Genomic DNA, 57,671 nt, shown 5'->3' on the forward strand with positions numbered 1-57,671 from the left:
TAACGGGGCGGTTGACGTCTCGATGGTCAGGAAACGGACAGGACGAAGATGGCGGAGCTAGCGGAACTTGGCGTGCTGGGCCTGGCGGTGATGGGCGCGAACCTCGCGCGCAATGCCGCCCGAAAAGGCTTCGGGGTCGCCCTCTACAACCGCAATCATGAGCGGACTGACAAGCTCATGGCCGAGCACGGCAAGGAAGGCCGCTTCGTGCCGACCAAGAGCGTGGCCGAGTTCGTGGCGGCGCTGAGCAAGCCGCGCGCCCTCATCATCATGGTGAAGGCCGGCAAGCCGGTGGACGACATGATCGAGGAACTGCTGGGTCATCTCGATCCGGATGACATCATCATCGACGGCGGCAATTCGCTGTTCACCGATACCAATCGGCGCTTCAAATACTGCCAGGAGAAGCGCATCCGGTTCATCGGCATGGGCGTTTCGGGCGGCGAAGAAGGGGCGCTGGAAGGCCCCAGCATGATGCCGGGCGGCGAGCGCGCTGCCTATGACCACATCGCGCCGATGGTCACCAAGATGGCGGTCTCGGTCGACGGCACGCCCTGCTGCACCTATATCGGCCCGGAAGGCGCCGGCCATTACGTGAAGATGGTCCATAACGGCATCGAATACGCCGATATGCAGCTGATTACAGAAGCCTACGACCTGCTGAAGACTCTGTATGGCTTCGACGCGCCCGCCATGGCGGAGATCTTCGCCGATTGGAAACAGGGCGACCTCGACAGCTATCTCATCGAGATCACCGCCGCCGTGCTGCGCAAGACGGACGGCACCGGCAAGCCTCTGGTGGATGCCATCGTCGACGAGGCCGAGCAGAAGGGCACCGGCCGCTGGACAGCGCAGAATGCGCTGGACCTCGGCGTGCCGGTCACTGCTATCACCGAAGCCGTCTATGCCCGCGCGCTATCGGGCCGCCGCGCCATGCGGGGCGAGGCGGAGAAGAAATACCCCCATCCCAAAGTGCCGACCAAGAAAGCCGGCAAGGCCGAGATCGAGGCGATCCGAGACGCGCTCTATGCCTCCAAGATCGTCGCCTATGCCCAGGGCTTCGAGCAGATGACCGTCGCCGCCAAGCAATTCGGCTGGGAGCTGCATCTGGGTGAGATCTCCACCATCTGGCGCGGCGGCTGCATCATCCGGGCGCGGTTCCTCAACCGCATCAAGGAGGCCTATGACCGCAACGCTTCGTTGGAAAACCTGCTGCTGGACGACTATTTCCGCGATGCCCTGGTGAAGGCGGAGGACGCCTGGCGCCGGGTCATCGTGCTGGCGGTGGAGAATGGTGTTGCGGTGCCGGCCTTCTCCTCGGCACTGGCTTATTATGACGGTCTGCGCCGGGCGCGCGGGCCCGCCAATCTGTTGCAGGGTTTGCGGGATTATTTCGGCGCCCATACCTATCGGCGCCTGGACAAGGACGGCAGCTTCCACACGCGCTGGAGCCAGGACGGCAGCGAGATTTCCGCCTGATCGTCACGACTGCTTGAGATCAAAGACGCGCGGGGGCAAATCTCCGCGCGTCTTAAAGACATAATCCAAAACACGGTTTGCCCGCAGCGCGCTCGGCTCGCGGGATCGTGGACGCCAGGAGGAATTTCCCGATGACCGCTGAGACCGCCGACGTTCAAATCGCCACATGGGTAGAGGCCTTCGGAGCCGCCCTGTCACGCGGCGATATCGTAGGCACCGCCGAACTCTTCGCGGAGGAGAGCTATTGGCGTGACCTCGTCTCCTTCACCTGGAACATCACGACGAGCGAGGGCCGCCCGGCCATCCGCGCCATGCTGGAGGCGAGGCTGGCCGACACGCAGCCAACCCAATTGACGCCAACCGATGAGGCGACTGACGTCAACGGCATCGTCAGCGGCTGGTTCACCTTCGAGACGGCGCGCGCTCGCGGCATTGCCTATGTCCGGCTGCGGGAGGGCCGCGCCTGGACGCTGCTGACCTCCATGGAGGAGCTCAAGGGCTTCGAGGAAATGAAGGGACGCCGCCGTCCCTTCGGCGCGGAACACGGCGTCCATCAGGGCCGCAGCACCTGGCTGGAGCGCAAGCTGGAAGAAGAAGAGGCGCTCGGTTTCACCAAGCAGCCCTATTGCGTGATCGTCGGCGGCGGCCAGGGCGGGCTGGCGCTCGGCGCCAGGATGAAGCGGCTTGGTGTGCCCACGCTCATCATCGAGAAGAATGCGCGAGCGGGCGATTCCTGGCGCCATCGCTACAAGTCGCTGTGTCTGCACGATCCGGTTTGGTACGACCACATGCCGTATCTGCCGTTCCCGGATGACTGGCCGGTGTATTCGCCCAAAGACAAGATCGGCGATTGGCTCGAGATGTATGCCCGCGTGATGGAGCTGAACATCTGGACGTCCTCCGAAGTCACTGGCGCACATTACGACGAGGCGAAGGGCGCGTGGGAGGTCGTGGTCGATCGCGACGGACAGTCCATCACGCTGCACCCGACGCATCTCGTGCTCGCCACCGGCATGTCCGGGATTCCCAATGTCATCGACGTGCCGGGTGCGACAACATTCCGTGGCACGCTGCATCATTCGAGCCAGCATCGCGGCGGCGAGGGCTATCGCGGCAAGCGCTGCGTTGTCATCGGGTCGAATAATTCCGCCCATGATATCTGCGCCGATCTTTGGGAGCATGGCGCGGCCGAGGTGACGATGGTGCAGCGCTCATCGACGCATGTCTCGAGCTCGGAGTCGCTCTTCAAGTTTGGCACGAGCACGCTCTATTCCGAGGATGCGCTGGATCGGGGCATCACCACGGCGAAAGCGGATCTGCTGAACGCGTCGGTGCCTTATGGGATTTTGCACCACTTCACGACGCCCACCACCGAGGCGATCCGCAAGCAGGATGCGGACCTCTATGCCCGGCTCGAGAAGGCCGGCTTCCTGCTCGACTTCGGCGATGACGGTTCCGGCCTGTTCATGAAATATATCCGCCGCGGCTCCGGCTATTACATTGATGTCGGAGCTTCCGAACTTGTCGCCAATGGCAGCATCAAACTGAAAAGCGGTGTCGGTGTGGAGCGCATCACCGAGAATTCCGTGATTTTCAGCGACGGCAGCGAATTGACGGCGGATCTGGTGATCTACGCGACCGGCTATGGCTCGATGAACGGCTGGGCGGCGAAGCTCATTTCGCAGGACGTCGCGGATCGGGTCGGCAAATGCTGGGGAATTGGCTCAGACACCACGAAGGACCCGGGTCCCTGGGAAGGCGAGCTGCGCAATATGTGGAAGCCGACGCAGCAGAAGGATTTGTGGTTCCACGGCGGGAACCTGCATCAGTCTCGCCATTACTCGCAATATCTGGCGCTACAGATCAAGGCGCGGATGGAAGGGCTGCCGACGCCGGTCTATGCATTGGCGCCATCCCACCATCGCGAGTGAGCGGCGAGCGAGAGAACCACGCTCTGTCCGCTTCCGTCATGCTCGGCGAAGGCCGAGCCTCCACGCCTTGGTGCCTGCCCAAAGCTAGGGCGTGGATGGCACGGGGTGCCCCGCACGCCTTCGCGTGCCATGACGGATCTTTTGGACCGCGGCTCTGTTAGCGCATCACGCCCTACTTCTTCAGGGCGTCGGCGGCCATGCGGCAATCCGGCGGCGGGGGCGGCCCCATGTAGCGGGTCCAGATGCGCTTGGCGCCGAGCGCCGGGAAGAAGAGATAGCCGCGCAGCCGCAAGACGTTCTCGCTCATCACGCGAACCTTGGCGTTGTATTTATGGCCATTCTGCGGATCGACGATGAAGCCGCCCCAGGAATGCCGGCGCGGCATGAGCTGGGTGATAAAAGGGAAGCGGCATTGCGGCTTGTTGTTCCAGGTCATCGGTGCCGGGTCGGTGGGGTGATCGAAGGGGAAGCCGACAAGCGCGCCGCAGAGCGTGCCGCCGGTGCCGCAGGGGTAGATCTGCACCACGGCATCGCGGCCGTTGGTGACCCAAAGTCCTGCCGGATTCGGGGCGTTGGTCTGGGCCACCGCGGAGGCGGCTGACCCCAAGAGGAAAAGGCACAGGACGAGGAACTTGCGCATGAGACGCGATATGGCGCGGCGGGCGCGCCCTGTCGATGAGATTCATGCCGCAGGCCGAGCCGAGCGGGCATAATCGAACATGTGGCCCGGCCCCAACCTTCGGCGGCCAGAGCGCCCTCAGGGTTAACAGAAGAGCGTCGCCGGTTGACCGTTGCTGGGACGCATGCTGCATTGGATTTATGAACGTTTCCCGCAGCCTATCGGTTCTGATGATCCTTGGACCCATGCTGGGTGTAATGAGCTGCGCCAGGCAGCAGGCGGCGCCCCTGCCGGTGGCTTTCCCGCCCGAGGTGGCCCTGGCGACGGTGCCCGATGCGGCACACGAGTTTGCCGCGCGCGCGGTGGAGCGGTCGGTCCCGGTGGCGCTGCGTGATCAGGCTCATGCCTATATCCGGAGCCTCCTGAAGCACCCGGCGGACGCGAGGTTCAAGCATGAATATGCCACGAGCGGGAAGAAGAGCCTCGCCGTCTGCGGCTTGGTGACAGAGCTGAACGGGTCCGGCGAGCACGGAGATTACCAAGCCTACTACGTGGAGAGTGTCGGCGGCGTGGTGACGAGCGGCGCGATTGGCCCCTTCGGCGCGGATGTCCGCTTCGCCAATGTCTGCGGCAGCGGCGGCAGTCCCGATCCGGCACATTTCGCCTTCTAGCGCTGGCGGCGCCCGCTCCCTGGCCCATGGGGGACGGCGCGTCTCGGCCGATCGGGTCAGGGACTGGGCTCAGATCGATATGGCAGGAAAGTCTGCTCCAATTCCGGTAGTTGCATATCCGCGACCGGCTGTGTCCGCGCGATAAAGCCATGCCTGATGAGCAAGAATCGAGCGAGTATGACCATTGAAATCGTGGTCGCGACCGCGCCCGCGGCGATTGCGAAATAGGTCGGCAGGTTCTCGGTGGTGAAAGGCGGCAGGCCAGCGCATTCGGCTTCTTCCTCAGCCGAGCGTCCGATCCGACCGCGGCTGAGGTGTCTGACAAGCTGATTGGTGCACCGGTTTATAAAATTCGGGTTTGGGCAGATCCTGGAGGATGGTGAGGCCCGTGTCGTGGGAGTGAAGGAAGGCATGGCCTGCACAGCTGTGTCTGGGCCGGCTAGTGGTTGAGCGACAACGAAGGGGCTATAGCCAGGGAAGAGGGCGTTCGGCACCTTTGCCTCCTGAGATGGTTGAGCTCTATTGAGCCGTCCGATCATTTATTTGTTGGCAGCTTGCCAAATCCTTAAGTCGCGCCATGTGGCGCCGTCATCTTTACCTTTGGTGCCTTAAACTCCCCCCGTGTTACGTGATGACCTCGCTCCCGCAAGCGGTGTGCGATCGTGGCGGAGCGGTGCGGATCTAGCCTGTCCATCTCGCGTGAAAGCGTGTCAGCTTCGCGCCATGGATACGGACGAGGATGACGACGGACCGCCCCGGCTGCCGGATGGCAAATACCACATGACACCGACGGGCCACGCGCGCCTTGAGGCGGAACGCGCTCAGCAACGCAGCGAGCGGCATCGCGTTGTGGAGATTGTGTCCTGGGCCGCGGGCAATGGCGATCGCAGCGAGAACGCGGATTACAAGGAAGGCAAGCGCCGGCTGCGGGAAATCGATCGCCGCCTGCGCTTCCTGAGCCGCCGCCTCGCTTACGCCGAGGTGGTGGATCCCAGCACCCAGCGCCAGCGCGACCGGGTCTTCTTCGGCGCGACCGTGACGTATCTCACCGAACGCGAAGAGTCTGTGACGGTGACGATTGTCGGCGCCGATGAGGCGAATATGGCGGAGGGCAAGATCAGCATCGGCTCTCCGGTGGCGCTTGCCCTGCTGCGCTCAACCGTAGGTGACGAGGTCGTGGTGCGGACACCGCGCGGAGCGGAGACGCTGGAGGTTGTGGAGATTAGCTATCCGGAGCCGGAGTAGGCCCGGTTTGCACCGCACCCAATTCGCCACGACAGAAGCGGCGCAACGCGGGATGGGTAGCCGCAACCGCCCATCCCGTCCGCGATTAGTCTTCGGTCGTGCTCACCTGAAGACTTCTCAGCGCCTGACCGATGCCGAAAGTCGCGGATGGCTGTCGCGGCGGGTATTGTTTGAAGGTCGCCAAGAACTTTCCAACGATACCCTGTGCTGGAACCAATAGAAACAGATGGCGAATACGCCAGTCGTCGTAATAAGACGATTCGTGGTCCGCGCGCTCATACGGATCGCCGCGCAGATCGAATAGTTTTGGCACGCGCAACGGAATCAGCGGCGTTTCCCAGACAGCGAAGCCATCCGCTTTCTGCTCGGCGAACACCAATTTCCAGCGATCGTAGCGCAGCGCCATGAGATCGCCGTCGTCGCTGAAGTAGAAAAATTCCTTGCGTGGCCAGGTCGTATTGTCGCCGCGAAAAGCCGGGCCGAGATCATAGCCATCCAGATGAACCTTGAAGTTCTTCTCGCCAGCTTGGTAGCCGGTCAGAAGCGTCTCGGTCACATTCACAGCCCCCGCTGCCGCCGCGAAAGTCGGGAACCATTCCAGAGCGGATGTCGTATCGTTGATGATCGTGCCGGGCTTCACGGTTCCGGGCCAGCGTAGAAGTGCCGGAACGCGAAAGCCGCCTTCCCAATTGGTGTTCTTCTCGCCGCGGAAGGGCGTGGTGCCGCCATCCGGCCAGGTCATGACCTCCGCGCCGTTATCTGTGGTGTAGAGAACAATCGTGTCGTCGGCGATGCCGAGGTCATCGAGTTTTTGCAGAAGCTGACCGACATGCCCGTCATGCTCGACCATACCATCGGCATAAATGCCAAGACCGGTCTTGCCTTCCGTGTCGGGCTTCAGATGCGTGAAGATATGCATTCTGGTGGGGCAGAACCACAAGAAGAACGGCTTGCCGGCGGCGTGGGCGCGATCGACAAAACTCAGGCCCGCCTCAAGAAACTCCTCGTCGATCGTCTCCATACGCGTGCTCGTCAGCAGCCCCGTATTCTCGATCTTCTGCGTGCCATCAGGATTGGCGTAGCTGTGGATGACGCCGCGCGGCCCGAAGTTTTTCAGGAATTCCGTATTCTTCGGATAATCCGGATATTCCGGCTCCTCCTCCGCATTCAGATGATAGAGATTGCCGAAGAATTCGTCGAAGCCGTGGTTGGTGGGCAGGAAATCATCGGTATCGCCGAGATGATTCTTACCGAATTGCCCGGTGGCGTATCCCAGCGGCTTCACGATCTCGGCGATCGTCGGATCCTTTCCGCTCAATCCGAGATCCGCGCCGGGCAGGCCGACCTTTGTCAGCCCAGTACGGAAAGGACTTTGGCCGGTGATGAAAGCGGCGCGGCCGGCTGTGCAGCTTTGCTCGCCGTAGTAGTCGGTGAACAGCGCGCCTTCCTTGGCGATCCGGTCGATATTGGGCGTGCGGTAGCCCATCATGCCCATGTTGTAAGCGCTGATATTCGACCAGCCGATATCGTCAGCCATAATGACGAGGATGTTCGGTCGCTTGCCGGAACCAGCGCCCGTCGTCACCGAGGCCGTGGTGCTCTGAGCCTTGGCCACGCCGCCCGAGGTTCCGGCCACCAGCGCGGCAGCGGCGGACAGCATGGTGCCGCGCAGCAGCAATCCGCGGCGCCCGACGCCTTTGGCGGGTGCGTCGTCAGTCTTCGGGGTCTCGTCGCTCATCAGATGTTCCTTTTTGATGACATTTTTGGCGAACTCCGGGGCGGCGAGACGGACCCCTCTCCGATAGTGCGCTGCATCGGCCCGGCCGGGCCCTGGTGGACAATCCAGCCGAAAAGCCGCATTTTAGAGGCAGCAAATATTTGAAATCGCCTCGCCGTGCGCATCCGCCGGGCGAGGATATCGGGTCGTCCTACAATGGGGCGGCGGGTCAGTTTAGGCTTTCTGTCTCGACCCTGGGCGTCACGTGCTCATCACCTGCCTCGAAAGGAACTTCAATGCAACTCGGTATGATCGGGCTTGGACGGATGGGCGGCAACATGGTCGAGCGGCTGATCGCCGCCGGCCATAACCTTGTCGTTTACGACAACCACGCGGATGCGGTGCAGAACCTCGTCGGCAAGGGTGCAACCGGCACCACGAGCCTGCCCGAATTCATCGCCAAGTTGAGCAAGCCGCGCGCGATCTGGATGATGCTGCCTGCCGCGATCGTGGACACGATCCTGGATCAGGTTTCCGCGCATCTCGAAGCCGGTGACATCGTTATCGACGGCGGCAACTCTTATTACCATGACGATCTCCGCCGCGCGCATGCGTTGAAGGCGAAGAACATTCATTATGTCGATGTCGGCGTCAGCGGCGGCGTGTGGGGGAAGGAGCGCGGCTACTGCCATATGATCGGCGGTGAGGATGACATCGTCGCTCATCTCGATCCGATCTTCCAGTCACTCGCACCCGGCGTTGGCTCGGCGGAGCGGACCCCTGGGGCTGCTGGCACGCCGACACAGGCCGAACACGGCTATCTGCATTGCGGCCCGAACGGCGCTGGGCATTTCGTCAAGATGGTCCATAACGGCATCGAATACGGAATGATGGCGGCCTTGGCGGAGGGCTTCAATGTCCTGAAAAAGGCAAATGTCGGATTGCAGACTCAGGTGCACGACGCGGAGACAACACCGCTACGGAACCCCGACCTGTATAAATACGACATCAATGTCTCAGACGTCGCGGAAGTTTGGCGCCGGGGTAGCGTGGTTGGATCCTGGTTGCTGGATTTGACGGCGGCCGCTCTGCGGAAAAGCCCGGAGCTTGCGGAATTCCGCGGCCATGTTTCCGATTCCGGTGAGGGTCGCTGGACTTTGCAGGCGGCCATCGATGAGGGCGTGCCTGTGCCGGTGATGAGTGCCGCGCTGTACGACCGTTTCGCGTCACGGGGACAGGCTGATTTCGCCGACAAGCTGCTCTCCGCCATGCGCCTCGAGTTTGGCGGTCACCTGGAGAAGTCTTCCTAAACAACGCTCGTCGGGCTGATGGCTCCGGTGGATGGCACCATGCCATTCACCGTGAAGCCAAATTCACGAGCGCCGTATCGATGCGGAGCAGCAGACGCGCCGCTCGATTCGCGATCTCTCCGCGCGGCGTCGCACCCAGATCCTCTGCGGGTTCGCTCGGAACCTGCGTGAAGGGCGACGCCGTGGCCCATCGGTCGATGAGGTCGGCTAAGGTCTCGTCGATATGGGCGGCTGTTTCACGAACCGAGCGGATGAGGGTGGGATCATCCAGCTCGGCTGGCTGCAAAGCGAGATTACCCAGCTCGCTCGCCCACTCCTCGATCGGTTCAAGCAGCAGAATGCGGTCGCGTTCTGTCTTCTCTCTGGGAGAGGCCAGTCCGGCGGGTCTGTAGCCGCCATTTTGGCTGAGCGCGATCAGATCGTGGAAACGCTGCGCCGCGGTCAAAATCTGCGCGGCCAAGCCGAGCTGGGATTTGTCGTCGAGCAACGCGCCCGAAGCGCTGCGCAGTAATTCGCGAAGCGCGCGAAGGAATGCGAGCCTGGCTTCCAAGGCCGCGGTGCCATCTCGCCGAACCATGACCAGGGTTGCCACCAAGGCACCACAGGCGGCACCCGTCGCGGCTTCCTCCAATCGCATCAGCAGCAGGTCGGGCGTGAAGTAGCCGAGCATTCCGAAGAGCAGGCCGAGGATGACGGTGATCCAGAACATCATCACGACATAGGCCGCGGCGTTCGCCTGGAAGGCGAGGAAGACGGCGACAATGATTGCCGCCATGCTGAGCATCTCATGGCCTGACAGCAGAGTGGCCGCCAGCATCCCGAAGACGACACCTGCCAGGGTGCCGATCATGAACTGCACGCCCTTCTTGAGCGATTCCCCGCGCGAATGCGTGCCCTGAAACATCACGAAGGCTGCGAATGCCGCCCAGTACCATCGGTTAGGCGAGACGAGATTGCCGCCCAAAATGGCGAGGCCGGCGGCGATCGCTGTCTGCAGCGCGGGACGCAGGCCGGACCTCGCGCTTACCGACGGCGGAGTGCTTGCGGTGACCATTTCTTCCGGCGGGTCGTGCATGACTTGGCTGAGCAGGCCGAGTGTGGCGGAGAGGCGGGCGGTCGACTCGGAAGGCGCCGGGGTTTCGCCGCGCCGCACAGCCTGAAGGCTTGCGAGTAGCGAAGTCTGGTCAGCTGGCGTCCCCAAGTCCCGCAAAGCAACGCGCGCGGTGCGCTCGGTCGCAAGCTCAATCTTCAAAAGCTGTCTGACATGGGCTTTCTCGGCGGAAGCCTCGCCAGAGAGTGCCGCGACCCGGCCTTGCGCCAATAGGATCGTCTCGCTGAGGCGACGGAGATCATGCTGCAGATCGGCACGCGCTCGTTCGGTCCAAGCCCCGCTGGTGATGGCCGCCGCGATCTTATCGAGCACGTTACGGATGCCGGCATCGATCGCGCGGCTCAGGCGCGCCAGCTCCGCTTGTGGTTTTTCCGGAAGCAGGACGCGCCGGATGACGGCGGCATTGGCGGCCGCGATCATCAGCACGACGAAGCGCATCGGCAGCGTGTCGGGCGGCAGTCTCGTGACCAGGCCAATCGTATAGGCGATCACCGCGACAGTTCCGAGCGAGGCGTAACGCGGCCCGCGCGACGCTCCGTAGGTGGCGGCGAACATGATGAGCGGGATGACGGCGGCGGTGGCGATTGGTTGGTCAAGCAGCAGCGCGGCGAGTGTGGCCGCGGCAAAGGCGGCGAACGGGGCGATGGCGGTGGTGATCAACTGCTGGCGCGGCGTGCCATCGCGAACGGTCGCGGTGATGAAGAGCGCGAGGGCGAAGCCGAGAATGCGATCCGCGTCCGGTATCGTGGCAACGGTGCCGAGAAGCATGACCAGGAGAAAAGTCAGCACCCCGGCCAAAGTCGCACGCAGGGCGGCGAGAAGGCGCAAGGCGCCCGGATCCGGCGGAAAGACGAAGTCGAGCAATTGGCGAAGGCGCCTCGTCCCCATGTGTCTACTAAGTCCCCCCGCGTGATCCATAGCCGATTTCGACACCCGGCGATGGTTCGCTGGCGCCGCGCGCCTCGGCGGGTGCTATCCATCGTATGCAATGGACCGCCCGAGTTTCACGGATTAGATTGGCACATGGACCTTGGGGTCACCCTCTTCCGTTGCGGGCATCTCGGCAAACTGCCGCGGGTGAGCATGGTGGCGAAGATGGATGAGGGCCTCGGATGATCGCCCGGCGCAACCCGTTTGAGGTCCTTATCGGCGCCATTGTTATTGTTCTGACATTGGCCCTGGTGCTCTACCTGGTCGCCAGTCTGAGCGCGTCCGGCGCGTCCCGCTACATCCTACGGGCGGAGTTCGGGCGCATCGACGGCATTGCCGCCGGTTCTGACGTCAGAATTGCCGGGGTCAAGGTCGGCACCGTTGTCGGCACCTCGATCGATCCGAAGACTTACAAGGCCGTCGTCCGGCTGGCAGTTCGACCCGACATCCGGCTCCCGACCGACAGCCTAGCCGAGATCACCAGTGAGAACCTGCTTGGCGGCGATTACATCTCGCTTGTGCCCGGCCAGGCGGGCGCGAAGATCAGCTCCGGCGGCCAGGTGGCGGGAACGCAATCTTCCGTCGATCTCGAGAGTCTGTTGGGCAACTTCATCCTGAGCGTTACGAATCTGGTTTCGATCGTGCAGAAGCGGGAGACGGGGCACTAAGGTGGGATGATCTAATATTGAACCGCGATCACAAGATCCGTCATGGCACGCGAAGGCGTGCCATCCACGTCTTGCTTTTGTCGCGCAAGCAAAGACCTGGATGCTCGGCCTTCGCCGAGCATGACGAGGTGGAGCTCGCAAGGGTCAGCCAAAAACGTCCGGGACTAAATATCCAGGTTCGCCACCTTAAGCGCGTTGCCCACGATAAACTCCCGCCGAGGCTCGACCACGTCGCCCATCAGCGTGGAGAAAACCTGCGCCGCTTCCTCCGCATCGCCCACTTTCACCTGCAGCAGCGTCCGCAGATCGGGGTCCAGCGTGGTCTTCCAAAGCTGGTCCGGGTTCATTTCGCCCAGACCCTTGAATCGCTGGATCGCCAAGCCGCGACGGCCATGCGCCAGCACCGCGTCGAAGGTCGCATGCGGGCCGCCTGGCCGCTCCTCGCGGCTATCCAGCTTCAGCTGCGGGGCTTCCGTAAATCCAGCCGCAATGCGCGTGTGGCGTTCCGATAGCCAGCGCGCCTCGGCACTACGGAGCGCCGCCGCGTCCAGCGTATAGCGCTCGCCCACGCCACGAACGCGGCGGGTGAGCGTGATGCCGCCCGCGACCGAACCCTCGCCGATCCAGCCAGCCTCGCCATCCAACAAAATCGCATTGAGGCGCACGGCGAGTTCTTGCGCATGCAGCAGCGCGATCGAGTCATCCGCCGGCACCGCCAGCGTGCCGACGATCGCTGCCTGTTCCAGCACGGCGGCGGGCACCGTGGTCGCCATGCGGCGAACGCGGTTCCAGGCCTCGCGCAGGAAGCCGATCTCCTCGGTCAGGGTCTGGCCCTCCAGCACGCGGCCGTCGGCATAGGTCAGCCGCGCCTCGCCGAGCGCCTTGTCGAGCAGGAAGTCCTCCAGCGCGCGATCGTCCTTCAGGTAGCGCTCGTCATTGCCGCGCTTGGCGCGATAGAGCGGCGGCTGCGCGATATAGAGATGGCCGCGCGCGATAAGCTCCGGCATCTGGCGGAAGAAAAACGTCAGCAGCAGCGTGCGAATATGCGAGCCGTCGACATCTGCATCCGTCATGATGACGACGCGGTGGTAGCGCAGCTTCTCGACATTGAAGCCGCCGAGTTCAACCTCGCCCGGCCCGATGCCGGCACCGAGTGCCGTGATCAGCGTGCCGATTTCGGCGCTGCCAAGCATGCGGTCGAAACGCGCGCGCTCGACATTCAGGATCTTGCCTTTCAGTGGCAGGATCGCCTGGAACTTGCGGTCGCGCCCCTGCTTGGCCGAGCCGCCGGCGGAATCACCCTCGACGATGAAGATCTCGCATTTGCTCGCGTCACGCTCCTGGCAATCCGCGAGCTTGCCGGGCAGCGTCGAGACATCCAGCACGCCCTTGCGGCGCGTAAGTTCGCGCGCCTTGCGGGCGGCCTCCCGCGCGCTTGCCGCGTCCATCACCTTCTGGATGATGCCACGCGCTTCTTTGGGATGCGTCTCAAGCCAGTGACCGATGGCATCCGAAACAACCGCTTGAACCACGGGCGTCACTTCGGAGCTGATCAGTTTCTCCTTCGTCTGGGACGAGAATTTCGGGTCCGGTACCTTCACCGAAAGCACCGCCGACAGCCCCTCGCGCATGTCGTCACCGGTGAGCGCCAGGCTGTCTTTCTTGCCCATGCTCTCGGAGTATTTCGTGACCGCGCGTGTCAGCGCCTGGCGAAAGCCGGAGAGATGCGTGCCGCCATCCCGCTGCGGGATATTGTTGGTGAAGCACAACATCGTTTCGTGGTAGGAATCATTCCACTGCAACGCGAATTCCACGCGGATGCCGCTCGCTTTGTCCTCGAAATTGGCGGAGAGGGCAGGCGTGAATAGCGGCGCGCGGGCGCGATCCAGCCAATCCACGAAGGCATTCAGGCCGCCCTCGTAGTATAGCCGCGTCTCCACCGCCGGGACATGCCGCTCGTCGCGTAGGGTTACGTCGAGGCCGGAATTCAGGAACGCGAGCTCGCGCAAACGGCGCTCAAGAATCGCAAGATCGAAATCGATGTGGGTGAAGGTATTGGCGCTAGGCTTGAAGTTGATCTCGGTGCCATGCGCCCTTTCGCTCGGGCCGATCTCGGCAAGCGGAGCGTCCGGCTCGCCGTGCTGGAAGCGCATGTAATATTCGCGGTTCTCTCGCCAGATGCGGACTTCCATCCATTCGGACAACGCATTGACGACCGCCGCGCCGACGCCATGCAGTCCACCCGAAACCTTATAGGAATTCTGGTTGAACTTTCCGCCCGCGTGCAACCGTGTCAGCACCAGCTCGGCGGCTGAAATCCCTTCCTCGATATGAATATCGACCGGAATTCCACGACCGTCATCCCGCACGGTGACGGAGCCGTCACCATTGAGCATGACCTCGACTTTGGTGGCGTAGCCAGCCTGCGCCTCATCCACCGCGTTGTCGATGACCTCGAAGGCCATGTGGTGCAGGCCGGAGCCGTCATCGGTGTCGCCGATATACATGCCGGGCCGCTTGCGCACGGCATCCAGCCCCTTGAGGACGGAGATCGAGGCGGCGTCATAGACATTGGGATCATTGATGGCTTCGGGGGTCGCAACAGGCATAGGCGCGGCGGAATCGGACATGCCGAGAGTCACTCCGGAGATGCAGGGAATCAGACCCCTCCTTATAGCGAATTTCCGTTCGCGGGCCTAGCGAATGCCGGATCTGGCGCAAGCGTTCCTTCCATGCATCGAAGAAAATCCGCTTCACCCGCCAGCGCCGCGAAAGGCGCGGCATCGGTGCCGGTCAAAAACGCCTGTGCCGGAAGGCGTTGCAACGCCTCCAGCAGCGCCGCGCGATGCTGTTCATCCAGATGTACTAAGGGCTCATCCAAAAGCAGCAACGGCGCGAAACCACGCGCCTCGGCGATGACCAGCGCATGGCCGAGCACGACCCCGAGGAGCAGCGCCTTCTGCTGACCCGTGGAGGCGAGGCCCGCCGGGCGGCCGGTGGCGAGGTCGGCCAGCGCCATATCCGCCCGATGCGCGCCGAGAGAGGAGGAGCCGGAGGCCGCATCGGCCGCGCGTGACGCCGCCAAGGCCGCGCGCAGCCAGTCCTCCACGGCCAGCGCCGGCATTTGGTCCAGGCGCTCGGCTATCGGGCAAAGAAGGCTCATGCGGGCGGCGGGGAAGGGCGCGACCGCACCACTGGCGAGTGCCGCGTTCAGCCTTGCCACCAGAGCCCGCCGGCCGGCGGTGGCGGCAACGGCGTGGCGGGCCATGCCATCCTCCAACCCCGCGAGCCAGGCGGGGTCGGCGCGACCGTCGCTTAACAGCCGGTTCCGCCGCACCATCGCGGCGTCATGTGCCGCCACCTCCCGCGCATGGGCGGGGTCGAGCGCCCAGACCAGCCGGTCGAGGAAGCGGCGGCGGCCGGAGGGGCCTTCGCCGAACAGCCGCTCCATCTGCGGCGTGATCCAGGACAGCGTCACATGGGCCGCGAGATCGGTTTGGGATGCGGGCGCGCCCGCCAGCCGGACGACGCGGCGATCCGGCGCTCCGCCCTCAGGCGGGCTGCCGGTGCCGATTTCGAGCGGCATCCCGGGCGCGCTGGGTGCCGCGAAACGTGCCGCTACCGCCCAGGGGCCGGGCGGCCCGTCAGGGCGATGGCGCGCGAATTCCGCCACCCGCGCCTGCCGCAGACCGCGGCCCGGACCGAGGAGGGAGATCGCCTCCAGCAGGTTCGTCTTGCCGCTGCCGTTTGGCCCGCTGATGACGGCCAGCCGCGCGGCCGGACGCCAGCTCAGCCGGTCGTAGCTACGGAAGGCGGTGAGGTCGAGGCGAAGGAGGCGGAGAACCGCGGCCTGGTCAGACACGCATCGGCATGAGCACGTAGAGCGCGCTCGGGTCGCCGGCGTCACGCACCACGGTCGGTGCCGAGCCATCGGCGAAGAGGAACTCGACCTCGCCGCCAATCTGGTCGGTGATGTCGTTGAGGTAGCGAGCCTGGAAGCCGATCTCCATCGGCGTCGAACTATAGGTCACGCGGCCGCCATCCAGCTCTTCGGTCGCCGAACCCTGATCAGGACTCGCGGCGGAGAGCGTCAGGAGATCGCGGTCGAGCGCGAGCTTCACCGGGCGCGAACGCTCGGTGGAAATCGCCGCCACGCGCGCGACCGCATCGGCGAAATCCTTCTTTCCGACGCGCAGGATCTTGTCGTTGTCGCGCGGGATGACGCGTTCGTATTCGGGGAAGGTGCCGTCTATCAGCTTGCTGGTGAGCTTGAGCGTGCCGAGGCTGAACTGGATGCGCGTTTCGGACAGGCCAATTTCGATATCATCCGAGGTTTCGTCGATGAGCTTGCGCACCTCCGCGACGGTCTTGCGCGGCACGATGACACCCGGAATGGCCTCGGCGCCCGCCGGCAGCGTCTCCTCGACACGGGCAAGCCGGTGGCCGTCCGTCGCGACGGCGCGCAGCATCTTGTGCCCGTCGGCGCCATCGGCGGCATGGAGGTAGATGCCGTTGAGGTAATAGCGCGTCTCCTCGGTGCTGATGGCGAAGCGCGTGCGGTCGATCATGCCGCGCAGCGTCTGGGCCGGGAGGCGAAAGCTATGCGGCAGGCTGCCCGCCGTCATGGACGGAAAATCATCCGCCGGGAGAACCATGAGGCTCGTCGCGAAGCGGCCGGCGCGGAGGGCGAGTGGGGCATCGCCGCCGGGATGGTCGAGTTCGACCTGGGCACCCTCGGGCAGCTTGCGGACAATCTCGTAGAGTGTCGCGGCCGGAGCGGTCGCGGTGCCGTCCCGGCTGGTGGTGGCCGCGACCTGCTCGACGAGCGCGATCTCCATATCCGTCGCTGTCAGCGTCAGCGCGCCCTGGCGCACGCTCATCATGAGATTGGCGAGGATGGGAATCGTATTGCGCTTCTCGACGACGCTCTGCACATGCGCCAGCGCCTTGAGCAGGGTCGCGCGTTCGGCCGTGAACTTCATTGCCTGATCCTTGGGCGCGGCGCCGAGAAGCGCGGAGTCTAAAAAGGGTCGCTAGTCTACCAGCCCGGGCGCGCCGGGCAAGCGGCCCGCCCCGCTGAGACCGTTGGAGAACGAGCCTGCACCAGCCCTCACCCCCACGCGGCCACCCATCAGCATATTGTCGTGGGTGGCTGGGTGGGGGTGAGGGCCGGTGCAGACTCAGAAAATGCGCTGGCAGCACATTTCAACGGTCTCTCAGGACTCCAGCATACGGCGGAGCAGCTCGACATCCTCCGCGAAAGCCGCATCGCCCTCCATGAGGCCGCTCACGCGGGAGACGGCATGCATGACGGTGGTGTGATCGCGATTGCCGAATTTTCGGCCGATCTCCGGCAGCGAACGACTGGTGAGCTGTTTGGCGAGGAACATGGCGACCTGGCGCGGCCGAGCGACATTGCGCGCCCGGCGCGCCGATGACATGTCGGTGAGGCGGATATTGTAGTGCTCCGCCACCCGGCGCTGAATCTCCTCGATCGTGACGCGGCGGTCATGCGCGCGGAGGATGTCGTGCAGCACCTCCTGCGTCGTCTCCAGCGTGATCGGCCGGCCGAACAGCGCCGCATGCGCGACCAGGCGATTGAGCGCACCTTCGAGCTCACGCACGTTGCTGGTGATCTTGTGGGCGAGGAATTCCAGCACGCGCGGCGGCACCGCGACGCTTGCCCGTGACGCCTTCGCCTCCAGGATGGAAATGCGAAGTTCGAAGGTGGTGGCATGAAGGTCCGCCACCATGCCGCAGCCCAGACGGGTCCGCAGCCGGTCTTCCAGGCCGGAGAGGTCGGACGGCGACTTATCGGCCGAGACGACGATCTGCTTCCCGGCATCCACGAGCGCGTTGAAGGTGTGGAAGAACTCTTCCTGCGTGTTGTCCTTGCCGATGAGGAACTGCAGGTCGTCGATCATCAACACATCGACGCTGCGGAGCTGGTCCTTGAACTCGATCGTCGACTGGTTACGGATCGCCGCGATGAATTTGTACATAAATTTTTCGGCGGACATATAGGCGACCGAAACCGGCGCCGCATCCTGGCGCCGGAGCCCCTGTAGTTTCCAAGCGATCGCATGCATCAGGTGCGTTTTGCCTAGTCCGACCCCGCCATACAGGAAGAGTGGGTTGAAACCCTGAGAGGCGGGCTTGTCGGCGACTCGGCCGGCGCAGGCGAAGGCGAATTCGTTGGGTTTGCCGACGACAAAGGTGTCGAAGGTGAAGCGCTGATCCAGCCCGGCCGGGTCGCGGCCTTCCGTGCGGTCATCGATGCTGGCATCCGTGACGCTGTCGGCCACCGCGGCAGCGACACTATGTCCATTGCCGATGGGAGGCGTCGCCGGCGCCAAGCCTTCCTCTGCACGTCCCACGCGAATCTCGACCCGGCGCACACGGCGGTTTTCCGCCTGCCACAGGCTTGTGAGACGATCCCCGTAATGGCTGCGAACCCAGTCGCGCAAGAACCGCGTCGGCAGCAGGATCGTGAGTTCATCACCCTCTGCCTCACCTAGGCTCATTTGCCTCAGCCAAGTGCGGTATTCGACCTCTCCCACCTCGCCTTGCAAACGTGTTCGGACCCGGGCCCACTGCGTGGCGAGGTCGGCTTCGCTTGGGCGAACATGGGGAATTGCAGTCAGTTGATGCTCCATGCGCCGTTCACGCTTCCGCCCCGATCGACGACCTCCTCCTAAAGGCCAAGCAGACACCATGCTCCATCCCGCCGTTAAAGCGACGGATCGAAGTGGAGATGGCGAGGCGCGTATCGCCAGGAGGACGCCGCAACCTAGTCAGGGGCGGTATCCTGCGCAACCTGAATCAAGTAGATCCGACACGTGACAACGATCGAGCAAGTCGTTGACGAGTATAGATTGTCGAGGGATTACCGCCGTCTAAGCACATCATACCGGAATCGTAACGTTATGATGACAAACTAACCGCAATCAGTGACAGTAACTTGCCGCCTTTGCTGCGGGGGCGACAGAATTAAGGTCGCGGAGTTACCCGCGCCTCATTCAACTCAAAGATGTGGATTGACAGTCAGAGTTAAGCGGCGAGCGCTTTGATGCGGCCCGACATGCGGGACAGCTTGCGCGCAACCGTGTTGCGGTGCGTTACGCCCTTGCCTGCTGCACGCTGCAGTTGCGGCTGAGCCGCGCGGATTGCCGCTTGGGCTGCCACCTTATCGCCGCTCGAAATAGCTGTCTCGACCGACTTGATCGCATTGCGCATGCGCGTCTTGTTGGCCGCGTTGCGCGCGGTGCGCTTCACAGACTGGCGAATGCGCTTGCGGGCGGAGGCGGTATTGGCCATTGTCGATCGTCATCCATCAAAAAACGCGCAGTCCCGGACATGGTGATGTCCCGCCGCGCAAGAAGGCCTCTCTAGGCGGCGCGGCAGCCTGGAGTCAAGCGCGTGGTGGCTTGGCGTGGCATGTCCGGAAGTCTTGGCGTGCGACCTTATCGCTGCGTGCGAGGACAGAAAAATGTGCTCCGCCCAGCTTGCGTCATTTGGCGGATCCCGGGGCAGGGCGGAACGCCAGGGCAACGCTCGCAAGCCAACCCCTGCCGCCCATAGACTTTCCACGCGTGCTGAAAATAGCCGAGCTCACCATCCGGCTGCACATAGTCCCGCAGACTTGAGCCCCCGGCAGCAACCGCTTCGGTGAGCGTTGCCTTGATCGCCGGCACCAGCCGCTCGGCGCGCGCGCCGGGGATAGATGTTGCCAATCGACGCGGGCTTATTCCCGCGCGAAACAACGCCTCCGAAACGTAGATATTGCCCAGGCCGGCGACAACGTGCTGGTCGAGCAGCGCCGCCTTGATGGGCGTACGTTTGCCCGACAGAGCCGCACCGAGAACCGCTGGGGTAAACGCCGCATCCAACGGTTCCGGCCCCATTCCACGCAGCAGGGAATGCGCGTCCTCCTCGACCGTCGGCAGCAAATCGAGCAGCCCGAACCGTCGCGGGTCGATCAAGCCGATCCGCCAGCCGTCCTCGGTCTCGATGACCAAGTGCTCGTGCTTTTCGCCTGGATGGGCGGCGGATGACGGCCGGATCGCCATGCGCCCGGACATGCCGAGGTGCAGGAGCAGGCTGTCACCTCTGTCGAGGCGCATGAGGATATATTTCCCCCGCCGCCGAAAACTCGTGACTCGCGCACCGGTCAGTCTGGCGGCGAGGCCGGCCGGGATCACGCGGCGAAGGTCGCCACGGGACAGCGTAGCCTTGCGGATCACCCGGCCGTCGAGCCGTGCCGCCAGGCCACGCATCACAGTCTCAACTTCAGGGAGTTCCGGCATTGGCCGCACAGGCTATATCCTGTGCCTCATGAGCGAAACCTCCCGCGATATCTCCCCAGACGAGACGGACTTCGGATTCCGCGCTGTGCCGCGCGCGGAGAAGAAATCCATGGTGCGGGCCGTGTTCCAGAGCGTGGCGCCGCGCTACGACCTCATGAACGACCTGATGTCGCTCGGCATCCACCGGGCCTGGAAGCAGATCTTCACAAGCCTGCTCGATCCCCGGCCGGGCAGGAGGCTGCTCGATCTGGCAGGCGGCACGGGTGACATCAGCTTCGGCTGGCTGCGCCGTGGCGGGGGGCCGGCGATCCTCTCGGATATCAACCTCGCGATGCTGGAGGTCGGCCGTGACCGCGCGATCGATCGCGGCCTGATCGGCGACCTTCGTTTTTTGGTGGCGGATGCCGAGGCGCTGCCGATTCCGAGCGGATCCATCGATGTCGTCACCATTGCGTTCGGTCTGCGCAATTGCACGGACAAGGCGGCTGTTCTGGCGGAGGCGCGCCGGGTCCTGCGGCCGGGTGGCCGGTTCTTCTGCCTGGAGTTTTCTCGGCTGGAAGTTGCGGCGCTTATTCCGCTTTACGAGGCTTGGTCCTTCAAGGTCCTGCCGCGGCTCGGCAAGATGTTTGCCGGCGATGCGGAGAGTTACCGATACCTGGCGGAGAGCATCCGGATGTTTCCGGACCAGCAGGAACTCGCGGAGATGATGCGATCGGCAGGACTGGGCCGCGTGGTCCTGCGGAATCTTTCCGGTGGCATCGCGGCGATCCATTCGGGCTGGCGGCTATAGGAGCCAGAGGCTCAGACTGTTGTCATACCAACTTCCGTCGGCCTCGGTCGTTACCGATAGCGATGGGTCGTTGGCTGAGTAGGAATCACGATGGCTGATCTCTCTGGCCTGGCCGGAAAACGTGTTCTCCTCATCGTCTCCGGCGGGATCGCGGCCTACAAGGCGCTCGAACTTATCCGCCTGCTCAAGAAAGAGGATGTCGGCGTGCGCTGTGTGCTGACGCGCGGCGGGGCGCATTTCGTCACCGCGCTCTCCCTGCAAGCGCTGTCGGAAGAAAAGGTACATGAGGACCTCTTCTCGCTGACCGACGAGAGCGAGATGGGACACATCCAGCTTTCCCGCTCAGCCGACCTCCTCGTCGTGGTGCCCGCCTCGGCTGATCTGCTGGCACGGATGGCAGGCGGTCTGGCCGATGACCTCGCGACGACCCTGCTGCTGGCCACCGACAAGCCCGTTCTGGTAGCGCCGGCGATGAATGTGCGGATGTGGCAGCATGCCGCGACAGTCGCCAACCTCGCCACGCTGAAGGCGCGCGGCGTGCAGGTGGCGGAGCCGGGCGAAGGTGCCATGGCCTGCGGTGAATGGGGCCCTGGCCGTCTCGCCGAGCCGCCGGAGATTCTGGAGGCCATCGCGGGCCTTCTGGCGCCTCGGCCGAAGCCGCTCGCCGGGCGTCATGCTCTCGTCACCAGCGGCCCGACCCATGAGCCCATCGACCCCGTGCGCTACATCGCCAATCGCAGCAGCGGCCGCCAAGGCCGTGCCATCGCCGCCGCCCTCGCGGCTCTCGGCGCGCGGGTGACGCTGGTGCGTGGGCCCGTGTCGATCGCCGACCCAACCGGCGTGACGGTGGTGCCGGTCGAGACGGCGGAGCAGATGCGGGACGCCTGCCGTGATGCGCTGCCGGCCGATGTCGCCGTCTTTGTCGCGGCGGTGGCGGATTGGCGGGTCGCGGCGCCTGAGGCGCGGAAGCTCAAGAAGGTGCCGGGCGGTGCGCCGCCGGAACTGCGGCTCGTCGCCAATCCGGATATCCTGGCGGAATTTTCGCTTCCTGGCCCCGATCGCCCGCGTCTTGTCATCGGCTTTGCCGCGGAGACGGACGATCTCGTCGCCAATGCCGTGAGCAAGCGACGGCGTAAGGGATGCGACTGGCTCCTGGCGAACGATGTTTCGAAAGCGGGAGGTGCCATGGGCGGCGCCACGAACAGCATCCAATTCGTGACCGCCGAGGGCGTCGAGAGCTGGCCGCAATTGCCGAAGGAGGCCGTGGCGGCGAGGCTGGCAGAACGCATCGCTGTAGCGTTGGACCCGTCATGACCGGCGGTTCGGCCGAGATCGCGGTTCAGCGGCTGCCTCATGGTGAGGGCTTGCCGTTACCCGGGTATGCCACCGCCGGGGCCGCCGCGATGGATCTGCTCGCGGCGGTGGACTCCCCGCTGGTTCTGGCTCCGGGCGCTCGGGCCGCGGTGCCAACCGGTTTGATGGTGGCGCTACCGTCGGGCCACGAGTTGCAGATTCGGCCGCGCTCGGGGTTGGCGCTCAATCACGGGCTGCTGGTGGCGAACTCGCCGGGAACGGTGGACGAGGATTACCGGGGGGAGATCAAGGTCATCCTCCTCAACACGGGCGACGCGGCCTTCACCGTCACACGAGGCTTGCGTATCGCCCAGGCGGTGCTGGCGCCGGTGACGCGGGCGGTGTGGCGGGAGGTTGAGGCGCTGGACGAGACGGCCAGGGGTTCCGGAGGCTTCGGATCGACAGGCACATAACGAAAACTGCATGTCACGGCCAGTAATAGGCTCGCAGGATCACCAGCGGCGTGGCGATAAGCCCGGCGCAAAGCGCGGCGACGGGCAGAATGACCCAAACGCCTCGCGGCAGGCGAAGCAGTATGCGGAACCTGGGTATCGCGAGGATGAGAATGGGCAGGAGGGGCAGAAAGTAGCGCCCCTGCACACCCTCGATCAGCGACGCGCCGACCGGCGTCCAGGTCATATAAAGGGTTAGATATATAAGCAACAAACAACACAGGAGCATGCCCAGCACGGCGAGACGCCCGAGCGTCGCGTGGGGGCTCGCTTCAGGCGTTGCGCGAGTGGGTTCCGGCTTGGGGATCGCAACGGCGGTCAGTCCCGCCGCGATGGCGGCGAACCACAGAGCATAGACTGGCAAGGGCAGGGGGATGTCGAGGAAGCCGAAGAGGCCGACGCACTCCTCGCTCAGGGTCTTCCAATGTGCCGCCAGGGAATGCAGCGGCAGAAGCACGGCCTGGACGGGATGATGCAGCAGCACTGTGAGTTGCGCGCCGGCATTGGACGAGCGGAAGAGCCGATGAGGATCGCCCGGCCAAAGCGGACCGGGCAGGTAATCGACGCCCGCCCGGAGCGGCACGGCGACCCAACGGGCCACCGCCGCTGACCATAGAAGTGCGGGTGCAGCCATAAGAGCGCTCTTCAGCAGGCGCTCGCATAGCGGGCGGCCAGGTGATCCCGCGACGAATGGCAGCAGGACGAGCGGCAAATACGGCGGCCTCTGCATGATGACGAGCGCGAAGATCACCGCGCCCCACCAGTCGCCCCGGCGATCTCCGCGCGTGAAGATAGAGACGCCGAGGCAGGCGAGTGCGATCAGCAGCCCGTCCTGCCCGGCGGCGGAGGCAAGGGCCAGCGTCATCGGCAGGCCCAGCACGACCAGCAGCATCAGGCGGCCACGACGCGCGAGCAGCAAAGCGAGGCCGCCGATCGCGAGGAAGACGGCCACATTGGCGAACCTTGCCCAATGGATCGCGGCATAGGGGCCGAAGCCCAGCAGGCGCGCCGTCCCGAGGCCCATCGCGGCGGGAATGTAGGTCAGCGGTCCGTAAGCGGCCGTGTTCGGCGCGCTCATGAAAATCGGCTTTGGCCACCAGGGTAGCGACCGCAGCATCTTCAGCCGCGCCGGAGAGACCTTCTTCTGTGCCAGAGGCGTAAGAAGATCGAAGCCCTGGGCGGCGACCGCGAGGCCAGGATCGGAGGTCACTCCGGCGTCCGGCGCTCCGGTTCCCGGGTTGAGCGTCGCGACCCTGTGCCCGATCAACTGGCCGTGGAGCAGGCTATCCGCGCGCATGAGATGCATCGGCTCGTCGGGCGGCTCGCCTGTCGGCATCATCACGGCGAGGATCAGCAGCACCGGGGCCGCCAGCAGCACGAAGGCGAGAACGGCCAGCCAGCGTTCCGTGACCTTCGGCCGCGCCCTGGGCTCGGCGGTCTCTGCGAGGCCGCGGCGATCCAGTTCCAAGGAAGCGCGCCCTGTCATCGCTTCGTCATCCAGCATCCAGGTGACAGGCGGCGGCGCACTAGGATAGAGGCCCCTACACAAACCGTCGGCGTCCTCCTAAGCGATCAATCCCACCTATCCAAGGCGCCGCATGACGATTTTGGCTCCGCCTGCCTTCGTGAACGGCCGCCGCATGCCCAATCTTTGGGACGGTGCGGCGATCCTCTGCGTGCTCGGTGTCCTGGTTCTGGTCGCCCATGCGGCGCAGGGAACGCTGGCGCCGCTGCCGCATCCGAATGCGACGCCAATCCATCTCGATCCGCGCTATCTGCCCTTCTACGCGCTCCGCACCACCATGCGGATGTTCGCCGCGCTCTTCTTCTCGGGCCTCTTCACCCTGACCGTGGCGCCGCTGGCCGCCAAAAGCCGACGTATCGGGCTCATTCTGATCCCGGCGCTCGATATCCTGCAGTCTGTGCCGATCCTGGGCTTTCTCTCTTTCACAGTGCTGTTCTTCATGAGCTTGTTTCCCGGCCGCGTGCTGGGGGCGGAACTCGCGGCCATCTTCGCGATCTTCACAAGCCAGGCCTGGAATATGGCCTTCAGCTTCTATCAGTCTCTCACCACCGTGCCGCGCGATCTCGACGAGGCGTCCCGCGCCTTCCGGCTGACCACCTGGCAGCGGTTCTGGCGGCTGGAGGTTCCCTTCGCCATGCCGGGCCTGGTGTTCAACACCATGCTGTCGATGTCCGGCGGCTGGTTCTTCGTGGTCGCGTCGGAGGCGGTGACGGTCGGCAATACGACCTTTCTGCTGCCAGGGATCGGTTCCTACGTCTCGGTCGCGCTCCAGCAGCGCAACCTGCTCGCGGTTTTCTACGCCATCCTCGCGATGCTCGCGGTCATCCTGATCTACGACCAGCTTCTGTTCCGCCCGCTCGTTGCCTGGTCGGCGAAGTTCCGCTTCGAGATGACGAGCGGCGGCGGCGTGCGCGACCCCTGGGTGCTGAGCCTGGTCCGCCGCACCCACCTGTTGCGGGTGATGGGCGAGGCGCTCGGGGATTTCGCGGCGCGGCTCGGTGGCCTCCGCCTGCGGGTCTCGGTCTTCGCCGGGCTGGAGCGGCGCGCCAATCCCCGGGTCGTCGATGTATTGTGGTTCGGCTTTATCGGTATCCTGGTGGCGCTCGCGCTGTGGCGCATCGTTGCCTTCGTCGCCGGCACGATCACGCTTAGCGAGTTCGGCCATGTGGTTCTGCTCGGAGCCTATACGCTCGCGCGGGTTGCCGCTGCGATCGTGATCTGCACCCTCGTCTGGGTGCCCATTGGAGTATGGATCGGGCTGCGGCCGCGCTGGGCGCAGCTTATCCAGCCGATTGCGCAGTTCCTCGCGGCCTTCCCGGCGAACCTGCTGTTCCCGGTCATCGTCATCGTCATTGTCCGCTTCGCGCTCAATCCGAATATCTGGCTGACGCCGCTGATGATCCTCGGCACGCAGTGGTACATTCTGTTCAATGTCGTGGCCGGCGCCTCGGCCTTCCCCACGGATCTCAAGGAGGCTTCCGCCAATCTGCGCGTGCGGGGGCTGCTATGGTGGCGCCGCGTCATCATTCCCGGCATTTTCCCCTATTACGTTACGGGCGCGCTAACCGCTTCGGGCGCCGCCTGGAACAGCTCGATTGTCGCCGAGGTGGCGTCCTGGGGTCACACCACGCTGACGGCCACCGGCCTCGGCGCCTATATCGCTGAGGCAACGACCAATGGGAACGGCGCCGGCATTATGCTCGGCGTCTGCGTCATGACGGGCTACGTCTTCCTGCTAAACCGCGTGCTGTGGCGCCCGCTGCATGCTTATGCCGTCCGCCGCCTGACCTTCTAACCGAGAACCCCCGGCTTCCGGAGTGCCGCCCATGGACCAGATCGCACCCGTCGAGGGCAAGGCCGCGGGAGAATTGCTCGTCCGCGTCGAGGGCTGCCGCCAATCCTACCACAAGGAAGCTTCGGCCGACGTCATCGTGCTCGACGATGTCAATCTGTCGCTGCGGCAGGGCGAGATCGTCGGGCTGCTCGGCCGCTCCGGCTCGGGGAAATCGACGCTGCTGCGCATCGTTTCCGGCCTGCTCAAACCGACAGCGGGCGAGGTGCGTTGGCGCGGCAAGCTGCTCGATGGCCCGGCCGAGGGCGTGGCGATGGTTTTCCAGAGCTTCGCGCTGTTTCCGTGGCTGACAGTCGAGGAGAATGTCGAGCTTGGGCTGGAGGCGCAGGGTGTGGCGCGCGCGGAGCGTCATAGCCGCGCCGAGGATGCGATCGATCTGATCGGGTTGGGCGGGTACGAGAACGCCTATCCGAAGGAGATGTCAGGCGGCATGCGCCAGCGCGTCGGCCTCGCCCGCGCCTTGGTGGTCCATCCCGACCTGCTGCTGATGGACGAGCCCTTCAGCGCGCTCGACGTGCTGACGGCGGAAACGCTGCGCACCGATCTCATCGAGCTTTGGTCGGAAGGGCGGCTGCCGGTGAAGTCGATCCTGATCGTAACGCATAACATCGAGGAGGCGGTGCTGATGTGCGACCGCATCCTGGTGTTCTCCTCAAATCCGGGCCGTGTCGCGAGCGAATTGCTGGTGTCATTTCCGCATCCGCGCAATCGGCTGGACCCCGCGTTCCGCCAGATGGTGGACGACATCTACGCGCTGATGACGCGGCGCCCCGTCGAGCCGCCCAAGCCGCTGGTGGCGGAGCGCGGCACTGTGGCCGCGGCGCCGCAGAGGACAACGGAACCTCTCCCGACGGTTTCCACCAATCTCATGGCAGGACTCATGGAGACGATCGCTGGCGAGCCTTACAATGGCCGCGCCGATCTGCCGGCCCTCGCGAACGCCTTTCAGATGGAGGCGGATGAGTTGCTGCCGATTGGCGAGGCCTTGCAGCTACTCGGCTTCGCGGTGTTCGAGGAGGGCGACATCGGCCTCACCGATAACGGCCGTGGTTTCGTTGAGGCTGAGACCGACGAGCGCAAGGAGCTTTTCGCCGCCGCGGCCCGGCTGCATGTACCGCTGATCGCCCAGATCAAGCAGGTGCTGGAGGAGCGCTGGAATCACCGCGCCCCGGCGCTGCGCTTCCGCGATGAGCTGGAGGACCACATGTCTCCGGATTACGCAGCAGCCACGATGCGCGTCGTGATTTCATGGGGCCGCTACGGCGAATTGTTTGGCTACGATCAGGAGGCTGATCAGTTCACGTTGGAAGACGAGGACGAGAAGGAAGATTGAGAGGGGTTCCCTGGGCGTTTTCGATTTCCACCTTGAGTAATTGGCGAGTGTGATGATCGATACGGAACCGTTTCGCAAAGATCCGTCATGGCACGCGGAGGCGTGCCATCCACGCCTTGCCTTCGTCACGCAAGCAAAGGCGTGGATGCTCGGCCTTCGCCGAGCATGACGTGAGAGAGTGGTTCCCGACCAACAATCCTGAAATCCGCCTCTCGCTTCGGCGCGGCGGGCTGTGGTAGCCGGGGCAGATGGTGTCGCCACAGTTTGATCTCGCAAAACTTCCCGGTTCCCGGATCGTCTCGGTGGCCCGTCTCGCCTTCGGACATCCGGAGACCGACATTCTGTGCTTCGGCGAATCCGACCAGCCGAGCCCCCATGGCGCGCGCACGGCATTGCTGGAAGCGCTCGACCGCGGTGAGACGCGCTATCCGGATGTGCGCGGCTTGCCATCCCTGCGGGAATCGATCGCCGAATACCTCACCGGACTGCATGTGCGGCCGGTCGATGAAAGCCGCATCCTCGTTACCGCCTCGGGCATGGCGGCGCTCGCCATCGCGCTGAGCGCCATCGTGACGCCCGGCAGTCGCGTCGTTTTGCACGAGCCCGCCTGGCCCAATGCCGGCAATGCCGCGCGGCTCCGTGGTGCCGAGGTGGTGGTGGTGCCGTTGGACGCGTCGCCGGAGGGGCGTTTCAGCCTGGACCTCGCCAAGCTGGATGCCGCGCTGGCCGGCGCGCGCTGCTTCATCCTGAACTCACCGAATAACCCGACCGGCTGGACCGCGACGGCGGAGGAATTGCGCGCCATTCTCGAACTCTGCCGGCGGCACGGCTGCTGGCTGTTGTCGGACGAAGTCTATAGCCGGCTCGTCTATGACGGTTCAGGCGTGGCACCCTCCATCCTGGACATCGCAGGGCCGGATGATCGGGTCATCGTCTGCAATAGTTTCAGCAAGACCTGGGTGATGACCGGCTGGCGGCTCGGCTGGCTGGTGGTGCCCGAGGGCACGCGTGATGACCTCGCCGAACTCATCGAGGTCACGCATTCCGGTGTCGCGCCCTTCATCCAGCGCGGCGGCCTCGCGGCCATCGCTGATCCCACGGCGCTGCTCGGCTTCCGTGCCCATTGCGCCGAGGGGCGGGAGATCTTCCGGCAACAGGTCGCGGGACTGCCGGGCGTCATCTACGCATCGCCCGATGGCGCCTTCTACGCTTTCCTCAAAGTGGCCGGTGTGCGGGATACCGTCGCCCTCGCCCAGGATCTGGTGATCCATCACAAGGTCGCCGTCGCACCCGGCTCGGCTTTTGGCGAGAGCGGCGAGGGGTGGTTGCGCGTCTGCTTCGCGATCGCGCCGGACCGTTTGTCGCGTGCGGTCAGCCGGCTTGCCCAGGGATTGGCGGCGCTCGCGCCGGCGAACCGGGCGGCATGAACCTTTGTTCGGTCTGTGGCGCCCCGGTGCGCCCGCCCTATGAACCACCGGCGGCGGAACTCTCGCCCGATCTGGACTTTCGGCAGGGTGAGCCCGCGCGTTCGACGCTGAAGCGCTGGATTGCCGAATGTTCGGGCTGCGGCGCCGCCGCTCCGGACCTCACTGCGCTCTCGACCGAGAGCGGAGAAGTCGTGCGGAGCGATCCGGAATATGCGGCGATCCGAAGTCAGGCGCCGGCTTTCGCGCGGCCGTTTTTGCTCTGGGCGCTGATTTGCCAGCGCGGGGACAAGCAATGGGGCGCCGCTGAGGCGCTGCTACAAGCCGCCTGGTCGGCCGATGATGCCGACGAAGCCGAATGGGCTGTGGCGTGGCGCGCTCAGGCCGCCGGGCTTTGGCCGGAGAGCAAGGAAACTCGCCCGCGCCTTTGCCTGATCGATATCTACCGCCGCGCCGGAGACTTCCCGAATGCCGCCGCGGTCGCGGAATCCTTGGCCTTGTCCGAACTCGACGAGTCCTCCGTCGCGATCCTCGATTTCCAGCGGCGGCTGGTGGCGGCGCGAGAGACGGGTCGGCAATTGCTGAGCAGCGCGCTGCGGCCACCGGCGACGCGCCCGCATGTTTCCTACAAGCAGAAGATGGCGCCGCGCCCTGGCGGGTTCTGGCATCGCCTGATGGGACGCGGCTGACATGGCGCCGCATTTCCGCATCGAGAAGTCGCTCGGCGGCCGGGTGGCGGGGCTGGACGAGGTTGGGCGCGGGCCGCTCGCCGGTCCGGTCGTCGCGGCGGCCGTGGTTTTCCCGCGTGGTCTGCCGCGCGGCCTGGGTAAGCTGCTCGATGACTCGAAGCGCCTCACCGCGGAAAAGCGGCTGGCCGCCTCGATCGCGCTCTATGCTTGCGGCGCGGCGGAGATCGGGGTCGGCGCGGCTTCGGTGGCGGAGATCGCGCGCCTCAACATCCTGCATGCGAGCCTGCTTGCCATGCGCCGCGCGGTCGCCAAGCTGCCGAGCCCGCCGGATCATGCGCTGGTCGATGGCAACATGCCGCCGAAACTGACTTGCGCCGTGCGCTGCGTGATCGGCGGCGACGCGACCAGCTTCTCGATCGCCGCTGCCTCGATCATCGCGAAGGTGGCGCGCGACCGGCTGATGGCCCGACTCGCTGTGCGCTTCCCGCATTACGGCTGGGAGACCAATGCCGGATACGGCACGCCCTTCCATTGCGCCGCGCTGGCCGAGGTCGGGGTAACGCACCACCACCGCCATGGTTTCGCTCCGGTGCGGGCGATTCTGGCGGGGGCGCTGGGGTCGCAGGCTAGCCTGGATTGGGAGATGCTTGACCCGGCATCGCCGATGCTGATCAACTCGCCAGCCGGATAGACTTCTTGCATGCGGAACAGATGCGCCGTGCGGCGCCGGTGGCGCGCGGCATGAGGGGAAACGTGGACCTCACCCGCGACCTGCCGCTCGACCAGCTTCTGCTGGGCGACTGCATCCAGCACATGCGGATGCTGCCGCCGGCCTCGGTTCACTGCGTCTTCGCGGATCCGCCCTATAACCTGCAGCTACAGGGCCAGCTTCGCCGCCCTGATGACAGCCTGGTCGATGGCGTTGACGAGGAGTGGGACCGCTTCACCGACTTCGCCGAATACGACCGCTTCACGCGCGAATGGCTCACCGAATGCCGCCGCCTGCTGCGGAAGGACGGCACGCTGTGGGTGGTCGGCTCCTACCACAATATCTTCCGCATCGGCGCGATCCTGCAGGAACTCGGCTTCTGGGTGCTCAACGACATCATTTGGCGCAAGGCCAATCCGATGCCGAATTTCCGCGGCCGCCGCTTCACCAATGCCCATGAGACGCTGATCTGGGCCGCGCGCGGCAGGGACAGCCGCTATCGCTTCAACTATCAGGCGATGAAGACCTCCAACGACGATCTGCAAATGCGGAGCGACTGGTTCATCCCGCTCTGCGGCGGGCCTGAGCGGCTGCGCAACCAGCACGGCCTGAAACTGCATCCAACGCAGAAGCCCGAGGCGCTATTGCATCGCGTCCTGCTGGCATCGACGGCCGAGGAGGATATCGTGCTCGACCCCTTCGCGGGCACCGGCACGACCGCTGTCGTCGCCAAGCGTTTGCATCGGCACTTCATCGGGATCGAGCGTCATCCCGCCTATGTCGAGGCGGCCTGGGGGCGGCTGCGCGAGACCAAGCTGCTGAGCCTGCAGGCGCGTTCCGTTACGGTGTCGCGCAAGGAGATGCCGCGCATCGCTTTCGGCACGCTGGTCGAGAGTGGTGCTATCGCGGCCGGTACAGTGCTGACGGATCGTCAGCGGCGGGTGTCCGCCGTGGTGGGCGCCGATGGCAGTGTGAGTGCCGGCAATATGCGCGGGTCGATCCACAAGGTGGGTGCCGCGTTGCAAAGCGCGCCGTCCTGCAATGGCTGGACCTTCTGGCATTTCGAGCGCGCGGGCGTGCTGGTGCCGCTCGACGTGCTGCGCCAGCCGCCTCCCGCCTAGGGTTGTTGCTGTTGCGGCTGATCCAGGATCGCCCCTCGCCGAACCACGACGCGCGGGAGGAGCCGGTCGATATCCTGGTGCTGCATTATACCGGCATGCAGAGCGCGGAAGCCGCCATCGAGCGGCTATGCGATCCGGCCTCCCGCGTCTCCGCGCATTATGTCGTCGAGGAGGACGGCCGCATCTGGCGGCTGGTAAAGGAAGGGCGGCGGGCGTGGCATGCCGGCGTGTCCTTCTGGCGCGGCAACGAGACGCTGAACGGCCGCTCAATCGGCATTGAAATTGTCAATCCGGGCCACGAATGGGGCTACCGGCCGTTTCCATCGGCGCAAATGGCGGCGGTGACGGAGCTGTGCCAGGGCATTCTGTCGCGTCACGCCATCCCCGCGCGCAACATCGTCGGGCATAGCGACATCGCACCGGACCGCAAGCAGGACCCGGGCGAGCTTTTCGATTGGCCGGGTCTAGCGCAGTCGGACATCGGTCTGTGGCCGGACTTCTCGGCCGCGCCCTCAATCCAGGCCTCGGCCGAGCGGCTGCGCGCCGATCTCGGCCGTATCGGCTATCCGATCTCCGGCGACCTTGCGACCGTCGTCACCGCCTTCCAGCGCCGCTACCGTCCGGCGCGGGTGGATGGCCAAGGCGATGGCGAAACCGTCGCGCGCGCGGCCTTGCTCGCAACGCTTGTGGACGGCGCCGTGGGTTGACGGCGCTAACCTCGCGGCGCAAGGACACGCGGCCAGACGGTTGGACGGCCGCTGTCATGCTCGCAAGGGTGTGGTGGAGGAAAGTCCGGGCTCCACGGGAATGCGGTGCCGGCTAACGGCCGGCGGGGGCGACCCCAGGGAAAGTGCCACAGAAAACAAACCGCCCACCGAGGTCGGACGCAGGTCCGGCTCGTGGGTAAGGGTGAAACGGTGCGGTAAGAGCGCACCGCCCCGGCGGTAACGTCGGGGGCAGGGCAAACCCCACCGGGAGCAAGACCGAATAGGGGCGGCCGGCGAGATGGCATGCGCGAGCATGGCGTGGACGCGAGGGCATTCCCGCCCAGTCGCCCGGGTTGGTCGCGTGAGGCACGCCGCGAGGCGGGTCCCAGAGGAATGGCCGTCCAAGACCGCGCGAGCGGTCCGGACAGAACCCGGCTTACAGACCGTCTGGCGCTTTCAAGGCAGGATTTTGGCAATATATCGTTTTTGAAACGAACAGCTAAAACATTGCGAAAGCATTAAACCCAATATTCAAAACAAGAACAGATCATAAACAAGGAGTGGCTTCGGGCTTTGTCAGTCAGCGTAAGTGGAGCCGCCTAATTCTTTGTTTTTCACAGAGTTTCCTCGGATTTTTCCTGTCCCAATTTGGTAAATCCCTTTGACGCCCAATTTTGCCCATGGTAACCCATGACATCCCAAACGAAGCCGTGATCGTTTGAACGGGTTCGTTTCAGTAGCGCCAGGGCAGGCAGAGCCAACGGGAATGGAAAGGGGGCCGGATGACGCATTTCCTCGGCACCCACCAGAACAGGTTGGACGCAAAAGGACGCGTTTCGGTTCCAGCGACTTTTCGTTCCGCGCTTAAGGCTCTGGACGATGGGCAAGAGGGTGGCGCCGGCATGGTGCTGCGGCCGTCCCACAAGCATGATTGCATCGAGGCTTGGCCGCTTGCGACGTTCAAGGAACTCGCGAATCCGCTCGATCGCCTCGACCTCTTTAGCGAAGCGCATGATGATCTGGCGTCCGCGCTTTACGCGGATTCCTACGCGCTGGAAGCCGACAAAGAGGGTCGCATTATTCTTCCGGAGCCGTTAGTCGCCCATGCTGGATTAACGGACATAATTGTCTTCATGGGACTCGGACGGATCTTCCAGATTTGGGAACCCGCGGCCGCGGAGCGTCGCCGGGCGGAGGCGCGAGACCGGGCGAGGGCGCGCAGCCTGACGCTGCCCGGAGGAACCACCTGATGTCTCGCCATCTCCCTGTCATGTTGACCGAGGTTCTGCTGGCCCTCGCGCCGGCCGAAGGTGCCGTGTACCTGGACGGAACCTTTGGTGGCGGCGGTTATACCGCCGCGATCCTTGGCGCCGCGCAATGCACCGTCTGGGCGATCGATCGTGATCCGGATGCGATCGCGCGCGGAGCCGCTCTCGTCGCGGCGCATCCTGGCCGATTGCATCTGATCGAAGGTCGCTTCGGCGATCTCCTCCGTCTGCTCGCCGAGCGCGAGGTTGGAGCGCTTGACGGTGTGGTGCTCGATCTCGGTGTTTCCTCCTTCCAGATCGATCAGGCGGAGCGCGGTTTCAGCTTCCGCCAGGATGGTCCGCTCGACATGCGGATGGGCCGGGAAGGGACGAGCGCCGCCGATCTCGTCCGCGACATGCCAGTTGACGATCTTGCGGACCTGCTCTTCCGATTCGGCGAGGAGCGGCAGTCCCGCCGTATCGCGCGCGCGATCGTGGCGGCACGGGCCGAGACGCCGATCACCACCACCGGGCGGCTTGCCAGCATCATCCGCAGCGTCATGCCGAAGGATGGCTCTGGCATCGATCCCGCGACGCGCAGTTTCCAGGCACTACGCATCGGCGTGAACGATGAGCTGGGCGAGATCGAACGCGGTCTGGCTCAGGCTTGCCGCGCACTGCGGCCGGGCGGCCGGCTGGTCGTCGTTTCTTTCCATTCCCTCGAAGATCGGATCGTCAAGCGCTTCATGACAGATGCCTCCGGCCTCACCCCCGCGCCGTCCCGCCATGATCCTCGCGGCCTGATGCAGATGGGAAGACCGGAGTATCGGTTGCTCACGCGGCGCGCATTGAGACCGAGCGAGGCAGAGGTTGCCGCAAACCCCCGCGCACGCAGTGCCCGGCTGCGCGCTTTATGCCGCATCGAGGCGGAGGCCGCCGCATGATCCGTCCTGTCACCTGCATCTGTCTCGTGCTCGCCGCCGGTTCGGGTCTCTATCTGTATCAGGTCAAGCAACGGGCTTTCGTGCTCGATGCTGATCTGCGCTCGACTTATCACTCGATCGACATGGCGCGCGACCGCACGCGCATGCTGCGCGCCGACTGGGCGCTCATGAACGATCCCGAGCGGCTCCAGGCGCTCGCCGACCAGTATCTTTCGCTCAAGCCGATGGCGCCGTCCCAGCTCAAGACGCTCGACCAGCTTGCTTCCGCGCTGCCGGCACCGGGCACGACGCGAGACGGCAAGCCCATCGTCCCGGTCCCCGCGCTGCCGGGGCCGTCGCTCGGTGTTCCAATGGTCTCGGCGACGCCGCCGAAGCTCCCTGGCGTAGCTGATACCGGGCCGCGGCTTGCTCTGGCGCCGCCTGTGCAAGTCACAACGCCCTTGCAGGCGGCACCGCCCGACCAGACAGCGCTTCAGGCACCTTCGGCCCAGCCAACGCCCGATGTTTCGCTGGACGCGGACGCGGATGCGCTGCCGGAGCCGCCCGTCGCTCAGCCGCCCGCGCCGCCTTTGGCGGCGTCGGCGCCGGATACGCAGGTCGCCGTCAACGCGCCTCTCGCCCCGCCGCGTCCCCTCGCGCCACCGGCCGTTGCGAAGCGGCCAGCGCATGTGCGTGCCGCGGCGCACAAGCCGGAGCCGCCGACTGACCAAATCGCCAGCGGTGATGCGACGACTTCCGCCGCTGGTCTGGCACCCGCCATCGCGAGGCCGCGCCACCACCATCAAGCGGCGCCGAGCTTCGTGCGTGCTCCTGGCCAACTCTATGCGGCGAACGAGCCTCCCGCACGGCCACCGGCGCCGTTGCGGACCGCAATGCCGATGCGCATCACGCCGCCGGCCGCGACCGTTATGTATAGGGCGCCAGTATCCGGCTCCTCGCTCGGCATGGCGGCCGCTGATTTGCCGCCGCCGCGTCCGCTCTACTCGTCGCAATAGGCGCCGCGCCCGGTGAACGACGCGCCGCCCCCCGACACCACGCCGAACCACCCCTGGGGCCGCATGCCAGGCGCGCGAGACGACGCGCTGCGTGCCGAGACCTTGCGCATCACGCAGCCCGACCTAAAGCGCCGCGCGGTGATGGAAAAAAGCCGTGGCCGACTGGTCGCCGTCGCGGCGGTGTTCTTCCTGCTGTTCCTCGCCGTGGCCGCCAAGCTGACGGACGCCACGATCCTCAACCCGCTCAAGCCGGCGCCGCGCGTGGTCGAGCATTTCGTGCCCGATCCTGTCACCATTCCGCCGCCGCCCCCCGGTCGCGCATCCATCATCGACGCGAACGGCCAGATCCTCGCCGTGTCGCTGCCGGTCGCGAGCCTCTATGCCGATCCGCGGCAGATGATCGACACCGACAAGGTGGCACAGGATCTGAAGCAGGTTCTGCCTGATCTGAATGAACCTGAGATCGCCAAGCGTCTCGCCTCCGCCAAGGCTTTCGTTTACATCGCGCGCACCGTCACCCCGGCGCAGCAATTCGCCATCAACAATCTCGGCGTGCCCGGCCTGTCGTTCCAGATGACGCAGGTTCGGCGCTATCCGCTCGGCGATACTGCGGCGCAGGTGCTCGGCGGCGTCGATATCGACGAGGATGGTGTCGCCGGCGTCGAGAAGTTCTTCAATACGCGCCTCAATACGAATACGGCTCCGCTGCGGCTTTCGATCGATGTGCGCGTGCAGGCGATCCTGCGGGACGAGGTTGCGGCTGCGGTCAAGACCTATTCGGCGATTGGCGGCTGCGGCATCGTGCAGGACGCCCATACCGGGCAGGTGCTTGGTATGGTGAGCATCCCCGACTATGACGCCAATGATCTTGGCTCGGCGCCTCCGGCGTCCCGTTTCAACCGCTGCGCGACCGGCACCTACGAGCCGGGTAGCGTGTTCAAGCTGCAGACCGCGAGCATGGCGCTGGACGACAGCGTCATCCACATGTGGGATTCCTTCAACACCACACATCCCATTCCCATCGGCCGCTTCCACATCACGGATTTCGAGCCGAAGCATTATTGGATGCAGCTTCCCGACATCATGCGTTTCTCCTCCAATATCGGCGCCTCGCGGATTTCCGTACTTATCGGCAAGGATCGTCAGCGTGACTGGCTGAAGAAGCTTGGCCTGCTGTCGCGTGAGCCGATTGAACTGCCTGAGGCCGCGCTGCCGCAGGTGCAGGCGGAAAACCGGTGGGGCCGCGCGACCGTGATGACGGTGTCCTTCGGCAACGGTATCGCCGAAACCCCGCTGCATATTTCGAACACCGCGGTTGCCATCGTGAATGGCGGCACGTTGTACAAGCCGTCGCTGCTCGCCAGCAATCCCGGCGACCCGCCCTGCACGGGCACGACGGTGATGCAGCAATCGACCTCGGATACGATGCGCAAGCTCATGCGCCTGATTGTAGTCGATGGCACCGGCAACTTCGGTGAGGTGCCGGGTTATTTCGTGGGCGCTAAAACCGGCACGGCGCAGAAAGTCGCGGCGCATGGCGGCTACGTGAAGCACACCAACTATAGTTCGTATGTCGCGGCCTTCCCGATCTACGCGCCGCGCTATGTGGTTTATATCGCCATCGATTCCGGTCATGCGACGGCGGCGACCCATGGCTTTACCACGGGCGGCTGGATGGCTGGTCCCTCGGTCAGCCATGTCATCGCGCGCATTGGCCCGATGCTGAACGTGATGCCGCGCTTCACCGATGTCGAAGCGATCAACGCCTCGCTTGCGATTCCCGCGCATGTGCCGGCGCCGCCCGGTGCCGTGCCGCTTGGTCCCAATAACCCCGGCGAGCCGGATAACATCGCGATGGGCGACACGCCCGCGAAGCCCGCGCATCATGCGACGCGTGAGGCGGCAGCGGCGACGACGCCGGCGGCGCCAGGCTGGACCGCGAATGCCGCGAGCGCTGCCGGGTTGCGTCACGATGCGATGTATCGCGTTCCGATGCCGGCCGCCGCGTCCGCTCATGCGGGTCACTGAGCTCATGCAGCGCATGCCCGGCAGTTTCACACCTTCCGCCCGTGCCGCCTGGGCCGCGCAAGCTGCGGGACTGTCGGTGAGCGGGATCACCGCGAATAGCCGCGAGGTCCGGCCCGGCTTCGTCTTCGCCGCTTTGCCAGGTTCGGCGCAGGATGGGCGGCGCTTCATCGGCGATGCGGTCGCGCGCGGCGCGGCGATGGTTCTGGCCCCGCCCGGCACCGAATGGCCAGCGGGCGTGCCCCCTCGGCCGATGATCCTGGACGACCAGCCGCGCCGTCGCCTGGCGCAAATGGCGGCAGCGCTGGCAGGCGCGCAGCCGCGCGTCATCGCCGCCGTCACCGGCACGAATGGCAAGACCAGCACCGTCGATTTCCTGCGCCAGATCTGGATGTTCGGCGATACGCCCGCGGCTTCCCTGGGCACGCTCGGCCTCGTCGCGCCCGGCATGCCGCCGGGTGCCGGACTGACGACGCCCGATCCGGTCAGCCTTGCCGCGACATTGGCGGCCCTGGCCGCCGCCGGCATACAGCACGCGGCGCTTGAGGCTTCGTCGCATGGGCTCGATCAGTTCCGGCTAGACGGGGTGCGCCTTGCGGCGGGCGCCTTCAGCAATCTGACGCGGGATCATCTCGACTATCACGGCGGCATGGAGGCTTATCGCGCCGCCAAGCTCCGGCTGTTCAGCGAACTCCTGCCGCGCGGCGCTCCCGCGCTCTCCTCCACGACGCTCGACGCCGATAGCCAGGCGATGCTGCGGCAGACGGCAGCCAGGGCCGGCCTGGTTCTCGGCACGGTGGGCGAGAGCGGCTCGATCATTCGCCTTGACCGCGCGACGCCTGTGGCGGCGGGGCAGGTGCTGGAACTTACCTTGGCCGGTGGCCGCAAGCTTTCGCTGACTTTGCCGCTGCCCGGAAGGTTTCAGGCGGAGAACGCGCTGCTGGCGGCGGGCCTCGCTTGCATGCTCGGTCTACCGAGCGCGGTCGAGCAGCTTGCCAGACTGCAAGGCGTGCGTGGTCGTCTTGAGCGCGCGGCGACATTGGCGAACGGCGCTGCCGCATATGTCGACTACGCGCATACGCCCGACGCCATTTCCCGCGCGCTGGACGCGCTGCGTCCGCATGCCGCGGGCCGTCTCGTCATCGTGCTCGGTGCCGGCGGGGATCGCGATCGCGGCAAGCGTCCGCTCATGGGCGCGGCCGGACAGGCCGGTGCGGATGCGGTGATCGTGACGGACGACAATCCGCGCACGGAGACGGCCGCGACCATTCGCGCGGCCGTTATGGCGGGTTGCCCTGGTGCCATCGAGATTGGTGATCGTCGCGCGGCGATCGCGGCGGGTCTGGAGATGCTCGGTACAGGCGATGTGCTGGTTGTCGCGGGCAAAGGCCACGAGCTCGGGCAGATCGTCGGTCGCGAGACATTGCCCTTCGACGACGCCGCCGTCATTCGCGAACTCGCGGGCGCCGCATGACCGTGCTTTGGTCCGCCGAGAATCTGGCGGCGGCGACTGGCGGCTCCATGAGCCGGCCCTTCACCGCGACGGGACTCTCCATCGACACCCGCAGCATTGTTCCGGGCGAGCTTTTCGTGGCGTTGCAAGGTGAGAACCGCGACGGCCATCTTTTTGTCGCCGAGGCTTTGGCGGCGGGTGCCTCAGGTGCGCTGGTCGATCGCGAGGTAGAAGGCTTGGCGGAGGATGCGCCACTCCTCCGCGTTGACGATACGCTGAGCGCGCTGACGGCACTCGGGCGTTTTGGCCGCGACCGGTTCAAGGGCCGGGTCGTTGCCGTCACCGGCAGCGTCGGCAAGACGACGACCAAGGAAATGCTGCGGCGGATTCTCGCGGCCAGCGGCGAAACCCATGCCGCCGTCGCGTCCTACAACAACCATTGGGGCGTGCCGCTGACCTTGGCTCGGTTGCCGCCCGGCGCCGCCTTCTGCGTGGCCGAGATCGGCATGAACCATGCGGGCGAAATCGCGCCCTTGGCGGCGCTCGCACGGCCGCATGTCGCGGTGATCACCACCGTCGAGCCCGTGCATATCGGCCACATGGGCAGCCTGGAGGCGATCGCCGATGAGAAGGCGGCGATCCTGTCCGGACTGCTGCCCGGCGGAACCGCCGTGCTGCCATCCGATAGCCCGCAATTCAAGCTTCTTAGCTCCCGCGTGCGAGGTGCCGCGATCGTCCGTTTCGGCACTCAGCGCCAGGCCGAGGCGCGCCTTGTCGCGGCGGTCAGCGATGTCGAAGGCGTTTCTGTCTCTGCGGTTTTTGGTGAAATCGAACTCGCTTTCCGTCTGGCCGCGCCGGGTCGGCACATGGCGATGAATGCAGTCGCCGCCATCGCCGCCGCCATGGCGCTTGGCGTCGAGCCGCATCATGCCGCCGCGGCGCTGGATGGCTTCGCCGCGGTCACCGGCCGTGGCGTCCGGCGGGTTATCGCGCTGACTGATGGCGAGGCTATTCTGCTCGATGATAGCTACAACGCTTCCGGTCCCTCGGTGCGCGCGGCGCTCGCCGTCCTTGGCCTGCAACCGGCGACGCGGCGCATCGCGGTGCTCGGCGACATGCGAGAATTGGGCGACGCGAGCATCGCCGAGCACATCGGCCTCGCCCCCGATGTGGAAGCGCATGCCGATCTCGTTTTCGCCTGCGGACCGGAGATGCGGCGGCTTTTCGACAGCTTGCCCGCCGCCCTGCGTGCCGGCTGGGCCGAGGATTCGGACAGCTTGGCGCCGATCGTCGCGGCGGCGCTGCGGCCCGGCGATGCGGTATTGGTGAAGGGCAGTCTTGGCAGCCGGATGGCGCGCATCGTCGCGGTCTTGCCGGCACCGGCGGGAACGGCCTGATGCTGTACAATCTCCTCCTGCCGCTCAGCGAGCACTTCCACGGTCTCAACCTCATTCGCTATCTGACCTTCCGCTCCGGCGGCGCGTGCCTGACCTCGCTCGTCATGAGCTTTGTTCTGGGTCCGCGCGTCATTGCCAAGCTGCGGTCGCTGCAGAAGCAGGGCCAGCCGATCCGTCTTGACGGACCCGAGCGGCATCTGATCGAGAAGAAGGGCACGCCTACCATGGGCGGCGTGCTTATCCTCAGCGCGCTGACCATCTCGACCCTGCTCTGGGCGGATTTGCTGAATCCTTATGTGTGGTCGGCGCTTTTCGTCACGCTCGGCTATGGTGCGCTGGGGTTTGGTGATGACTATCTCAAGCTTACCAAGCGCAACACCAAGGGTCTTTCGGGGCGGCTGAAGCTGATCGGGCAAGCGGTGATTGGCTTGCTGGCCTCGGCCTGGATCGCGTTTCACATCGGCGGACCGCTCGGCACCGGCATTTCCATTCCCGACTTCAAGAATGTGCTGATCCCGCTGGGCATCTTCTTTCCGTTTTTCGGCATGCTGGTGATGATGGGCGCATCGAATGCCGTGAACCTGACGGATGGGCTGGACGGGTTGGCGATGGTGCCGACCATTATCGCCGCCAGCGTCTTCGCGCTGATCGCCTATCTCGTCGGCAATCGCATCTTCGCGGGCTATCTGGAATTGCCTTTCGTTCAAGGTTCCGGCGAGCTGGCGATTTTCTGCTCGGCGCTGATTGGCGCGGGACTCGGTTTCCTGTGGTTCAACGCGCCGCCGGCGGCGGTGTTCATGGGTGACACCGGGAGCCTCGCCCTTGGTGGCGCCTTGGCATCGGTCGCGGTCACGACGAAGCATGAGATCGTGCTTGCGGTGGTCGGCGGATTGTTTGTGGCGGAGACGGTTTCGGTCATCATCCAGGTCTTCTGGTTCAAGCGTACCGGACGCCGCGTGTTCCTGATGGCGCCGCTGCATCATCATTTCGAGAAGAAGGGCTGGGCTGAGCCGACCATCGTCATCCGCTTCTGGATCATCTCGATGATCCTGGCACTCGCGGGTCTCGCGACCCTGAAGATTCGCTGATGGATTTTCCCACCACGCTCTTCGCGGGAAAGCGTTTCGCCATTCTCGGCCTCGGTCGCAACGGCCTGCCGGTGGCGCGCGCGCTGCGCGGCATGGGCGCCGAGACGATGCTATGGGACGACGGCGCCGCCGCCCGCACGGCCGCCGAGGCGGAAGGATTCACGGTGCGGCCGCTGATGGAAGCCGGCGAGCCGCTGCCGGATGCGCTGATCCTCTCGCCCGGCATTCCGCACAACCTTCCAGCGCCGCATGCCGTGGCGGCAAGGGCGACGGCGGCGGGCGTGCCGATTCTTAGCGATGCGGAGCTGCTGTTTAAGGCGGTTCGCGCGGCCGACTCGGCGGCTCGTTTCGTCGGAATTACCGGAACGAACGGCAAATCGACGACGACGGCCCTGCTGGCGCATATTTTATCGACCGCCGGCTTGCCTGTCGCCGCGGGAGGAAATCTTGGAATAGCAGCCCTGTCGCTCCCGTTGTTGCCAGACTCTGGAATTTACGTCCTGGAAATGTCTTCTTACATGTTGGAGCGAATCGCGACTCTCCGCTTTTGTGCGGCAGCGATGCTCAACCTCAGCCCCGATCACCTGGACCGACACGGCGACATGGCCGGATATGCACGCGTCAAGCGCGCGATCTTTGCCCGGCAGACGGCCGCCGATTTAGCGGTGATCGGTGTGGACGATTCCCTTTCGGCGGCGATGGCCGATGAACTGGACTCTGGTCCGGCGCGCGTCATCCGGGTGAGCGGTGTGGAAGTTCAGACGCTACCGCCGTCGCTGCCCGGCGCGCATAACGCGCAGAATGCGGCCGCCGCGCGGGCACTGGCGGAGTCGCTTGGGATTGACGCGGCGACAATCGACCGAGGCATTGCGAGTTTCCCAGGTCTCGCTCATCGCCAAACATTGGTCGCGACGCGTGACGGCGTTGCTTTCATCAATGACAGCAAAGCCACGAACGCCGATGCCGCCGCGCGGGCACTCGGCTGCTACGACCGGCTCGTGTGGATTGCCGGTGGCATCGCCAAGTCCGGCGGCATCGACTCCTTGGCTGAGTTTTTCCCGCGCATCGCGCAGGCTGAACTGATCGGCCGTGACGCCGCTTTGCTCGCTGAAACCCTCGCGCGCCACAAAGTTCCTCATCGCATTGCCGGAACTTTGGAGGACGCGGTGCCAGCCGCGCATGCCGCCGCCCGCAGGCTTGGCGTTCGCACCGTGCTGCTATCACCGGCTTGCGCGAGCTTCGACCAGTTCACAGGATTCGAGGCGCGGGGTGACCGTTTCGCCGCGCTAGCCGCCGCGCTGGACCAACCTGGTGCGACCGCGGGGAGGGCCGCGTAATGCCCGCATTGTCCCGCACCGATACATCGACGCTCGGCCGCTGGTGGTGGACGGTCGATCGCTGGACTTTGGTTTGCATCGGCACACTGATCGGCTTTGGCTATGTGCTGGTTCTGGCATCGAGCCCGGCGGTGGCGCATCGCATTGGCGATCCGCGCGACATGCTTATCATCAAGCAGGTCCTGTTTCTTGGCTTGGCTGGCGCGATCGTCGTCGGCGTTTCCCTTTTGTCGCCAAAAGGCATTCGGTGGCTGGCTTTGACCGGAACCTTGGTGGCACTTCTGCTCACAGCCTTTACCCTCGTCCATGGCGTCGAGATCAAGGGTGCCCGGCGGTGGATTAACATTCCGTTCCTTTCGCTTCAGCCCAGTGAGTTTCTCAAGCCGTTCTTTGCGGTGCTGACGGCTGGCTTGCTGGTGGAAGCGCGGAACACGGTGCGCTTTCCGGGCCGCATCCTCGCTTTCATGCTTTATGCCGTCATCGCGCTGTTGCTGAAATCGCAGCCGGATGTCGGCATGCTTGCAGTTGTGAGTGTGGTGTTCCTGTCGCAGCTTTTCCTCGACGGATTGAATGTCGCGCTGGTCGGCGCGGCGGCGGGTGCGCTGGTCGTCGCTTTCGTCGCGGCATTCTTCCTGATGCCGCATGTCCATGTTCGGGTTGAGCGATTCCTGCACCCGACTCACGAGACGGCCTATCAGGCGCTGACCGCGTTGCAGGCTTTCGGCAATGGCGGGCTTCTGGGTCGCGGACCGGGCGAGGGCATGGTCAAGGACATCCTGCCCGATGCCCATGCCGACTTCGTCTTTGCCGTCGCGGGCGAGGAATTCGGGCTGATCGTCTGCCTCATCATCATCGGCCTTTTCGGCGCGATCGTGATGCGGGGCTTGCTCCGGCTGATCGCGGAGAACGATCAGTTCATTCTTCTCGCCTCGGCCGGACTGCTCATCAGCTTCGGTTTGCAGTCCTTCGTAAACATGGCCTCGTCGTTGCAACTCATCCCGACCAAGGGGATGACGCTGCCCTTCATCTCCTATGGCGGATCCTCGGCGCTGTCCGTGGCACTTGAGATGGGAATGCTGCTGGCGCTCACTCGCCGCCGGTTCACGGGGGAACGGGTATGAGAGGCCCGCGCGTGACGCCCATCGTAATCGCTGCCGGCGGTACTGGCGGCCACTTCTTCCCCGCCGAGGCGCTCGCCGAAACGCTCGCCAAACGCGGCCACCGCGTTGTGCTGATGACGGATGCGCGCTCTGCCGGACGTGCGAGCCCCGTTTTCGATCCAGCGGATCGCCATGTGCTGCCGGGCGCCGGTATCGCCGGCCGTGGTGCTTTGCGCGGTGCCAAGGCCGCCGCGGCGCTCGCGGCGGGAACCTTTGCGGCGGCGCGCATCCTGCGTCGCTTGCAGCCTGGTGCCATCATCGGTTTCGGCGGCTATCCTTCCGTGCCGCCGGTTGTCGCTGCTCGTCTCGCGCGGCTTGGTGTGCCGGTGATCCTGCACGAGCAGAACGCCGTGTTGGGGCGAGCAAACCGCGCATTGGCGCGAAGTGCCACCACGCTCGCGCTGAGCTTCGCGGGCACGACGCGGTTGCCGAGCGGCACAGGGACCGTCATTACCGGCAATCCGGTGCGCCCGCCCATCGCGGCGCTTGCGGACATGCCCTATGTCGCGCCCGAGCCGGACGGCCCGATCAACCTGCTCGTCACGGGCGGCTCGCTCGGCGCGCGGGTGTTGAGCGAGGTCGTGCCAGCCGCGCTGCTCCTGCTGCCCGAGGCACTGCGCCACCGCTTGCAAGTCGTGCAGCAGGCCCGCGCGGAGGATGCCGCGAACGTGCGCATCGCCTATGCCGGCGCGGGCATCACCGCCGAGGTCGCGCCGTTTTTCACTGATATGGCGAGCCATCTTGCCGCCGCGCATCTCGTTATCGCCAGAGCCGGCGCCTCCACGGTTGCCGAACTCGCCGTTGTCGGGCGCCCCGCGATCCTGGTGCCGTTGCCGCATGCGATCGACGACCACCAGACCGCGAATGCCGCCGCGCTGGCGCGGGCTGGCGCTGCCTGGACCATGCGTCAGACCGAATTCACGGCACCCGCTCTCGCCGCTCGCCTCGCGAGTTTGTTTGGCGCGGATGCGGCTCTCGCTGCGGCGGCCGAGGCCGCGCGTGGCGAGGGCCGCTCCGATGCCGCCGCCGTTCTCGCCGATCTGGTCGAGCATGCGCTGACGCCGGAGCGGTTGCCATGAGGGCTCTTCCACTCACCATCGGCACAATTCATTTCGTCGGCATCGGCGGCATCGGCATGTCCGGGATCGCCGAGGTGCTGCATAATCTCGGCTATTCCGTGCAGGGCAGCGACCTGGCCGATTCCGCAAACGTCAAACGTCTGCGCGGTGCCGGCATCGACGTGACCATCGGCCATGCCGCCGCGAATATCGGCAAGGCGCAGGTCGTCGTCGTTTCCTCAGCCGTTAAAGCCGATAATCCGGAAGTGCAGGCGGCGCGCGCGCGTCTCGTGCCCGTCGTGCGGCGCGCCGAGATGTTGGCCGAACTCATGCGGCTCCGCTGGTCCGTGGCGATTGGCGGCACGCATGGCAAGACGACCACGACCAGCCTCATCGCGGCAGTGCTGGAAGGCGCCAATCTCGATCCCACCGTGATCAATGGCGGCATCATCAACGCCTACGGCACCAATACGCGCCTGGGCGCTGGCGACTGGATGGTGGTGGAGGCCGATGAGAGCGACGGCAGCTTCCTGAGGCTGCCCGCCGTCATCGCTGTCGTCACCAATATGGACCCCGAGCATCTAGACCATTGGGGCACGCAGGAGGCGATGGAAGCGGGCTATCGCCAATTCGTCGGCAATATTCCGTTCTACGGCTTCGCGGTGCTCTGCATCGATCATCCGGCGGTGCAGGAGATGATCCCGCGCCTCGCCGATCATCGCATCATCACCTATGGCTTCAGCCCGCAGGCCGATATTCGCGCCGAGCGTCTGGTTGCCGACAAGGCTGGCTCCAACTTCGAGGTCGTCGTCACTGACCGGCTGCGCAACCGTAGCCGCCGCATGGGGCCGTTCCGCTTGCCGATGCTCGGCCAGCACAATGTGCAGAACGCCCTCGCGGCGATTGCGGTCGGCGTGGAGATGGAGATCGGCGAAAGCGCGCTGCGCACCAGCCTCGCCGCTTTCCGGGGCGTCAAGCGCCGCTTCACCAAAACTGGCGAGACCGGCGGGATCACCGTGATCGATGACTACGGTCATCATCCGGTGGAGATCGCCGCCGTGCTGAAGGCGGCGCGTCAGGCGCAGGCGCGCAACGTGATCGCCGTGGTGCAGCCGCATCGCTATTCGCGGTTGCAGTCGTTGTTCGCTGAGTTCTGCACCTGCATGAACGATGCGGGCACCGTCATCGTCGCCGATGTCTATGCCGCCGGTGAAGCGCCGATCGAGGGCGTCAGCCGTGACGCGCTGGTCGAGGGTCTTCGCGCACGCGGTCATCGCAGCGTCGTGTCGCTGCCTGGGCCGGACCACCTCGCCGAAATGGTGCATGCGATCGCGCATCCCGGTGACTTCGTCGTTTGCCTCGGCGCTGGCACGATCACCGCTTGGGCGACGGCACTGCCGGCACAACTAGCGATTCTGCAGAACCAGGACAGCCAGCGAGCGGGGGCGGTCGCATGATGGCCGCCGAGCGCCTGCAGGACCTCATCGACCGCCTGCCGCCGCTCGCGGGCCGGGTGGAGGCGGGCGCCGCTTTGGGTCCCGCGACCTGGTTCCGCACCGGCGGACCGGCGGAGATTCTGGCGAAGCCGAAGGACGCCGCCGACCTCGCGCGCTTTCTTGGCGCGCTCCCAGCAGATGTTCCGGTGACGGTGATCGGCGCCGCATCCAATCTCATCGTGCGCGACGGTGGGATCTCCGGTGTCGTGTTGCGCCTCGGCCGCGGCTTCGGCGGCATCAAGGTTGAGGCGGACGGCATCGTCTGCGGTGCGGCGGCGCTCGACATAACGGTTGCCGAACACGCGGCGGCGGCGAGCCTTGCCGATCTCGAGTTTCTCTCCGGCATTCCGGGCAGCATCGGCGGCGCCGTCGCCATGAATGCCGGCGCCTATGGCAGCGATATCGCGGCTTGCCTCGACTGGGCCGAGATCGTGACGCGCGGTGGCGAGACCCATCGGTTGACGGCGCAGGAACTGCGGCTTTCCTATCGCCACTCAAGCCTGCCGCCCGGAGCGGTCGTCACCCGCGCACGTTTGCGCGCTACCTCCGGGGATGCGTTGCTCATCGCGAGCCGAATGGCGGAGATCCGCGCGTCCCGTAGCGCGACCCAGCCGGTGCGTGCGCGGACGGGTGGTTCCACCTTCGCAAATCCGCCGGGCATGAAAGCCTGGGAGCTTATCGACGCCGTTGGTGGCCGCGGCCTCGCGCGCGGCGGCGCGCAGGTCAGCGAATTGCACTGCAACTTCCTCATCAACACCGGCAATGCGACTGCCGCCGATCTCGAAGGTCTCGGCGAGGAATTGCGCCGCCGCGTGCAGGCCGCCACGGGCGTTACCTTGGACTGGGAGATCAAACGGCTCGGCCAGCCGCTGCCGCGCGCCGAAGTTCTAGGCGAGGTTCCGCAATGACGCGCGTCGCGGTTCTCTATGGCGGCATCTCTGCTGAACGCGAGGTCAGTCTCTCCTCCGGCCGTCAGGTGATTGCTGCGCTGCGTGAAGCCGGCTTCGACGTGTTGCCTGTAGTTGTCGGCGAGGATCTGCGCGAGACGCTCGCGGCGCTCGATCCGAAGCCCGATGTCGTGTTCAACGCTCTTCACGGCCGTTTTGGCGAGGATGGCGCGATTCAGGGTGTGCTCGACTGGATGGGCATTCCCTACACGCATTCCGGCGTGCGCGCCTCGGCGCTAGCGATGGACAAGGTGGCGGCGAAGGCGATCTTCGCCTCGGTCGGCCTGCCCATCGCGCGGCATCGCGTCGTGACGGTCGAGGAGTTGGAGGCCGCCGATCCTCTGCCGCGTCCCTATGTCATTAAGCCGCAGAACGAAGGCTCGTCGGTCGGTGTGGAGATCATGCAGGCGGGCGACAACCGTCGCGCGGAAATCGCCCGGAGCTGGCGCTACGGCCGCACTGCGCTGGCCGAGGAATTTATCCCTGGCCGCGAATTGACGGTTGGCGTCATGGGCGATCGCGCTTTGGCGGTGACTGAGATCGCCGCGTCGCATGCCTTCTACGACTACGAATCGAAATACGCGGATGGCGGCTCGACTCATGTCATTCCCGCGAAGGTGCCGTCCGAGATCACGGTTCAGGCCATGGATGTGGCGTTGCGCGCGCATACGGCGCTCGGTTGTGCCGGCGCCTCGCGTTCGGATTTCCGTTACGACGACACGGAAGGTTCGCCGGGCCGGCTGGTGCTGCTCGAAGTGAATACCCAGCCGGGACTGACGCCGACATCGCTGCTGCCTGAACAGGCGGCGTTTCTCGGCATTGGGTTCCCGGCGCTCTGCGCCTGGATGGTGGAGCAAGCGCAATGCCACGCGTGAGCAAACCCATCCCGCCGCCGCGCATGGCGAGCACCAGCGTCGTTGACCGGCCAAGCCATGCCGCGATCGTTCTGCGCCGCGCCCGCCGCTTTCTGCGGCCACTGATCGGCGGCTTTGCCATTCTGGTCGTGATCTTCGCGCTCAGCCTGGTGTTCCGCGCCGCGGATCACAGCGGAAGCGTCAATGCCATGCGCACCGCGCTCGGCGATGTCGGTGCGGGGATGGGGCTCAAGCTGCGCCATATCGTGATCGAGGGCCGCGCCAATACGCCCGAGCCAATTCTGCGCACGGCGCTCGGCATCACGACCGGCACTCCGATCCTCGGCTTCTCCGTCGCCGCCGTCCGCAGCCGTGTCACGGCACTCGGCTGGGTGCAGGACGCCGTGGTTGAGCGCCGTCTGCCCGACACGCTGCTGGTGCGGCTCACGGAGCGTGCGCCCTTCGCCGTTTGGCAGGATCACGGCCGGTTCCGTCTGCTGGATCGCGCTGGCGCCGTGATGGGTGACAAGGATGTGGCCCGCACCGCACGCGAATTGTCGCTCCCGCTTGTGGTCGGTGACGGTGCGCCCGACGCGACCGCCGAGTTGTTCGACGAAATGGCACCTTTCCCCGACATCACCAGCCATATGGTCGCCGCCGTGCGCGTCGGACAGGAGCGCTGGAATCTGGTGATGAAGTCCGGTGCGACTGTGATGCTGCCGGGCGAGAACCAGGACCAGGCGCTTGGCCGTCTTGGCGCGTTGAACACCCGGATGAAGCTGCTCGATCGTCCGCTGCAGATCGTCGATCTGCGTCTTGCCGACCGCGTTGTCGTTCGTCCCTATCCTCCGCCGCCTGCTCCGCCGCCCATCGGGAATGATGGCAGCGACAAGAGCGCCCGCGACGCAGCAACCTCGCGCGATCATGCGTAGGACACAGCCGTGAACGATATGTCCCGACGCAGCCTGTCACCCGCCGTGATCGAGCCATTGGGCCGACCGCGCACACCGCGCATGGGCGTATTCGGCGCGCTGGATATCGGCTCGACCAAGATCACCTGCATGATCGGCCGCACCGAAGCCGATGGCACACGCCGCATCCTGGGCTTCGGTTGGCAGAAGGGGCGCGGCATTCGCTGCGGTGGGATCACCGATCTCGACGAGGCTGAGCGTGCGATCCGCGCCGCCGTCGGTCAGGCCGAGGATATGGCCGATACGCGGCTTCGCGCCGTCTACGTCAATCTCGGTTGCGGCCAGCCGGAAAGCCGGCTGTTCAATGTGCAGTGGCCGGTTGGCGGCCGCGTGGTGACGGAAGAAGATGTCCGCCGCGTCGTCGTGGAAGGCCGCGCCCGTGTCGCCTCCGAAGGGCGCGACGCGATCCACACTTTGCCGCTCTCCTTTTCGGTCGATGAAACCAACCGCGTCGAGGATCCGCGCGGATTGCATTGCGAAACGCTCACGGTGCGGTTGCATGTGATCGACGCGATCGCCCCGGCTTTGCGCAATCTCGCCACTTGCCTGCACCGCTGCGATCTGGAAATCGCAGAACTTGTCTCGGCACCCTTCGCCGCCGGACTTGCAACCCTGGTGGAAGATGAGCGCGAACTCGGCACCACGGTCATCGACATGGGCGGCGGTTCCACCAGCTTCGCGGTCTTCGCCGAGGGGCAACTTCTGCACACAGCACAAACGCAGATCGGCGGCCTGCACATTACCAACGACATCGCGCGGCTGCTCTCGACGCCGGTCGCGCATGCGGAGCGGCTGAAGACGCTATATGGCAGCGCGCAGACAAGTCCGGATGACGACCGCGAGATGCTGCCCGTGCCGCTGGTTGGCGAGGAAGAGCACCAGATCGCTCGCGTGCCGCGCAGCATGATCGTCAGCATAATCCGGCCCAAGCTTGAGCAGACTTTCGAGATGGTGAAGAGCCGCCTCGAAGAATCAGGACTATCGCGTATCGCCGGCGCCCGCGTGGTGCTGACCGGCGGCGGCTGCCAGCTCGCCGGTGCGCGAGAATTGGCGGCACAGATCCTCGGCAAGCAGGTGCGTCTTGGCAGGCCGATCGGTTTGCGCGGGCTGCCGGACGCGGCATCAGGACCGGCTTTCGCCACGGGGGCCGGGCTGCTCGCCTGGGCTTCGGGCGAGGGCCGCGTGATGCAGGATATCGACTTGGAGACGCGGCGGCCGAGTGGCCCACTCAAACGCTTCGTCACCTTCCTCAGGGAGCGTGTGTGATGCGCTTCCCCGGCTCGAACAGCTTCAACCGCCATTCATGCCAGGCAGCGCCAAGGGCAAGCGCGCTTTCGGGCCCGACAATTCAAGGAGACCGCTCATGACCCTCAACCTGACCGTCCCCACCGAAACGCATGCGGATTTCACGCCCAAGATCATGGTGATCGGCGTCGGCGGCGGCGGTACCAATGCTGTCGATAACATGATCGCGCTCAATCTGCCGGGCGTGGATTTCATCGTCGCGAATACCGATGCGCAGCAGCTCATGCGCAGCCGCGCCGATCGCCGTATTCAGCTTGGGCCGACCATCACCCAAGGCAATGGCGCGGGCGGCAAGCCGGAAGTGGGCCGTCTCTCGGCGGAAGAGGCGGAAAGCGATCTGGAGCGTCACCTCGAAGGCGTCCACATGGTGTTCATCACCGCCGGCATGGGCGGTGGCACGGGCACAGGCGCGGCGCCGGTCATCGCACGCCTCGCACGCAAGCATGACATCCTGACCGTCGGCGTCGTCACGAAGCCCTTCTCCTTCGAGGGCGTGAAGCGTGCCCGCGCGGCGGAGGCCGGCATCGCCGAACTGCAGCAATATGTCGATACGCTCATCATCATCCCGAACCAGAACCTGTTCCGGATCGCCAATGAGCACACCAGCTGGAAAGAAGCCTTCCAGATGGCTGATAACGTCCTCTACATGGGCGTGCGCGGCGTGACCGATCTCATGGTCGTGCCCGGTCTCGTGAACCTCGACTTCGCAGATATCCGCACCGTGATGTCCGAGATGGGCAAAGCGATGATGGGCACGGGCGAGGCCGAGGGCGACAACCGCTCGGTGCGTGCCGCCGAGGCCGCCATCAGCAATCCGCTGCTGGAAGACACCAATATGGCGGGCGCGCGCGGCCTGCTGATCAACATCACCGGCGGCGAGGATATGACGCTGTTCGAGGTCGATCAGGCCGCGAACCGCATCCGCGAGGAAGTCGACGAAGAAGCCAATATCATCTTTGGCTCGGCGATCGACAGCAGCCTCAACGGCCGTATCCGCGTCTCCGTGGTCGCGACCGGCATAGACTCCGCGGCGATGGAATACCGGCCGAGGCTCGAACTCGCGACCAGTAACGACCGTATGGTGACGCCGATGGTCGCGACACAGCAGCATGCGGCGAGCAATGCCACGGTGATGCCCGTCGCGGCCGTCGCCGAGATCCAGATGCAGGCCACGGGGACACATGGCGGCGCGGTTTCACTGGATCAGAACTACAGCCAGCCTCCGGCGCAACCACAATGGGGACGCGGTGGCGGAACGGGAATTTCTCAGCCTGCCGACGCGCCTCGGACGACTTTGCCGCAGCGCCCTGCCGCGACGCCGACGGGGACTCGCGGCCTCTTCGCGGACTCTGTCCGCACGACGGATTCCAGTCCTCGCGTGAAGGAGACGCCGGCCCCGAGCGGCAATAGTCTTTTCAGCCGCGTGACGAAGCCTTTCGCCAACAAGCTGGCCGCCGCGACCGGCGGGCCTGTGCCGCAACCCGAGCGGCAAGAGCCGGTCGCCAAGCCCGCACCGGAGGTGCGAGCCGATAACGTGCGTGCCCCGGCGCAGACGAGTCCGGACCACCAGCTCGGCATCTCGATCCCGACCTTCCTGATCCGCCAGGACAAGCAGGTCCACTGAACGCGGGCCGAGATCGCGCTAAGCCGCGCACTCGGCATCGCTTTCCTTACGGCGCCTCCCTCTCTTCCCCTCCCTGTAAGGGAGGGATTGGGGTGGGTTTTGGGCGTCGATGGCTTCACCTAGCGCAACAAGCACCCACCCCGGCCCTTCCATTGCAGGGAGGGGAAGAGACCCGCGCGGCCCTGGAACTACACACCCGGCTGGTGCAGGCGCCGCCTATTCAGGTCGGCGGCGGTTGCTTGGCGTTCCAGCTCTGCCGGATGATGTAGAGCGGGCGCTGTTTGGTTTCCTCGTAGATCCGGCCGAGGTATTCGCCGATCACGCCGAGCGCCACGAGTTGCACTCCGCCAAGAAACAGAATCGCCACCATCATCGACGGGTAGCCGCTCACCAGGTTCCCGTAGAGCATCGTTCGCAGCAGCAAAAAGACCCCGTAGAGGATCGAGAGCGCCGCCACGCCGAGGCCGAGATAGGAGGCGACGCGAAGCGGGACCTGGCTGAACGAGGTGATGCCCTCTATCGCGAAATTCCACAGCCGCCAATAACTCCAGCTCGATCGCCCGGCATGCCGCCCGTCGCGGTCATAGGTGATCGTCGCGGTAGGAAACCCGACCCAGACGAACATGCCTTTCATGAACCGCCGCCGCTCGGGCATCAGCCGCAAGGCCTCCACGACGGCATGGGAGATCAGGCGGAAATCGCCGGTGTCGAGCGGAATGTCGATCGAGCTCAGCCGGTTGATGACCCGGTAGAAGAGATGGGCGGTGTAGCGCTTCGGCCAGCTATCATGGCGTCTCGTGCTGCGCTGGGCGTTGACGACATCATAGCCCTCCCGCCATTTCGCGACGAGTTCGGGGATGACCTCGGGCGGGTCCTGGAGGTCGGCATCCATTGGAACGATGACGTCGCCATGCGCCTGCTCCACCGCCGCGGTGAGCGCTGCCTCCTTACCGAAGTTGCGCGAGAGGTCATGGACGTGGACCCTGTGATCGCGGCGGCCGAGCGCCACCAGTGCGGCCAAGGTGCCGTCCCGGCTGCCATCATTGACGCAGACGAGTTCCCATAAAAAAGGACGGTCGTTCAGGGCACCGCTGAGACGCCGGTATAGCGGCTCGACATTCTCGGCCTCGTTGTGGAATGGGACGACGATCGAGACCAGCGGAATCTCCGGGCGCTCCCGGGACTCCAGCACAGGCGATAGCTCGGGCAGGCGGGCTGAGGCCTGGGACACAATCCCTTCGTAGCGGCCCCAGGGCGCCAAGAACAGATCGGAATCGTTACAAATTGCCCTATCCCTCAGGAGGCAACCCCGAGGTGAAGTGATGGGGCCGAGCCTGCCGCATCCCTCGGCGTCTCTTGAGGGTGGCGCCGCCGGGGCCATCTAGGTGACGCCTTAGCCGCTAGCCCCTGACAATCCGGAGCCCCACCTTGCCCGAAAACTCGACCATTCGCCTTCGCGAGGGCCTGCCTTATCCCAGGGGCGCGACATGGGACGGGGAGGGCGTCAACTTCTGCCTCTTCTCCGCCAATGCGACCAAGGTCGAGCTTTGCCTGTTCGATGCCGAGGGCAAGAAGGAGTTGCACCGGATCGAGCTGCCGGAATACACCAACCAGACCTTCCACGGCTGGGTCGGCGGCATCGGCCCCGGCCAGGTCTATGGCTACCGCGTCCATGGGCCCTACGAGCCGGAACAGGGCCATCGCTTCAACCCGAATAAGCTGCTGCTGGACCCCTATGCGAAGGCGCATACGGGCACGCTGGAATGGAACCCCGCCATCTTCGGCTACCAGATGGAAAGCGGCGACGACACCACCTTCGACGAGCGCGACAGCGCCCCCTTCATGCCGAAATGCGTCGTGGTGGATCCCGATTTCGACTGGAAGGGCGAGCCCAACCGCAACCCGATCGCTTGGGATCACACGATCCTCTACGAGACCCATGTCAAAGGCTACACCAAGAAGCACCCCGAAGTGCCCGAGAAGCTGCGCGGCACTTACGCGGGGCTCGGCCAGAAGCCGGTGGTGGACTACATCAAGTCGCTCGGCGTCACCTCGATCGAGCTGCTGCCAATCCATAGTTTCGTCGATGACAGCCAGTTGTTGGAAAAAGGTCTCGTCAATTACTGGGGCTACAACACGATCGGCTTCTTCTCGCCGGCGACCCGCTACGCTTCAGACCGCGCCAATAGCCTGCGCGAGTTCAAGGAAATGGTGGCGAGCATCCATGACGGCGGGCTCGAAGTCATTCTTGACGTCGTCTACAACCATACGGCGGAAGGCAACGAGCTGGGGCCGACCTTGTCCTTCAAGGGCATCGACAATGCCAGCTACTACCGTCTGCTGCCCGACCAGCCGCGCTATTACATCAACGACACTGGCACCGGGAATACGGTCAATCTCAGCAATCCGAACGTCATGCGCCTCGTCACCGACAGCCTCCGCTACTGGGTGGCTGAGACACATGTGGACGGCTTCCGCTTCGACCTCGGCACCATCCTCGCGCGTGAGCCGCATGGTTTTGACGAGCAGAGCGGCTTCCTCAAAGCCTGCGGCCAGGATCCGCTGCTGGCGACCGTAAAACTGATCGCCGAGCCGTGGGATTGCGGACCCGGCGGCTACCAGGTGGGTGGCTTTCCGCCGGGCTGGGCCGAGTGGAACGACAAGTTCCGTGACACCGTGCGGGATTTCTGGAAAGGTGAGGCCTCGGCGGCGGCGCTGGTGCCGCGCCTTTGCGCATCCGGCGATCTATTCGACAAGCAGGGGCGCAAACCACAAGCCTGCGTGAATTTCATCACCGCGCATGATGGTTTCACACTGAACGATATCGTCACCTATAACGACAAGCACAACGAGGCGAATGGCGAGGACGGCAAGGACGGCAGCTCCGACAACCGCTCCTGGAATTGCGGCGTCGAGGGACCCAGCGACGATCCCGAGATCGAGGCTTTGCGCGCCCGCCAGATCCGCAACATGCTGACGACACTTCTGCTGGCTCAAGGCACGCCGATGTTGCTGGCCGGCGACGAATTCGGCCGCACGCAACAGGGCAACAACAATGCCTATTGCCAGGATAGCGACATCAGCTGGGTCAATTGGGAGATCGAGGAGAAGGGGCAAAACCTAATCGCCTTCGTCAAGACGCTGACCGGGCTGCGTCATCGCTACCCGATCCTTCGCCGCACACGTTTCCTGACGGGCGCCTATAACGAGGAACTCGGCGTCAAGGACGTCACCTGGATCAACACATCCGGGGAGGAAATGGATGACGCGCAATGGGGCGACGAGGGCATGAAGTGTTTCGGCATGCTGATCGACGGCCGGGCGCAGGCGACGGGCATTAAGAAGCGTGGCGGTGATGCTACCATGCTGCTGGTCTTCAACGGCGCGGCGGATGGCGTGAACTTCACCATTCCCGACACGCTCGGCGGCGAAGGCTGGAAGATGGTGCTCGACACCAATATCCCTGAAGGCTCGGACAGCAAATTCAACACCGGTGATGTTTATACGATGACAGGCCGCTCCGTGCTCGTTCTCGCCCATGTCGATGAGCCCGCCGCATGAGCGTGACGCGAAGCCACGTCCTGCCGCAGGGCGCGGAGTTGCATGAAGGCGGCGTGCGCTTTCGCCTTTGGGCGCCGAGCCAGACGCATATCGGCATCGTGATCGACGACCGCGAGCCGGTGGCGATGGCGCATCAGCCGGAGGGTTGGTTCGAGCTTGTGACGGTCGGCGCGCATCCCGGCTCGCGCTACCGCTACGTGCTGCAGGACGGTTTGCAAGTTCCCGATCCCGCCGCGCGCTTCCAGCCCGAGGATGTGCACGGCCCCAGCGAGGTCATCGATCCGGCAGCCTATGACTGGAAGGATGCCGATTGGCGCGGACGGCCGTGGGATGAGGCAGTGGTCTACGAGCTGCACATCGGCACCTTCACGCCCGAGGGCACATTCCGCGCGGCAATTGGCAAGCTCGACTATCTCGCGGATCTCGGCATCACGGCGATCGAGATCATGCCGGTTGCCGATTTTCCCGGGCGCCGGAACTGGGGCTATGACGGCGTGCTGCTCTACGCACCCGACAGCGCCTATGGCCGGCCCGAGGATCTCAAGGCGCTCATCGATGCCGCCCATGAGCGCGGGATCATGGTGCTGCTCGATGTCGTGTACAACCACTTCGGACCGGACGGGAACTACCTTCCGGTCTATGCGCCAACGTTCTTCACCGAGCGTCACCACACACCATGGGGTCCGGCAGTGAATTACGACGGCAAGCACAGCCGTCCGGTGCGCGATTTCGTCATCCAGAACGCACTCTATTGGCTCGAGGAATACCATTTCGACGGCCTGCGCTTCGACGCCGTGCATGCCATCATCGATGACAGCAAGCCGCATTTGCTCGTCGAACTCGCTGACACCGTGCGGCAGACCATCACCGACCGCCCGATTCACCTCATCCTTGAAAACGAGGAAAACGGCGCGCATCGGCTGGAGCGCGAGGCGCCGGGGAAGCCGTGCCATTACACCGCGCAATGGAACGACGATGTGCATCACGTTCTGCATGTCGCGGCGACGGGCGAAAGTGCCGGCTATTACGGGCAATATCGCGGCCGCACAGATCTTCTCGGGCGCGCGCTGACCGAGGGTTTCGCCTTCCAAGGCGAGCACATGGAATATAGCGGCAAGACGCGTGGCGAACCGAGCGGCCATTTGCCACCCGCCGCTTTCGTGGCTTTCGCGCAGAATCACGACCAGGTTGGCAACCGCGCCTTCGGCGAACGCCTCGCGGCGATTGCGTCGGCAGAAGCGGTGCGCGCGGTTTCCGCCGTCACGCTGCTGCTGCCTCAGACGCCGATGATCTTCATGGGCGAGGAGATGGGTGCGACCACGCCCTTCCCATTCTTCGCTGATTTCGACGGCGAACTTGCCGATAAAGTGCGCGAAGGACGCCGCGAGGAGTTCGCCAAATTCCCCGAATTCCAGGATCCCGAGAAGCGCGACCACATTCCCGATCCTCTCGCCGACAGCACCTTCGACTCCGCCAAGCTGCCCTGGGACAGCTTGGACCAGAACACGCTGGACTGGTTCCGCCACATCCTCGCGGTGCGCCGTGCCGAGGTCGTGCCGCTGATCCCCGCCATCACGCGAGGTGGCACCTACGAGGAACTGGGCGAAAGCGCCGTGTCGGTGGTGTGGCAGGCCGGGACTCGGCGGCTGCGACTCCTCGCCAATCTCTCGGCTCAATCCGTCAGCGGCGCGCCGGCTGCCATCGGCCGCATCATCTGGACGGAAAACACTACCGAGACCGCGGCACTCGGCCCCTGGGCCGTGGTCTGGAGCATCGAAACGGCCTGACCGCTCATCGCCTTCAGGCTCCCATCCCTGTAAAGGAGGGGGGGCCTGATGAGACGGACCCAGCCTTGCACCCTTTCGCCGACCCAGCCGAGGTCCTGAACCGCGTCTTCGGTTTCCCGGGCTTTCGCGGCCTGCAGCAACAGGCGATCGAGCATGTCGTGGCGGGCGGCGACGCCCTCGTTCTGATGCCGACCGGCGGCGGCAAAAGCGTCTGCTACCAGGTGCCCGCCCTCTGCCGCTCTGGCACCGCGATCGTCGTTTCCCCCCTCATCGCGCTGATGGATGACCAGGTCGCCGGCCTCCGCCAGCTCGGCGCCTCCGCCGGCGCGCTGCATTCCGAGCTGGAGCCGGAGGAGAGCCAGCGGGTGTTTCGCGCGCTGATGGATGGCACGCTCGACATCCTCTACCTTTCGCCCGAGCGCATGCTGTCCAACGGCATGATGGATCGCCTCGCGCGCCTCCACATCGCTCTCATCGCGA

Annotated in this window: 46 protein-coding genes and 1 other RNA gene (1 of these 47 only partly in view); 36 read left to right on the forward strand and 11 right to left on the reverse strand. The window is 65.1% G+C overall.

The features are described from left to right. Window positions 1-48: 48 nt before the first annotated feature. Both gndA and GSQ83_RS27140 read left to right on the forward strand, forming a co-directional pair. The gene (gene gndA / locus GSQ83_RS27135; protein WP_158805973.1) at window positions 49-1,479 is read left to right on the forward strand and encodes an NADP-dependent phosphogluconate dehydrogenase; all 1,431 of its coding nucleotides are present in this window, start codon (window positions 49-51) and stop codon (window positions 1,477-1,479) included. A 131-nt stretch (window positions 1,480-1,610) separates the two neighbouring features. Beyond that, entirely contained in the window at window positions 1,611-3,410 is a 1,800-nt protein-coding gene (locus GSQ83_RS27140) for an NAD(P)/FAD-dependent oxidoreductase (RefSeq protein ID WP_158805974.1), read from the forward strand. Between the two features lie 172 nt (window positions 3,411-3,582). Here GSQ83_RS27140 and GSQ83_RS27145 read toward each other — a convergent pair whose 3' ends face one another. Continuing rightward, window positions 3,583-4,050: a DUF2147 domain-containing protein gene (locus GSQ83_RS27145; RefSeq protein WP_158805975.1), complete on the reverse strand. Its 468-nt coding sequence runs from the start codon at window positions 4,048-4,050 to the stop codon at window positions 3,583-3,585. A 179-nt stretch (window positions 4,051-4,229) separates the two neighbouring features. Here GSQ83_RS27145 and GSQ83_RS27150 point away from each other — a divergent pair, with 179 nt between their 5' ends. Together GSQ83_RS27150 and greB are read left to right on the forward strand one after the other, a co-directional pair. Further along, complete coding sequence (locus GSQ83_RS27150) at window positions 4,230-4,700, forward strand: hypothetical protein (RefSeq protein WP_158805976.1); 471 nt, start codon at window positions 4,230-4,232, stop codon at window positions 4,698-4,700. A gap of 723 nt (window positions 4,701-5,423) precedes the next feature. Then, window positions 5,424-5,945, forward strand: a complete 522-nt coding sequence (gene greB / locus GSQ83_RS27155) for a transcription elongation factor GreB (protein ID WP_158805977.1) — start codon at window positions 5,424-5,426, stop codon at window positions 5,943-5,945. An 85-nt stretch (window positions 5,946-6,030) separates the two neighbouring features. On the opposite strand, the gene GSQ83_RS27160 is transcribed toward greB, so the two are convergent. Next, the gene (locus tag GSQ83_RS27160) at window positions 6,031-7,683 is read right to left on the reverse strand and encodes an arylsulfatase (protein ID WP_158805978.1); all 1,653 of its coding nucleotides are present in this window, start codon (window positions 7,681-7,683) and stop codon (window positions 6,031-6,033) included. A 275-nt stretch (window positions 7,684-7,958) separates the two neighbouring features. Here GSQ83_RS27160 and gnd point away from each other — a divergent pair, with 275 nt between their 5' ends. Further along, window positions 7,959-8,972: a phosphogluconate dehydrogenase (NAD(+)-dependent, decarboxylating) gene (gnd, locus tag GSQ83_RS27165; RefSeq protein ID WP_158805979.1), complete on the forward strand. Its 1,014-nt coding sequence runs from the start codon at window positions 7,959-7,961 to the stop codon at window positions 8,970-8,972. A 46-nt stretch (window positions 8,973-9,018) separates the two neighbouring features. Here gnd and GSQ83_RS27170 read toward each other — a convergent pair whose 3' ends face one another. Further along, the gene (locus tag GSQ83_RS27170; RefSeq protein ID WP_158805980.1) at window positions 9,019-10,971 is read right to left on the reverse strand and encodes an FUSC family protein; all 1,953 of its coding nucleotides are present in this window, start codon (window positions 10,969-10,971) and stop codon (window positions 9,019-9,021) included. Window positions 10,972-11,195: 224 nt separating this feature from the next. On the opposite strand from GSQ83_RS27170, the gene mlaD reads away from it, so the two are divergent. After that, window positions 11,196-11,681, forward strand: a complete 486-nt coding sequence (gene mlaD, locus GSQ83_RS27175) for an outer membrane lipid asymmetry maintenance protein MlaD (RefSeq protein ID WP_254065935.1) — start codon at window positions 11,196-11,198, stop codon at window positions 11,679-11,681. Window positions 11,682-11,845: 164 nt separating this feature from the next. Here the strand turns inward: mlaD and gyrB are convergent, their stop codons facing one another. The 6 genes from gyrB to mutM all read right to left on the reverse strand — a co-directional run bounded on the left by gyrB (window position 11,846) and on the right by mutM (window position 19,987). Next, window positions 11,846-14,311 carry a DNA topoisomerase (ATP-hydrolyzing) subunit B gene (gyrB, locus tag GSQ83_RS27180; RefSeq protein ID WP_158805981.1) on the reverse strand — a complete coding sequence of 822 codons (2,466 nt, stop codon included), beginning with the start codon at window positions 14,309-14,311 and terminating at the stop codon, window positions 11,846-11,848. A gap of 41 nt (window positions 14,312-14,352) precedes the next feature. Then, entirely contained in the window at window positions 14,353-15,543 is a 1,191-nt protein-coding gene (gene recF, locus GSQ83_RS27185; protein ID WP_254065936.1) for a DNA replication/repair protein RecF, read from the reverse strand. Beyond that, on the reverse strand, window positions 15,536-16,663 hold the full coding sequence (gene dnaN / locus GSQ83_RS27190; protein WP_158805983.1) for a DNA polymerase III subunit beta: 1,128 nt from the start codon (window positions 16,661-16,663) through the stop codon (window positions 15,536-15,538). Before dnaN ends, recF begins: the two co-directional genes overlap by 8 nt. Window positions 16,664-16,897: 234 nt before the next feature. Then, window positions 16,898-18,337 carry a chromosomal replication initiator protein DnaA gene (gene dnaA / locus GSQ83_RS27195; protein WP_158805984.1) on the reverse strand — a complete coding sequence of 480 codons (1,440 nt, stop codon included), beginning with the start codon at window positions 18,335-18,337 and terminating at the stop codon, window positions 16,898-16,900. A gap of 394 nt (window positions 18,338-18,731) precedes the next feature. Beyond that, a complete protein-coding gene (rpsT, locus tag GSQ83_RS27200; protein ID WP_158805985.1) occupies window positions 18,732-18,998 on the reverse strand; it encodes a 30S ribosomal protein S20 in 267 nt (88 codons plus the stop codon). A 146-nt stretch (window positions 18,999-19,144) separates the two neighbouring features. Further along, window positions 19,145-19,987: a bifunctional DNA-formamidopyrimidine glycosylase/DNA-(apurinic or apyrimidinic site) lyase gene (mutM, locus tag GSQ83_RS27205; RefSeq protein WP_158806101.1), complete on the reverse strand. Its 843-nt coding sequence runs from the start codon at window positions 19,985-19,987 to the stop codon at window positions 19,145-19,147. Window positions 19,988-20,015: 28 nt separating this feature from the next. On the opposite strand from mutM, the gene GSQ83_RS27210 reads away from it, so the two are divergent. The 3 genes from GSQ83_RS27210 (at window position 20,016) to dut (ending at window position 22,543) form a co-directional block, all read left to right on the forward strand. Then, a complete protein-coding gene (locus GSQ83_RS27210) occupies window positions 20,016-20,777 on the forward strand; it encodes a class I SAM-dependent methyltransferase (RefSeq protein ID WP_158805986.1) in 762 nt (253 codons plus the stop codon). Between the two features lie 90 nt (window positions 20,778-20,867). Next, a complete protein-coding gene (gene coaBC / locus GSQ83_RS27215) occupies window positions 20,868-22,091 on the forward strand; it encodes a bifunctional phosphopantothenoylcysteine decarboxylase/phosphopantothenate--cysteine ligase CoaBC (RefSeq protein WP_158805987.1) in 1,224 nt (407 codons plus the stop codon). Further along, window positions 22,088-22,543, forward strand: coding sequence for a dUTP diphosphatase (gene dut / locus GSQ83_RS27220; RefSeq protein ID WP_158805988.1), 456 nt, complete (start codon window positions 22,088-22,090; stop codon window positions 22,541-22,543). The genes coaBC and dut overlap by 4 nt, the downstream gene beginning before the upstream one ends. Window positions 22,544-22,556: 13 nt before the next feature. Here dut and GSQ83_RS27225 read toward each other — a convergent pair whose 3' ends face one another. Beyond that, the gene (locus GSQ83_RS27225; RefSeq protein ID WP_158805989.1) at window positions 22,557-24,050 is read right to left on the reverse strand and encodes a DUF2142 domain-containing protein; all 1,494 of its coding nucleotides are present in this window, start codon (window positions 24,048-24,050) and stop codon (window positions 22,557-22,559) included. 130 nt (window positions 24,051-24,180) lie between these two features. On the opposite strand from GSQ83_RS27225, the gene GSQ83_RS27230 reads away from it, so the two are divergent. The 24 genes from GSQ83_RS27230 to ftsZ all read left to right on the forward strand — a co-directional run bounded on the left by GSQ83_RS27230 (window position 24,181) and on the right by ftsZ (window position 51,843). Continuing rightward, the gene (locus GSQ83_RS27230; RefSeq protein ID WP_158805990.1) at window positions 24,181-25,902 is read left to right on the forward strand and encodes an ABC transporter permease subunit; all 1,722 of its coding nucleotides are present in this window, start codon (window positions 24,181-24,183) and stop codon (window positions 25,900-25,902) included. 31 nt (window positions 25,903-25,933) lie between these two features. Continuing rightward, window positions 25,934-27,292, forward strand: a complete 1,359-nt coding sequence (locus GSQ83_RS27235) for an AAA-associated domain-containing protein (RefSeq protein WP_158805991.1) — start codon at window positions 25,934-25,936, stop codon at window positions 27,290-27,292. Window positions 27,293-27,540: 248 nt separating this feature from the next. Continuing rightward, a complete protein-coding gene (locus GSQ83_RS27240) occupies window positions 27,541-28,719 on the forward strand; it encodes a pyridoxal phosphate-dependent aminotransferase (protein ID WP_158805992.1) in 1,179 nt (392 codons plus the stop codon). 26 nt (window positions 28,720-28,745) lie between these two features. Beyond that, window positions 28,746-29,405 carry a hypothetical protein gene (locus GSQ83_RS27245; RefSeq protein ID WP_216850604.1) on the forward strand — a complete coding sequence of 220 codons (660 nt, stop codon included), beginning with the start codon at window positions 28,746-28,748 and terminating at the stop codon, window positions 29,403-29,405. A 1-nt stretch (window position 29,406) separates the two neighbouring features. Continuing rightward, window positions 29,407-30,096, forward strand: a complete 690-nt coding sequence (locus tag GSQ83_RS27250; RefSeq protein ID WP_158805994.1) for a ribonuclease HII — start codon at window positions 29,407-29,409, stop codon at window positions 30,094-30,096. A 50-nt stretch (window positions 30,097-30,146) separates the two neighbouring features. Continuing rightward, complete coding sequence (locus GSQ83_RS27255; protein ID WP_158805995.1) at window positions 30,147-31,235, forward strand: DNA methyltransferase; 1,089 nt, start codon at window positions 30,147-30,149, stop codon at window positions 31,233-31,235. Between the two features lie 17 nt (window positions 31,236-31,252). Continuing rightward, on the forward strand, window positions 31,253-31,942 hold the full coding sequence (locus GSQ83_RS27260; RefSeq protein ID WP_158806102.1) for an N-acetylmuramoyl-L-alanine amidase: 690 nt from the start codon (window positions 31,253-31,255) through the stop codon (window positions 31,940-31,942). A 32-nt stretch (window positions 31,943-31,974) separates the two neighbouring features. Beyond that, an RNA gene (rnpB, locus tag GSQ83_RS27265) (RNase P RNA component class A) lies at window positions 31,975-32,397 on the forward strand. A 327-nt stretch (window positions 32,398-32,724) separates the two neighbouring features. Then, entirely contained in the window at window positions 32,725-33,192 is a 468-nt protein-coding gene (gene mraZ / locus GSQ83_RS27270) for a division/cell wall cluster transcriptional repressor MraZ (protein WP_158805996.1), read from the forward strand. After that, window positions 33,192-34,133: a 16S rRNA (cytosine(1402)-N(4))-methyltransferase RsmH gene (rsmH, locus tag GSQ83_RS27275; RefSeq protein ID WP_158805997.1), complete on the forward strand. Its 942-nt coding sequence runs from the start codon at window positions 33,192-33,194 to the stop codon at window positions 34,131-34,133. The genes mraZ and rsmH overlap by 1 nt, the downstream gene beginning before the upstream one ends. Then, entirely contained in the window at window positions 34,130-35,128 is a 999-nt protein-coding gene (locus GSQ83_RS27280) for a hypothetical protein (RefSeq protein WP_158805998.1), read from the forward strand. The genes rsmH and GSQ83_RS27280 overlap by 4 nt, the downstream gene beginning before the upstream one ends. Window positions 35,129-35,140: 12 nt before the next feature. Further along, window positions 35,141-37,156 (forward strand): penicillin-binding protein 2, encoded by a 2,016-nt coding sequence (locus GSQ83_RS27285; protein ID WP_254065938.1) that lies wholly within the window; start codon window positions 35,141-35,143, stop codon window positions 37,154-37,156. After that, window positions 37,143-38,627, forward strand: coding sequence for a UDP-N-acetylmuramoyl-L-alanyl-D-glutamate--2,6-diaminopimelate ligase (locus GSQ83_RS27290; protein ID WP_158805999.1), 1,485 nt, complete (start codon window positions 37,143-37,145; stop codon window positions 38,625-38,627). Before GSQ83_RS27285 ends, GSQ83_RS27290 begins: the two co-directional genes overlap by 14 nt. Next, window positions 38,624-40,003: a UDP-N-acetylmuramoyl-tripeptide--D-alanyl-D-alanine ligase gene (gene murF, locus GSQ83_RS27295; protein ID WP_158806000.1), complete on the forward strand. Its 1,380-nt coding sequence runs from the start codon at window positions 38,624-38,626 to the stop codon at window positions 40,001-40,003. Before GSQ83_RS27290 ends, murF begins: the two co-directional genes overlap by 4 nt. After that, the gene (gene mraY, locus GSQ83_RS27300) at window positions 40,003-41,091 is read left to right on the forward strand and encodes a phospho-N-acetylmuramoyl-pentapeptide-transferase (RefSeq protein ID WP_158806001.1); all 1,089 of its coding nucleotides are present in this window, start codon (window positions 40,003-40,005) and stop codon (window positions 41,089-41,091) included. Before murF ends, mraY begins: the two co-directional genes overlap by 1 nt. Continuing rightward, a complete protein-coding gene (gene murD, locus GSQ83_RS27305) occupies window positions 41,091-42,428 on the forward strand; it encodes a UDP-N-acetylmuramoyl-L-alanine--D-glutamate ligase (RefSeq protein WP_158806002.1) in 1,338 nt (445 codons plus the stop codon). The genes mraY and murD overlap by 1 nt, the downstream gene beginning before the upstream one ends. Beyond that, window positions 42,428-43,549, forward strand: a complete 1,122-nt coding sequence (locus GSQ83_RS27310; protein ID WP_158806003.1) for an FtsW/RodA/SpoVE family cell cycle protein — start codon at window positions 42,428-42,430, stop codon at window positions 43,547-43,549. The genes murD and GSQ83_RS27310 overlap by 1 nt, the downstream gene beginning before the upstream one ends. Continuing rightward, complete coding sequence (gene murG, locus GSQ83_RS27315) at window positions 43,546-44,667, forward strand: undecaprenyldiphospho-muramoylpentapeptide beta-N-acetylglucosaminyltransferase (RefSeq protein WP_158806004.1); 1,122 nt, start codon at window positions 43,546-43,548, stop codon at window positions 44,665-44,667. Before GSQ83_RS27310 ends, murG begins: the two co-directional genes overlap by 4 nt. Next, window positions 44,664-46,103 carry a UDP-N-acetylmuramate--L-alanine ligase gene (gene murC / locus GSQ83_RS27320; RefSeq protein ID WP_158806005.1) on the forward strand — a complete coding sequence of 480 codons (1,440 nt, stop codon included), beginning with the start codon at window positions 44,664-44,666 and terminating at the stop codon, window positions 46,101-46,103. Before murG ends, murC begins: the two co-directional genes overlap by 4 nt. Further along, on the forward strand, window positions 46,100-47,050 hold the full coding sequence (gene murB, locus GSQ83_RS27325; RefSeq protein ID WP_158806006.1) for a UDP-N-acetylmuramate dehydrogenase: 951 nt from the start codon (window positions 46,100-46,102) through the stop codon (window positions 47,048-47,050). The genes murC and murB overlap by 4 nt, the downstream gene beginning before the upstream one ends. Beyond that, on the forward strand, window positions 47,047-47,964 hold the full coding sequence (locus GSQ83_RS27330; RefSeq protein WP_158806007.1) for a D-alanine--D-alanine ligase: 918 nt from the start codon (window positions 47,047-47,049) through the stop codon (window positions 47,962-47,964). The genes murB and GSQ83_RS27330 overlap by 4 nt, the downstream gene beginning before the upstream one ends. Next, window positions 47,952-48,875 (forward strand): cell division protein FtsQ/DivIB, encoded by a 924-nt coding sequence (locus tag GSQ83_RS27335; RefSeq protein ID WP_158806008.1) that lies wholly within the window; start codon window positions 47,952-47,954, stop codon window positions 48,873-48,875. Before GSQ83_RS27330 ends, GSQ83_RS27335 begins: the two co-directional genes overlap by 13 nt. Before the next feature lie 18 nt (window positions 48,876-48,893). After that, a complete protein-coding gene (ftsA, locus tag GSQ83_RS27340) occupies window positions 48,894-50,180 on the forward strand; it encodes a cell division protein FtsA (RefSeq protein WP_174246747.1) in 1,287 nt (428 codons plus the stop codon). Between the two features lie 97 nt (window positions 50,181-50,277). After that, window positions 50,278-51,843, forward strand: a complete 1,566-nt coding sequence (gene ftsZ / locus GSQ83_RS27345; protein WP_158806010.1) for a cell division protein FtsZ — start codon at window positions 50,278-50,280, stop codon at window positions 51,841-51,843. 220 nt (window positions 51,844-52,063) lie between these two features. Here the strand turns inward: ftsZ and GSQ83_RS27350 are convergent, their stop codons facing one another. After that, window positions 52,064-53,035 (reverse strand): glycosyltransferase family 2 protein, encoded by a 972-nt coding sequence (locus GSQ83_RS27350; protein ID WP_371418087.1) that lies wholly within the window; start codon window positions 53,033-53,035, stop codon window positions 52,064-52,066. A 236-nt stretch (window positions 53,036-53,271) separates the two neighbouring features. Here GSQ83_RS27350 and glgX point away from each other — a divergent pair, with 236 nt between their 5' ends. The 3 genes from glgX to recQ form a co-directional block, all read left to right on the forward strand. Then, complete coding sequence (gene glgX, locus GSQ83_RS27355; RefSeq protein ID WP_216850605.1) at window positions 53,272-55,404, forward strand: glycogen debranching protein GlgX; 2,133 nt, start codon at window positions 53,272-53,274, stop codon at window positions 55,402-55,404. Further along, complete coding sequence (treZ, locus tag GSQ83_RS27360) at window positions 55,401-57,191, forward strand: malto-oligosyltrehalose trehalohydrolase (protein ID WP_158806012.1); 1,791 nt, start codon at window positions 55,401-55,403, stop codon at window positions 57,189-57,191. The genes glgX and treZ overlap by 4 nt, the downstream gene beginning before the upstream one ends. Before the next feature lie 65 nt (window positions 57,192-57,256). After that, window positions 57,257-57,671, forward strand: the start of a protein-coding gene (gene recQ, locus GSQ83_RS27365) for a DNA helicase RecQ (RefSeq protein WP_158806013.1). Its footprint extends 1,406 nt past the window's final position; only the first 415 of its 1,821 coding nucleotides appear in the window; the start codon lies at window positions 57,257-57,259; the stop codon falls past the right edge of the window.

It is taken from the genome of Acidisoma sp. L85 (genome assembly GCF_009765865.1).
In the GTDB taxonomy this organism is placed as follows: Bacteria; Pseudomonadota; Alphaproteobacteria; order Acetobacterales; family Acetobacteraceae; genus Acidisoma.

Coding starts and splice junctions, on each gene's coding strand:
- dut (WP_158805988.1), top strand. CDS start 22,088: ATGACCGGCGGTTCGGCCGAGATCGCGGTTCAGCGGCTGCCTCATGGT.
- murF (WP_158806000.1), top strand. CDS start 38,624: ATGACCGTGCTTTGGTCCGCCGAGAATCTGGCGGCGGCGACTGGCGGC.
- GSQ83_RS27335 (WP_158806008.1), top strand. CDS start 47,952: ATGCCACGCGTGAGCAAACCCATCCCGCCGCCGCGCATGGCGAGCACC.
- coaBC (WP_158805987.1), top strand. CDS start 20,868: ATGGCTGATCTCTCTGGCCTGGCCGGAAAACGTGTTCTCCTCATCGTC.
- GSQ83_RS27170 (WP_158805980.1), bottom strand. CDS start 10,971: ATGGGGACGAGGCGCCTTCGCCAATTGCTCGACTTCGTCTTTCCGCCG.
- gyrB (WP_158805981.1), bottom strand. CDS start 14,311: ATGTCCGATTCCGCCGCGCCTATGCCTGTTGCGACCCCCGAAGCCATC.
- gnd (WP_158805979.1), top strand. CDS start 7,959: ATGCAACTCGGTATGATCGGGCTTGGACGGATGGGCGGCAACATGGTC.
- murC (WP_158806005.1), top strand. CDS start 44,664: ATGAGGGCTCTTCCACTCACCATCGGCACAATTCATTTCGTCGGCATC.
- greB (WP_158805977.1), top strand. CDS start 5,424: ATGGATACGGACGAGGATGACGACGGACCGCCCCGGCTGCCGGATGGC.
- gndA (WP_158805973.1), top strand. CDS start 49: ATGGCGGAGCTAGCGGAACTTGGCGTGCTGGGCCTGGCGGTGATGGGC.
- murG (WP_158806004.1), top strand. CDS start 43,546: ATGAGAGGCCCGCGCGTGACGCCCATCGTAATCGCTGCCGGCGGTACT.
- GSQ83_RS27160 (WP_158805978.1), bottom strand. CDS start 7,683: ATGAGCGACGAGACCCCGAAGACTGACGACGCACCCGCCAAAGGCGTC.
- GSQ83_RS27330 (WP_158806007.1), top strand. CDS start 47,047: ATGACGCGCGTCGCGGTTCTCTATGGCGGCATCTCTGCTGAACGCGAG.
- GSQ83_RS27210 (WP_158805986.1), top strand. CDS start 20,016: ATGAGCGAAACCTCCCGCGATATCTCCCCAGACGAGACGGACTTCGGA.
- dnaA (WP_158805984.1), bottom strand. CDS start 18,337: ATGGAGCATCAACTGACTGCAATTCCCCATGTTCGCCCAAGCGAAGCC.
- GSQ83_RS27145 (WP_158805975.1), bottom strand. CDS start 4,050: ATGCGCAAGTTCCTCGTCCTGTGCCTTTTCCTCTTGGGGTCAGCCGCC.
- mlaD (WP_254065935.1), top strand. CDS start 11,196: ATGATCGCCCGGCGCAACCCGTTTGAGGTCCTTATCGGCGCCATTGTT.
- GSQ83_RS27235 (WP_158805991.1), top strand. CDS start 25,934: ATGGACCAGATCGCACCCGTCGAGGGCAAGGCCGCGGGAGAATTGCTC.
- mraY (WP_158806001.1), top strand. CDS start 40,003: ATGCTGTACAATCTCCTCCTGCCGCTCAGCGAGCACTTCCACGGTCTC.
- GSQ83_RS27255 (WP_158805995.1), top strand. CDS start 30,147: ATGAGGGGAAACGTGGACCTCACCCGCGACCTGCCGCTCGACCAGCTT.
- mutM (WP_158806101.1), bottom strand. CDS start 19,987: ATGCCGGAACTCCCTGAAGTTGAGACTGTGATGCGTGGCCTGGCGGCA.
- rpsT (WP_158805985.1), bottom strand. CDS start 18,998: ATGGCCAATACCGCCTCCGCCCGCAAGCGCATTCGCCAGTCTGTGAAG.
- murB (WP_158806006.1), top strand. CDS start 46,100: ATGATGGCCGCCGAGCGCCTGCAGGACCTCATCGACCGCCTGCCGCCG.
- GSQ83_RS27150 (WP_158805976.1), top strand. CDS start 4,230: ATGAACGTTTCCCGCAGCCTATCGGTTCTGATGATCCTTGGACCCATG.
- ftsA (WP_174246747.1), top strand. CDS start 48,894: ATGTCCCGACGCAGCCTGTCACCCGCCGTGATCGAGCCATTGGGCCGA.
- GSQ83_RS27310 (WP_158806003.1), top strand. CDS start 42,428: ATGCCCGCATTGTCCCGCACCGATACATCGACGCTCGGCCGCTGGTGG.
- ftsZ (WP_158806010.1), top strand. CDS start 50,278: ATGACCCTCAACCTGACCGTCCCCACCGAAACGCATGCGGATTTCACG.
- GSQ83_RS27290 (WP_158805999.1), top strand. CDS start 37,143: ATGCGGGTCACTGAGCTCATGCAGCGCATGCCCGGCAGTTTCACACCT.
- mraZ (WP_158805996.1), top strand. CDS start 32,725: ATGACGCATTTCCTCGGCACCCACCAGAACAGGTTGGACGCAAAAGGA.
- GSQ83_RS27140 (WP_158805974.1), top strand. CDS start 1,611: ATGACCGCTGAGACCGCCGACGTTCAAATCGCCACATGGGTAGAGGCC.
- rsmH (WP_158805997.1), top strand. CDS start 33,192: ATGTCTCGCCATCTCCCTGTCATGTTGACCGAGGTTCTGCTGGCCCTC.
- GSQ83_RS27250 (WP_158805994.1), top strand. CDS start 29,407: ATGGCGCCGCATTTCCGCATCGAGAAGTCGCTCGGCGGCCGGGTGGCG.
- GSQ83_RS27280 (WP_158805998.1), top strand. CDS start 34,130: ATGATCCGTCCTGTCACCTGCATCTGTCTCGTGCTCGCCGCCGGTTCG.
- dnaN (WP_158805983.1), bottom strand. CDS start 16,663: ATGAAGTTCACGGCCGAACGCGCGACCCTGCTCAAGGCGCTGGCGCAT.
- murD (WP_158806002.1), top strand. CDS start 41,091: ATGGATTTTCCCACCACGCTCTTCGCGGGAAAGCGTTTCGCCATTCTC.
- treZ (WP_158806012.1), top strand. CDS start 55,401: ATGAGCGTGACGCGAAGCCACGTCCTGCCGCAGGGCGCGGAGTTGCAT.
- GSQ83_RS27240 (WP_158805992.1), top strand. CDS start 27,541: ATGGTGTCGCCACAGTTTGATCTCGCAAAACTTCCCGGTTCCCGGATC.
- GSQ83_RS27230 (WP_158805990.1), top strand. CDS start 24,181: ATGACGATTTTGGCTCCGCCTGCCTTCGTGAACGGCCGCCGCATGCCC.